This window comes from Aquitalea sp. LB_tupeE (assembly GCF_013391415.1).
GTDB lineage: Bacteria > Pseudomonadota > Gammaproteobacteria > Burkholderiales > Chromobacteriaceae > Aquitalea.
In genome coordinates this window covers 1-55,625 of record NZ_JACAXB010000016.1, presented here as the reverse complement: position 1 = coordinate 55,625, position 55,625 = coordinate 1, and the positions used below count along the sequence as shown (strand labels likewise).

Genomic DNA, 55,625 nt, shown 5'->3' with positions numbered 1-55,625 from the left:
GCCTGTGGATTGTTAAGTATCCGCTTGATTTTATTGGTCAATTCTGCTGATGGCCATTCATCTGCATCCAGACACAATACCCAGTCATGGCTTGCTGCCTGTACGGCAAATTGCTTCTGCGGACCGAATCCCAGCCAATCCTGGTGGATAACTTTTGCCTTATAGGCAGAAGCTATCGCCACGGTTTCGTCGGTACTGCCTGAATCCACCACCACGATTTCGTCTGCCCATTGCACGCTGGCCAGGGTTTTTTCCAGTTGTGCAGCTGCATTTTTGGTGATGAGTACAACGCTGAGCGGCTCTCGCATCTTTTCTTGTTATTCCCATATGTATATGGAAGAAACTGGTAGAAGAAGGTCATTTGTTGTGGATAACCTTGTTTTTACCAGTTTGTTCAATGGTTTAGCCTACTGCAAAAGGTGTTGAACAGCGCATTGTGCTGTCCATGACGATTTGTGGATAACTTGTCGTCCAGACTGAAAACCAGGTTTATCCACATGCTGTCAGCCCTATGCCCATGCCACCCTGTGAGCAGGCATTTTTGTGCTGCTTCCCTTGTTTATCTTAAACCGAATTTTATTATGAAGAGACTAATGAGAGGAGAGTGTTTCTGTTGATAACCCTGAAAAACCCATGTGATGTCAGTAGTTTGCCTTGTTGATGGCACTGGGATTAATCAGGCGGACGGGCAGGTGGCTGATTGTGGATAAATCAGCCTGTTTTTATTCACAGGGGTTTATCCACAATACTTTCCTGTGGATTCAGCCTGTTTAATCACAACGGTTTTGTGCAAGCTTCGGTTACAATGCGCGCCATGATGAACGTACTGATCGTGCGTACCTCGTCGATGGGCGACCTTATCCACACCTGGCCTGCCATTACCGAGCTGAAAACGCACTACCCCAACCTTCGCATCAGCTGGCTGGCCGAAGAAAACTTTGCCGACATCCCGCGTTTGCACCCGGCGGTGCAGCAGGTTATTCCCATGGCATGGCGTCGCTGGCGCAAGAGTCTGTTCTCGGCAGCTACCCGGGCTGAAATGAAGGCGGTTTATCAGCAGCTGCAAGCCACACAGTGGGATCTGGTGGTGGATTGCCAGGGCCTGTTGAAGAGTGCCATTCCGGCCAAGCTCAGCCGTGGCCCATTGGCCGGCTACGACCGGCACAGCATTCGTGAACCGCTGGCCTGCCTGCTGTATGACAAGACCCACCGTGTCGATTGGTCGTTGTCTGCGGTCGAGCGCTGCCGCTTGTTGCTGGCCAAGGTGTTTGGTTACCAGCCAGCAGGCAGCCCGTGTTTTGGCGTACCCGCAGCGGCCCGGCCAGACTGGTTGCCGCAAGGCGAATACGCCGTGCTGCTGCATGCCACCAGCCGTGCATCCAAGGAGTGGCCGGAACATCACTGGATTGCGCTGGGTGAACAGCTGGTAGCACAACATGGCCTGCAGCTGATCATCCCCTGGGGCAATGCCGCCGAACAGCAACGTGCCGAGCGGCTGGCCGCCGCCATGCCACAGGCTGTGGTGGCGCCACGCATGAATCTGATTGAAGCCTGTGGCTTGCTGGGCCATGCCCGCGCTGTCATCGGCGTGGATACCGGCCTGTCTCATCTGGCCAATGCCCTGAATGTGCCGCTGGTGGCCATCTACACCGATACCAACCCCGACAAGACCGGGGTGGTGGAAACCCCATGGGCCACCAATCTGGGCAATATCGGTCAATGCCCGACCGTGGATGCGGTGTACCAGGCCTTGCTCGCCCGCAAGGACATGGCATGAACTGGCGGCGTGGGCTGTATTCCTTGCTGTGGTGGGCTGCCACGCCGCTGATTCGCCGTTATCTGAAAAAACGCGCACGCAAGGCACCGGCCTATCTGCAACATTGGGACGAGCGTTTCGGCCAGGCACGCCAGCCGCAGGCCGCTGGTGCGATCTGGATTCATGCGGTATCGGTGGGTGAAACCCGCGCCGCCCTGCCCTTGATCCAGGCCATTCGCCAGCGCTGGCCGGACGCGCCGCTGCTGCTGACCCAGATGACCCCTACCGGGCGCGATACCGCCTGCCAGCTCTACCCCGATGCCGAAGTGCGTTACCTGCCTTACGACTATCCGGGCGCGGTGCGCGATTTTCTGGCTGTCTGGCAGCCACGCTTTGGCGTGCTGATGGAAACCGAGCTGTGGCCCAATCTGTTGCATGCCGCGAGCCAGCAAGGCGTGCCGGTATTTCTGGCCAATGCGCGGCTGTCGGAAAAATCGCTGCGCGGCTATCGCCGCATTCAGGGCCTGATTGGCCCAGCCTTGCGTGATTTGACGGCCATTGCTGCGCAAAGCCGGCAAGATGCCGAACGTTTGCAGCAATTGGGCGCTGTTTCACCGCAGGTCTGTGGCAATACCAAGTACGATTTCACCCCGCCCGCTGCCATGGCCGAACTGGCAGCGCAGTTTCGCCAGCGTATTGGCAGCCGTCCGGTATTCATTTGCGCCAGTACGCGCGATGGCGAGGAACAGCTGATCCTGCAAGCCTGGCAGCAGGCGGATGTCGGCAATACCTTGCTGGTGCTGGTGCCGCGTCACCCGGAACGATTTGACAGCGTGGCCGCACTGGCACAGGACATGGGCTTTGCCGTGCAACGGCGTAGCGACCAGCAAGTGCTGGCAGCCCACACCAGCGTGTGGCTGGGCGACAGCATGGGCGAGCTATTTGCCTACTATGGCTGTGCCGATGTGGCATTTGTCGGTGGCAGCCTGCTCCCCTTGGGTGGGCAGAACCTGATCGAACCGGCCAGCCTCGGCCTGCCGGTGTTGTTCGGCCCGTCCATGTTCAACTTTGCCCAGGCCAGTGAATTGGCGCTGGAGGCAGGCGCTGCCTGGCAAGTGGCAGATGCTGCGGCCCTGGTACAGCAGGCGCTGGGCCTGTTGCAGGATGAAGCCCGTCGTCAGCAGATGCACAGCGCCGCGCTGGCGTTTACGGCAGCGCACCGTGGTGCCAGTCAGCGTATTGTCCAGTTACTGCAGGCGCATCTGCCAGCCTGATACAGCGGCCCAGTCATGGGCCCTGTTGCCTGCCCGCCACGCCAGGTTAGCCATTTCCTGTCCTGCATCAATCATTGCTGAATATTGCTTTGCCATTTTTATACGCATGTATAAATTGGCAGCATGAATCGCGAAGCCAACCCTCATCCCACCCGTGCCTTGCTGCTGCATCATGGCTTGCAGCACTTGCGTCAGCATGGCCTGCGCCAGTTGACCGTACGGGGTATTTGTCAACAGGCCGGGGTGAATCCCGGTGGTTTTGTCTACCATTTTGGCAACCGACAGCAATTTGTCAGCACGCTGCTGGAGCTGTGGTACGCGCCCCTTTACCAGCAATTACAGGACAGCCTGCAACAGCAGGGCGCGCCCTTGAGCCGTCTGTCGGCCATGTTGTTGCAGCTGCTGGCTTTTGCCAAAGCCGAGGGCGGGGTGATCAGCCAGTTGTTGCTGGACGCGGGCTCGGGCGAGGTGGCGGCGGTGGAATTCATCCGCAATCTGGCGCCGCGACATCCACAGTTGTTAATGCAATGCCTGAGCGAGGCGCAACAGGCCGGTCAGCTGTGTCAGGCACCACCCTTGCACCAGCTGATGTTCTTGATGTCGGCATTGGGTTTTCCGGTGCTCTTGCAACAATTAAGCAGCGGCAAGCACATCCTGCCCACACTGCTGGAGCAGGGTTTGGCCAGCTATGCGCTGGAAGCGGAACATGTGCAGCAAAGATTGCACTGGGCCCTGAAAGGCCTCAGTGCCAGGGAGCTGGCGTAATGAACAAAAAGCGCGTTGTCGTGGGCATGCTGCTGTTGGGACTGCTGGCCGCTGGCATCTGGTACGGGCAAAAGGGTCAAGGCGCGGATGCGCTGAGGCTGTCCGGCAATGTGGATATCCGCGAGGTGAACCTGTCCTTCCGCGTGGGTGGCCGCTTGCAGCAAGTGCTGGTGGATGAAGGTGCAACAGTGAAGGCCGGGCAAATACTGGCCCGGCTGGACGATGCCCCGCAACGCAATGCTCTGGCCGATGCCGAAGCGGCGCTGTTGGCGCTCAAGGCCCGGCAATCGCTGATGCATCTGGGTTATCGGGCGGAAGATGTGGCGCAGGCCCGCGCCACGCTGGCTGCCCGCCAGGCGGTGCTGACCGATGCCAATGCCGCCTGGCAACGGCAACAGGAACTGGCCGGTAGCGGTGCCGCGGCAGTCAAGGCGCTGGATGCCGCCCGCTCTGCCCGTGAGCAGGCACAAGCGCAGTATCAGGCCGCGCAACAGCAATACCAGGCACTGAGCAAGGGCTACCGGCCGCAGGAAGTGGCCGAAGTTGACGCCAATGTGAAACGTGCCGAAGCCCAGCTGGCCAGCGCAAAGCTGCAACTGGCCGATACCGTGTTGAGCGCACCGTCGGACGGCATCATCCTCACCCGGGTGCTGGAACCGGGCAGCATGCTGGCAGCCGGTGCCAGCACCTTGACCCTGTCGCTCACCCGGCCGGTGTGGGTGCGGGCCTATGTGGCGGAACCGCGTTTGGGCGATTTCGGGCCGGGCTGCGCGGTGATGGTGTATCGCGACGGTCGTAGCCAGCCCTATGCCGGTCGCGTGGGTTTTGTCTCGCCCACGGCGGAGTTCACCCCCAAGAATGTGGAAACGGCTGATCTGCGCACCGCCCAGGTTTACCGCCTGCGCGTCATCATCTCCCAGCCGGATGCGGGCTTGCGCCAGGGGATGCCGGTAACGGTGGAACAGGCTGATTGTGGCCGTGAGTGAGGACATTGCCATCCGCCTGCGTGCACTGGGCCATGCCTTTGCCGGCCGCCCGGCCCTGCATGCGCTGGATGCGGACATCCGCCGTGGCATCATTACCGGGCTGGTGGGGCCGGATGGTGCCGGCAAGACCACCCTGCTGCGGCTGATGGCCGGCTTGCTCAAGCCCGATAGCGGCAGCGTGCAGGTGGAAGGGCTGGACCCGGTGACGGCGGGTGACGCACTGCGCCTGCAACTGGGCTATATGCCGCAAAAATTCGGCCTGTACGAAGACCTCACCGTGCTGGAAAACCTCACCCTGTATGCCGATCTGCGCGGCGTGACCGGCGCGGCGCGGGAGGAAAGCTTCCAGCGTCTGCTGGCCTTTACCGATCTGGCGCGTTTTACGGAGCGGCTGGCCGGCAAATTGTCCGGCGGCATGAAACAGAAACTGGGCCTGGCCTGCACCCTGCTCGGTTCACCGCGCATCCTGTTGCTGGACGAACCCTGTGTCGGGGTGGACCCCATCTCACGGCGCGAGTTGTGGCGCATGGTCAGCAGTCTGGCCGATGGCGGCATGGCGGTGCTGTGGAGCACCTCTTATCTGGACGAGGCCGAGCTGTGCGGCGAAGTACTGCTGATGCACGAAGGCCGCCTGCAATACAGCGGCAGTCCGCAGGCGCTGATGGACAGCATGCAGGGCCGCAGCCTGCTGTTGCAGGGCATTGCCGGCAATCGTCGTCAGGTGTTGCGCCGTGCGCTGCGTTGCACAGAGGTGATCGACGGTGCCTTGCAAGGCCATGCAGTGCGGCTGGTGTTGCGCACGGCAAGCGAGCTGCCGGATCTCACCAGCCTGGATGCCGGGCCGCACGCCAGCCTGCAGACAGTCAAACCACGGCTGGAAGATGCCTTCATCGATTTGCTGGGCGGTGGGCCGGGTGGCGATTCACCGCTCGCCGAACACATGCCGCCAGCGCGGCTGCCTGACGGGGTGGACGCCGACGCCGTCATCGTGGCGGAACAGCTCACTCGCCGTTTTGGTGATTTCGTCGCGACCGACCATGTGGATTTCCGCATCCGCCGTGGCGAAATCTTCGGCCTGCTTGGCCCCAATGGTGCGGGAAAATCCACCACCTTCAAGATGATGTGCGGCCTGTTGCCGGTGAGCAGTGGCCAGGCGCGCGTGATGGGGCTGGACCTGAAAAAATCCGCCAGTCAGGCGCGGCAGCAAATCGGCTATATGGCGCAGAAATTTGCCCTGTACAGCAACCTGAGCGTGGCGCAGAACCTGGAGTTTTTCTCTGGCATCTACGGCCTGTCCGGTACGCGTCAGCGGGCGGCGGTGGCCGACATGGTGCGGGTATTTGGCTTGCAGCCATATCTCGCCATGAATGCCGGTGAATTGCCACTGGGTTTCAAGCAGCGGCTGGCGCTGGCCTGCGCGCTGATGCACCAGCCGCCGCTGTTGTTTCTGGATGAACCGACGTCGGGGGTGGACCCGGTCAGCCGCCGCGAATTCTGGAGTCATATCAACAGCCTGGTGGACAAGGGCGTCACGGTGATGGTGACCACCCATTTCATGGACGAAGCCGAGTATTGCGACCGCATTGGCCTGGTGTATCGCGGCCGCATGATTGCCAGCGGCACCCCGGATGAACTCAAGGCCATGGCGGCAGATGCCGATCTGCCCGATCCCGGCATGGAAGACGCCTTTATCGCGCTGGTGCAGCGTGACGACCAGTTGCGGGAGGCCACATGAGCATCAGCCTGCGCCGCCTTGCTGCGCTGTGCCGCAAGGAAAGCTACCAGATCGTGCGCGACCCCAGCAGCATCCTGATTGCCTTTGTGCTGCCGGTGTTGCTGCTGTTCATTTACGGCTACGGCATCAATCTGGATGCCAACCGGGTGCGCCTGGGCATCGTGCAGCAGGATGGTGGCGTGGAAGCCAGCCGCTTTGTGCAAACGCTGCAAGCTTCGCCTTTTATTGCCGCCAGCCTGTCCACCTCCGAGTCCGCCATGCGTCAGCAATTGCAGATGGGCGAGGTGCGCGGGGTGGTGATCCTGCGCAGCGATTTCTCCGCCAGGGTCAGGCAGGGTCAGGGCGCTGCCGCCATCCAGTTGCTGACCGACGGGGCCGAGCCCAATACCGCCAATTTTGTCGCCAGCTATGTGCAAGGGGTATTCCAGCTGTGGCTGAACCAGCGTCAGGGCGGGCAGCCCGCTGCCGCCACGCTGACTGTGCAGCCGCGCTACTGGTTCAACCCCACTACAGTCAGCCGCAATTACCTGGTGCCCGGTTCCATCTCGGTGATCATGACCATCATCGGTGCGCTGCTTACTTCGCTGGTGGTGGCACGCGAGTGGGAGCGCGGCACCATGGAGGCCTTGCTGTCCACGCCGGTGACGCGGGCCGAGCTACTGCTGTCCAAGATCATCCCCTACTACCTGCTTGGCATGGCGGCCATGGCCATGTGCGTGCTGGTGGCCACGCTGGTGATGGGCGTGCCGCTGCGCGGCTCGCTGTGGGTGCTGTTTGTGGTCACCAGCCTGTTTCTGGGTAGCGCGCTGGGGCTGGGCCTGCTGCTGTCCACCACCACGCGCAACCAGTTCATCGCCGCCCAGTTTGCGCTGACCGCGGCATTTCTGCCTGCCATCATGCTGTCTGGCTTTGTGTTTGAAATCCGCAGCATGCCGCTGGCAGTACAAGCGGTGACCTATCTGATTCCGGCGCGCTATTTTGTCAGTGCCTTGCAGACGCTGTTTCAAGCCGGTGAAATCTGGCCGGTCTTGCTGATCAACCTGCTGTTTCTGCTGCTGTCCGCCGCCTTCTGGCTGGGGCTGACCGCCTGGCGGACACCGCGCCGACTGGATGGCAACTGAGATGTGGCAACGTCTGTTTACCCTCATCCGCAAGGAAATGCAGGCGCTGCTGCGCACCCCGCAAAGCCGCCGCCTGTTGATTGCCCCGGTACTGCTGCAACTGCTGCTGTTTCCGTTTGCCGCCACGCTGGAAGTGAAAAACAGCACGCTGGCGGTGTTCAACCAGGATGGCGGCGCTGCCTCCATCGAGCTGGTGCAGCGGCTGGCTGCTACCCAGGCCTTTCCGCAAGTGCTGATGCTGCACAGCCAGCAAGACATGCAGCAGGTGATAGACCGGCAACAGGCCTTGCTGGCCATCAGCCTGCCGCAGGACTTTTCACGCCGGCTGGCCAGCGGCCAGGGGGTGACGGTGCAGGCCATCATTGATGGCCGACGCAGCAACAGCGCGCAGATTGCTTACGGTTACGCGCTGCAAGTCGTGCAGCAGTACGCCGCCGAGCGCAGCCGGCAAGCCGCACCGGCCCGGCTGCTGGTGCAAAACCTGTACAACCCCAATCTGGAATACCGCTGGTTCGTGCTACCCAGCCTGGTGGCCATTATCACCACCATTGGCTGCCTGATGGTGACGGCGCTGTCGCTGGCGCGCGAGCGGGAGGAAGGCACCTTCGAACAACTGCTGGTGTCGCCGCTGACCCCGGCCTACATCATGGCTGGCAAGGCCTTGCCCGGCATGCTGGTGGCACTGGTGCAGGGCTGCATCATTGCGGCGGCTGCGGTATGGGTTTACCGGGTACCGTTCAGCGGCACGGTGGGGCTGCTGATTGTGTCCATGTTGTGCTATGGGCTGTCGCTGGTGGGTTTCGGCCTGCTGATTTCCGCTCTCAGCAGCAATCAGCAGCAGGCCTTTCTCGGCTCCTTTGCCTTCATGTCGCCCGCGGTCATCCTGTCCGGCTACATGGCCCCGGTGGAAAACATGCCGCTGCCGCTGCGCATGGTCAGCGCGGTGGACCCGCTCAGCCACTTCATCGTCATCGTCAAGGGCATCTTCCTGAAGGGTTATGGTCTGGTTGATGCCTGGCCACACCTGTGGCCGCTGCTGGCCATTGCCACCGGCACCTTGCTGCTGGCCTACCGGATGTTCTTGCAGAGGAGTCACTGATGTCATCCCGCATCTTTTTCCCCCTGCTGGTGCTGGCACTCACCGCCTGTGCTGTCGGCCCGGATTACCACGCGCCGCAAACCACCTTGCCGGCGCATTACCAGTACCAGGCAGGCAGCAGCCAGCCGCAGTTGCAGCGCTGGTGGACGGTGTTTGACGACGCCGCACTCAGCCAGCTGGTAGAGCAGGCCTTGCAGTCCAGCCCGGACCTGGCCCAGGCCGATGCCCGCGTGCGCCAGGCACGGGCCAGCCTGGGGGTGGTGGACAGTGCGCTGTGGCCGCAGCTGAATGCCGGTGCGCGCAGCGGGCGCGACCAGTTCAGCCGCAATAGCGAAAATTTTGCCAACATCCCGTTTGCCAATCCGCGCACCGGTTTCAACGACCAGCGCCTGCAACTGGATGCCAGTTGGGAAATCGACTTGTTCGGCCATACCGCGCGCAGCCGCGAAGCGGCAGCGGCAAGGCTGGACAGCGTGCAGGAACAACAGGCCGATGTAGCGCTGAGAGTGGCGGCGGAAGTGGCGCGCAATGTGATTGATTACCGTGGCTGGGTGGCACGCCAGCGCAATCTGCAAGCCCAGCTGGCGGCGGCACGGGAAAACCTGCGCTTGATCGCGCTGCAACGCCAGGCCGGGGAGATTTCCGACAGCGAGTTGAACCAGGCGGCCAGCAGTGTGGCCAGCCTGCAAGCGGCATTGCCGCCCTTGCGCACGGCGCAGGGCGCAGCCTTGGCGGCGCTGAGTGTGTTGCTGGATCAGCCGCAATCGCAGCTGGCGGCCACGCTGGCTGGAGAACGGCCAATACCGGCTACGCTGGCGCAGGCACCGGTGGGGCTGCCAGCCGACCTGTTGCGGCGGCGGCCGGATATCCGCCAGGCGGAGCGCGAACTGGCAGCCGCCACCGCCGATATCGGTGTGGCGGTGGCCGAGCAATATCCGCGGCTGGTGCTGGTGGGCAGTGGCGGCTGGGACTCCATCCACGCAGGCAGTCTCACTGCCGCCGCCAGCCGCTTCTGGAATGTCGGCCCGCAACTGAGCCTGCCCCTGTTTAGCGGCGGGCGGCTGAAAAATCAGGTGACAGCACGTGAAGCGGCGCGGGATGCGGCGCTGGCGGCGTATCGGCAAAAAGTGCTGATGGCACTGGCCGATACCGAAACCGCCTTGCTGCGCTATCAGCAAGAAGGACAACGCCAGCAGGCGGTTCAGGCTGGGATGGAACTGGCCGAGTTGCAGCTGGGGTTGGCACAGCAGCGTTTCCGGGTGGGGGAAGCCGCGCACACCGAAGTCCTGCTACAGCAGCAGCAAGTGGCGCAGCAGCGCGAAGCCTGGCTCGCGTCCCGGCAGGCACAGGCAGAAAACCTGGTGGCGCTGTTCAAGACCCTGGGTGGAGATGTCAGATAAGACTCCCGGCTGCTGGCCGGGAGCTGAGATCTAGTGCTGGCGTAATGGCTCAGGCTGTCACGCAGGCCGGGCGTTGGTAATAATTGTCATACTGTCCGTCCGCTTGCAGCACAAAGCCCTGGCGCTGGTAAAAGCCATTGGCGCGGCTGCCCTTGAGCACTTCCACCTGTACCGGCAAGCCCTGCTGGTCCGCTTCGGCCAGCAAGGCCTGCAATACCTGGCTGCCCAGTCCGCGGCCATGCCAGGCCGGTTGCAGATAGAACTGGTCGATCAGCAGGCCATCTTCGGCTGGTTTGAGCGAAACACAGCCGACACGCTGACCATTCACCACGATGTGACGGCAGTATTCCGGCTGGAAATGATCGGCAAAGCGCTGGCGGGCCCGCACCGGGTCGTAACGCCCCAGTGCTTCCAGACTCACTCGCAAGGCCCGCAGACGCAGTGCCAGCAAGGCATCGAAATCGGCCGCGGAGGCCGGTGCGAAAGCAAAATCAATCATCATCACTCCTGACGGCTGCTTGGACTGCGGTTTGAGGGGGCTGACAGCAGAGAAAGGCTTCAGTCGAACAAGGCCGCCATCTGCCGGGCGGCAGCGGCCGGGTCGGGGGCGTCAAACAAGCCGCCAATCACCGCAATGGCGCTGGCACCGGCAGCCACCACTTCTGCGGCATTTTCCGGGGTGATACCGCCAATGGCGACCGACGGCAGGCCCAGTTTTTTGGCTTCGGCAAACAAGGACAGCGGTGCGGCCACGGCATGCGGTTTGGTCCGCGAGGGAAACACCGCGCCAAAGGCCACATAGCTGGCACCGTCGCGTGCGGCCTGCTCGGCCAGGTGGATGTCGTTGTAGCAGGACACGCCGATGATGGCATCCGGCCCCAGTACGGCACGGGCATCCGCCACCGAGCCATCGGTCTTGCCCAGATGCACGCCATCGGCCTGTACCGCGCGTGCCAGGGTGACATCGTCGTTGATCAGGAACAGCACCCGGCGGCTCTTGCACAGGCTGGCCAGCAAGCTGGCCTGGCGCAGGCGGCGCACGGTGTTGTCACTCTTGTTGCGGTATTGCAGGATGGCCACGCCGTTATCCAGCACGCGGCTGACCTTGGCCAGCAATTGCTCGCTGTCTTCTGCCTCCGGCGATACCGCATACAAGCCCTTAATCACTGTCACCCTCTGCTCCTTCTTCTTCGCGGGCCCAGAACATCCGGTCCGGGATGTATTGGCCCATGCCGGGGCGGAAACCAGCCACCAGGCTTTGATAGGTATATTCCTGTGCTTCACGTACCGCCTCGGGCAGCATCAGCCCGGTGGCCAGCATGCCGGCAATGGCCGAAGCCAGTGTGCAGCCCGAGCCGTGATAGCTGCCCGGCAAGCGCTCCCAGCGGTCGGCACGCACCACGCCATTGGGACTGTACAGACTGTTTATGACTTCTTTGGTATTTTCGTGCGTGCCGGTAATCAAAACATGCGGGCAGCCCAGGGCCAGCAGCCGTTTGGCACACTCGTCCAGGCTCAGTTCCTCGTCCTCGTCCGGGTCGTTCATCGCCAGCCGGCGGGCTTCCATGCTGTTGGGGGTGATGATGGACACCTGCGGAATCAGCAAGTCGCGCATGGCGGCAATCAGGTCGTCATCGGCCAGTTCGTGGCCACCACCGCTGCGCAACACCGGGTCCAGCACCACCGGCACGTCCGGATAGTCGGCAATCAGCTGGGCTACCACGGCCACGTTTTCCACGCTGCCCAGCATGCCTATCTTGAACACCAGTACCGGAATGTCTTCCAGCAGGAAGCGGGCCTGGTCGTTCACCATGTCGGCATCCAGCACCATGAAGTCGTCCACGCCCACCGTGTCCTGCACGGTAATGGCGGTAATCACGGACAAGGGGTGGCAACCCAGGCTGGCCAGGGTGAGAATGTCGGCCTGGATGCCGGCACCGCCGGAAGGGTCGGAACCAGCCAGGGTGAGTACGGCAGGTGGTGGGGGCAATGTGGACAAGGCGGTAACCTCTTTGGTCAGATCGTGCGGCAGCAATTAGAATGCCTATTTTAACCGAGCTTGGAATAAACGTATGCGCACCTGGATGTGTCTGATTTGCGGTTTCATCTACGACGAGGAAGCCGGGCGGCCGGAAGATGGCATTGCGCCGGGAACTCCGTGGGAAGATGTCCCGCCCAACTGGACCTGTCCCGATTGCGATGCCCGCAAGGACGATTTCGAAATGGTGGAAATCTGAGCCAGCGGCACGCATGCACTCACGGCACGGATGCCGTGGCAAGGAATGTGGCATGAAACAAGTTTGCAGAAAAGTCTTTTCCCATGCGGCGCTATTGCTGGCACTGGCTGGCTGTGCCCAGGTCAACACCACCAATAGCGGTGTGGTGGGCATCAACCGCAGCCAGAGCATGTGGCTGAGTGCGCAGGAAGTGGAGCAGTCATCGGCCAAGTCCTATGCCGGTCAGGTGAGCCAGGCGCGTAGCGCCGGCAAGCTCAATACCGACAAGGTACTGACTGCCCGGGTAAAACGGGTGGCGCAACGGCTGATTGCCCAGACGCCGGTGTTCCGGCCGGATGCCGCCAGCTGGAAGTGGGAAGTGAATGTGGCGCAGACGCAGGAGCTGAATGCCTACGCCATGGCCGGTGGCAAGATCATGGTGTATTCCGGCCTGGTGACACGCTTGCAGCTGACGGATGACGAAATGGCCGCCGTCATCGGCCATGAAATCGCCCACGCGCTACGCGAGCACAGCCGGGAAACCCTGAGCCAGGCCTATGCCCAGCAGATGGGCTTGTCGGTAGTGGGTTCGCTGGCCGGGCTGAACCAGAGCCAGCTCAACCTGGCGGGCATGGTGACGGATGTCACCCTGAGCAAGCCGCATAGCCGCACCATGGAATCCGAAGCCGACATCATCGGCCTGGAGCTGATGGCACGCGCCGGTTACAACCCCAATGCGGCGGTGAATGTGTGGAACAAGATGATGAGCGCCGGTGGCGGCAGCGGGCCGGAATTCCTCTCCACCCATCCTTCGGGACCGACACGCATCAGCGATTTGCAGGCGCATATCCCGCAAGTGATGCCCTTGTATCTACAAGCAAAACGCGGTTGAGCATGCTGTTTCACGTGAAACAGCAACCGGCAATCGCCTGAATGGAGTCTGAATTGGCTTACCTGTATCTTAAGGCTTTTCACATCATTTTTGTTACCTCGTGGTTTGCCGGGCTGTTCTACCTGCCGCGCATTTTCGTCAACCTGGCCATGGCTGCGCCGGGGGCAGAATACGACCGTCTGCTGCTGATGGCGCGCAAGCTGTACCGCTTCATGACCCCGCTGGCGGTACTGGCGCTGGCACTGGGCATGGCCTTGTGGCAGGGCTTCGGCATTGGCGGTGGCTGGCTGCATGCCAAGCTCACCCTGGTGGCGCTGCTGATTGCCTATCACCTGTACTGCGGCAAGCTGTACCGCGACTTTGTTGCCGGGGCCAATCGCCACAGCCATGTGTGGTACCGCTATTTCAATGAAATTCCGGTGCTGGCGCTGTGTGCCGTGGTCATCCTGGTGGTGGTCAAACCCTTCTGAATTTATTTGGCTCACCATGAGCCGGGCCATGCGCCCGCAACAGGAAAACAAGTATGGGACTGGAAATCGAACGCCGTTTTGTCATTGCCAATGATGGCTGGCGCGGCTTGGCCGAGGGCGTGCAATACCGTCAGGGTTATCTGTCGGTAGAAAAGGAACGCACCGTACGGGTACGCATTGTGGGCGATCAGGCCTGGCTCACTCTCAAGGGCAATATCAGCGAGATCAGCCGCCACGAATTCGAATACACCATTCCGCTGGCCGATGCCCAAACCATCATGGACGCCATGTGCCCGATGGTGGTGGACAAGCTGCGCCACCGCATCGAATTTGGCGGCTTTGTGTGGGAAGTGGACGAGTTCTTCGGTGAAAACGCCGGGCTGGTATTGGCGGAAATCGAACTGCCGGCCGAAGACACCCCGTTTGCCAAGCCGGACTGGGTGGGCGTGGAAGTCACCGAAGATGGGCGTTATACCAATGCCTATCTGTCCAAGCAGCCCTACACCAGCTGGCCGCAACGCTGAAATGCCAACACTGGCCAGCCCGGCTGTGGAAAAATAACGCTTTCGCCAGCATGGATACCGCAGGGCGCACGCCTTGTGCCACTGGCAAACCCGATTCAGGCTGCAAACCAGACCGGTTTGCGCCCTACCCGTCATAAGGAAACCGCATGTCCCGCAATCTCGAACTGTTTGAACGTGGCAAGAAAACCATCCCCGGTGGTGTCAATTCTCCGGTACGCGCCTTCGGCTCGGTGGGCGGCACGCCGCGCTTTGTGAAAAAGGCGCTGGGCGCACACTTCTGGGATGCCGACGACAAGCAGTACATCGACTACATCGGCTCCTGGGGCCCGGCCATTGTTGGCCACGCCCACCCCACCGTGATCAAGGCGGTGCAGGATGTCGCGGTAGACGGCCTGTCCTTTGGCGCGCCCACCGAAGCGGAAATCGAGATTGCCGAGGAAATCTGCAAGCTGCTGCCCTCGGTAGAACAAGTACGTCTGGTGTCCTCCGGCACTGAAGCCACCATGAGCGCCATCCGTCTGGCGCGTGGCTTTACCGGCCGTGACGCCATCGTCAAGTTTGAAGGCTGTTACCACGGCCACTCCGACAGCCTGCTGGTGAAAGCCGGTTCCGGTCTGCTGACCTTTGGTAACCCTTCTTCCGGTGGCGTACCGGCCGACTTCACCAAGCACACCCTGGTGCTGGAGTACAACAATGTCGAGCAGCTGGAACGCACGTTCAAGGAAATCGGCGAGCAGATCGCCTGCGTTATCCTGGAGCCGATTGCCGGCAACATGAACCTGATCAAGCCGTCGGCAGCATTTGTGCAAACCCTGCGCGCGCTGACCGAAAAACACGGCACGGTGCTGATCTACGACGAAGTGATGACCGGTTTCCGCGTGGATCTGGGCTGCGCCCAGGCGCTGCATGGCGTCAAGCCGGACCTCACCACGCTGGGCAAAGTGATTGGCGGCGGCATGCCGCTGGCCGCGTTCGGTGGCCGTGCCGACATCATGGGCTGCATCTCGCCGCTGGGTAATGTGTATCAGGCAGGTACCCTGTCCGGTAACCCGGTGGCCGTGGCTGCCGGTCTTACCACGCTGAAGCTGATTCAGGAACCGGGCTTCCACGCCACCCTCAGCCGCCGCACCGCCCGTCTGGCCGAAGGCCTAGCCGCAGCCGCCAAAGAGGCTGGTGTCAGCATGGTGACTGATAGCGTGGGTGGCATGTTCGGCATCTACTTCTGCGATGCCGTACCCACCAGCTATGCCCAGGTGACTGCGTCTGACCGCGCACGCTTCAACCGCTTCTTCCACGCCATGCTGGACGAAGGCGTGTACCTGGCCCCGTCGGCCTACGAAGCCGGTTTTGTCTCCATCGCCCATACCGACGAAATCATCGAGCAGACCATCGCCGCCGCCCGCCGCGCACTGGCACGCATCTGAGTGCACGGTACAAGTGCACGGGCTGCATCTGCCTGGCCGCCCGCAAGAAAACCGCCCACTTTTGTCGGGCGGTTTTTGTTTGCTGTTGCCACCTGGTAGATCTGCCCTCAACAGCAGGCTTGAGGCACAATAGCCCGCTGAATTTTCCTGTCCCTGCCAATGCAAACCACCACCTCGCAGCGCCTGGCCTGGCGCATTCTGGCCAATGAAGCCGGTATCCGCCTCACCCCCTGCATCCAGCAGCTGGAAGGCGCTGGCTGGAGCCGTGGCCGCGTGTTGCCGCTGGGGCGCTTGCTGGATCAGGCCGGGCAGTGGGACTGGCTGAGCACGCAGGACCGCTTGGTGATCCGCCAGCTTGAGCGTACCCACCAGCTGTCTGACGGCAGCAGCCTGGCCGAGCTGGAGGGCGAAGCCGCCCTGCCCTTGCTGCTGGGCCACCCGGCGCTGTTCTGGGAAGAACAGCCCGATCAGCCGGTCACGCTGGAAGCAGGCCAGATCAGCCTGTTGCTGCAGCGCCAGCAACAGCAGATGGTGCTGCAACTGAGCCCGCCCGGCATTGCCGCCTGCCAGCATTGCCTGTGGCAGCGCAGCGGGCCGAACAGCCTGCTGGTGTACTGGCCGGGGGCGGAAATCCGCCAGCTGGCTGCCTTGCTCGGTCACCGCTTGAGCGTGCCCGTGGCCGCGCGCAAGAAGCTGCTGGAAGCCATTGGCGATATGGTCCCGTGGCTGCCGGTGGAACTGGTGGAGGCCGATGATGGTGCCGACCTGCCCGCCATGCCGGCCGACCCGCGCTTGTTTGCCGTCCTCACCCCGCTGCCGGAAGGCTTGCGCCTGCAACTGCGCTGCCGGGTGGCGGAGCAGGCTGCCTGGTATCCGCCGGGGCGCGGGCCATGGCAGCAGGTGGCCTTGTATCAGGGCCAGGCGCTACGTTTCCAACGTCAGTTGAGCGAGGAAAAACAGGCGCTGGCGGCCTTGCTGGACGATTGTCCGGCGCTGGCGGCCGCCCGGCCCGACCCGGATGGCGTACTTCAATGGCTGCTGGCCAATCAGCAACAGGCCTTGCAAGTGGTACAGCAGTTGCAGGCCATAGCCCCGCAGCGGCTGGAATGTGTCTGGCCGCAAGGCCAGCGCATGCGCATTCAGGCCCAGGCCGGCTTGCCCCAGCTGCGGCTGAAAACCAAACGTAAGAACGGCTGGCTGGAAGTGACGGGCGAGGTGCAGGTGGATGAAGACCGGGTGCTGCAACTGCGCCAGTTGCTGGAAGCGCTGGCCCATCAGCCCGGACAGTACCTGCGCCTGTCCGAGCAGGACTGGCTGGTGCTGTCCGACAGCCTGCATGCCAAGTTGCAGCAATTGGTCCGGCTGGCCGATCACGCCATTGCCGACGGATTGCGCCTCAGCCTGCTGGCCGCCCCGCTGCTGGCAGTGCTGAGTGAGGACATCGGCCAGTTCGACGGTGATGCCGGCTGGCAGCAGCTGCAACAAGGCTGGGATAGCCTGCGCACCTTTGAACCAAGCGTCCCCGCCACGCTGCAAGCCAGCTTGCGGCCTTATCAGCTGCAAGGCTTTGCCTGGCTGTCGCGGCTGGCGCATATCGGTGCCGGGGCCTGCCTGGCCGACGACATGGGGCTGGGCAAAACGGTGCAGACGCTGGCGCTGCTGCTTGCCCGCGCACATCTGGGCCCGCAACTGGTGGTTGCCCCCACCTCGGTAGCACTCAACTGGCTGGCTGAGGCCGCCCGCTTCGCCCCCAGCCTCCACTTGCGCCCTTATCAACAGCAGCGCGACTTATCCACAGTCGGGCCGCAGGATCTGGTGATTGCCAGTTATGGCCTGCTGCAATTGCAGGCGGACGACTTTGCCGAGGTGCACTGGGCCAGCGTGGTGCTGGACGAGGCGCAGGCCATCAAGAATGCCGCTACCAAGCGTGCGCAGGCGGCACAAGGCTTGCGGGCGGATTTCCGCCTGGCCGCCAGCGGTACGCCGGTGGAAAACCATCTGGGTGAGTTGTGGAGCCTGTTCCGCTTCATCACGCCCGGTTTGCTGGGCAATGAGGAGCGCTTCCAGCAGCGCTTTGCCCAGCCGATTGCGGAGGGCGATGAACAGGCCCGCACCACGCTTAAGGCCATGATTCAGCCTTATCTGTTACGCCGCACCAAAGCCGAAGTGCTGACCGAGCTGCCGCCGCGCACCGATATCACCCGCCGCATTGCCCTGTCCGAGCAGGAAGTGCATGTGTACGAAGCCATGCGTCAGCAGGCGCTTCAAACGCTGGCCGAGGTGGACAGCCAGGACAAGAAGACCATGCAGGTGCTGGCCGAGCTGACCCGCTTGCGCCGCTTCTGCTGTCACCCGGCGCTGTTGCAGCCGGACACCGCCCTGCCCGCCAGCAAGTTTGCCTTCTTCTGCCAGCTGATGAGCGAGCTGCTGGACAACGGCCACAAGGCGCTGGTGTTCAGCCAGTTTGTCGATCATCTGGCACTGGCGCGGCAATGGCTGGATGAACAAGGTATTGCCTACCAGTATCTGGACGGTGCGACGCCGGGCAAGCAGCGCAAGGCGCGCATGGATGCCTTCCAGGCTGGTGAGGGCGAGGTGTTTCTGATCAGCCTGAAAGCCGGCGGCACCGGGCTGAACCTGACCGCAGCCGACTATGTGATTCATCTGGACCCGTGGTGGAACCCGGCGGTGGAAGACCAGGCCAGCGACCGTGCCTACCGCATGGGCCAGCAGCGGCCGGTGACGGTGTACCGGCTGGTGGCGGAAAACACCATCGAAGAAAAAATCGTCGCGCTGCATGCGGAAAAGCGTGCATTGGCCGACAGCCTGCTGGAAGGCGGCGACCTGGCAGCCAGATTGGATGGCGAGGCACTACTGGCATTGTTACAAGGCAGCTGATGCTTGTTTGGCTCAACATCCTATGTGAATATCCAGATTCGTATCTATTTGGAATAATAAAATGTTGAGTAGATTATTGCTTGCCAGCGTGTTGGCGGCATTGGCCGGATCAGCCCTGGCTGATTCGCTGGCCAATACCGCGTCCGAGAAAATTTCGGTCGGTGCCGTGTCGGTAGTGGTCGCTCCGGCAGCCAGTATCGCCGCTAGTGCCACCGGACGCGGGGAGTCTGCCCTGGGGCCGGTGCTGGCGGTGACAGGTAGTGGCTATGTGATTGTTGGCCTGGTTGAAGGCTCGGGCGATGTCATCAAGCTGCTGCTCGAATCGGTGCAGGGTGGGGCCAAACTATCGGTGGAATTGTCGCGCAGCACGGTCAAGGCTTCCGGTGCGGCCATTGGCAGCGCGGTGCAAGTAACCGCTACCGCCAGCGGTACCCTGCTGGTGGTGTCTGGCAAGGTGCTGGCCTTTATCCCCAACAAACTGGGTGAAACCCTGCTGGAGCATAGCCGTGTCCCGTCGTGAAACTTGCTGGAAATGGCTGCAGGCCGCAGCGTTCTGTCTGCCTTTGCTGGCCCATGCCGGCCAGGCCTGTGAAGAAAAACCGCTGACCCCGGAAACCTTCCGGCTGGCCATGCAAACTGCCGAACAATTGCAGACCAAGCTGAATGAAACGGGCAGCAATGTGGTGGTGGTGGGGCGCATGGGGCAGGATTTGTCCAAATACGGCCTGCGCTATACGCATTTTGGCATCATGTTCCGCCCGGAAAGCGGCGGGCGCTGGCGTGTGGCGCATTTGCTGAACGACTGTGGAACCGATCGCTCCGACTTGTGGTACGAGGGTCTGGGCAATTTCTTCCTGGATGATATGTACCGCTTCGATGCCGTGCTGCTGATACCGCCGCCGGCAGTAGTTGACCGTTTGTTGCCGAAGCTGCAGGCCGGCCGCCCCTTGCGCGCCCTGCACACGCCTCGTTACAACATGGTGGCCTACCCCTTCTCCACGCGCTACGAAAATTCCAATACCTGGGTACTGGAAACGCTGGCAGCGGCTTCCACCACCGAAACACGTATCAGTAGTCGTGAGCAGGCGCAGATGTGGCTGAAGCTGAACGGATATCAGCCAAGTGAAATGAATATCGGCCCCATGACCCGGCTGGGTGGCCGCATGTTCAAGGCCAATGTGGCATTTGACGATCATCCTAACGAATTGCGTTATAACGACCGCATCCAGACGGTTTCGGTGGACTCCGTCATCCACTTTTTCGATGAGCGTAATGAAGGCTGGAAAATCATCGAACTGCCTGGCCCGCAAGCGCGCCGCTTCTGAGCCAGCCACACTGTGTTAGTGGCTGAATTGCTGGAACAGTCGCTTGCGCAGTTCGGCAATGCCGCTGCCCACTGCAGACGACAAGCGGCTGTAGTGTGATGGCCCGACCGCCAGTGCTTCGCTGGCGGCCGCAAACTCTCCCCGATTGATGAGTTCCGCCACCCGTGCCGCTTCCCGATGGAATTCGCGGTGGTTCTCCACCAGTTGCTGGTAGGCTGCATACTGACAGCAGTTAACCCGCCCTTCTTCCTGTAGCCAGCGCCCCAGTTCGCAGCCGCAGTCATCTGCAATCTGCGCGCAGTCCAGCTGTCTGCCTTCCAGCATGGCCATGCGCAATTGCAGTTTCATTTCAAAATGCAGCAGTAGGGCATCTTCTAGATTCATGCCATTTCTCCGCCATCTCGACCCCGAGTTGTCAATATAGACAGGGAGAATCCGTCAAAGCCAGCCCGGTTTCAAGTTCCATCTCTTTATCCGAAGTATTTTTACCGGCAGCGACTGCACGGTTCTTGTCGCAATGCAGCATGTGGCGGAAGTACAGCAGATGTTTGCAGGGGCCTTGTCAGTGTGCCAACGGGCTGCACAACTCCAGCAGCATGCCGTCCGGACAGCGCAGGAAAGACACCGTCTGGCCCCAGGGTTTGATCTGTGGTGCCGCCAGTTCGCAGGTACCGGCTGCCAGTGCGGCCTGATGTGCAGCCGCGACATCATCCGTTGCCAGGGCGATTTCTACCCCCAGTGGCAGCGCACCCTCATCGGCAAAGCGAAAGCCTGCGGGATGATTACTCAGCGCCAGCGCCTGGCTGGCAAAGGACAGAGTGGTGTCGCCGGTATCCAGCTCACCATAGTCGCCTTCCGGGCTGAGAAAGCGCCGCGAGAAGCCGAATGCCGTTTCAAAAAATGTCAGTGAACCGGCGACATCCGCCACATAAACAATGGTGTAGGCAAATTTCATTCTGCTTCCTTTCCGGAATTGGCGCGAAGCTGTTCCCGCGCCAGTGTGATGATGCTGGTGATGGCCTGCCGTGCTTGCGGGCTGTTATGCCAGCAACTGGAGCCAAGTGCTTGCGCTACTTGCCAGGTGATGTCGGAGGCGTCCTGGTTCGCCAGCTGACTCAGACTGCTGAAGCCGATCTGTTCCAGGCGAGCGATGACTGTCGGGCCAACACCCTTGAGTGCAAGCAGTTGCTGGCGTTCCTCCGCGGTAAACGGCATGGGTGTGCTCCTGCTGGAATATTTATGATGTGTGGATGGATAGCTTGCAGGCACCAAGGTTCCACAGCCGGACGATGAAACTGGCTAGAAGACAGCGATGGGATGCCGCGCACCCTGTATGGGTCTGGGCACAAAAAAGCCACCGGCTGGCGGTGGCTGTGGGCTGACAAGACAAGGTGTGCGGTATTGCCGGTATTAGTCCAGCTGACCGGCCAGCGCGGCCAGTACCCGCGCACTGGTAGCCTGCGGATGGGCGGTGATGCGCAGCATGTGGCGCACCGCCGGGTGTTGCGGGCGGTGGATGGCCACCCCGCTTTGCAGCAGATGGCGCTGGATGGCCTCGGCCTGCAAGGTATCCGGGTAGGCCACGCAAACAAAATTGGTGTGCGACGGCAGTGGTGTCAGGCCTTGGTCGTACAGCGCATGGCTGAGGTGATGGCGCAGGGTGATGGTTTGTGCCACCAGCTTGCGGGCATAGTCCGGGTCATCCAGCACGATCTGGGCGGCCGCCTGGGCAATGCTGGACAGCGCGTATTGCGGGCGGATCTGGTCGGCCTTGGCAATGATGTCGGCACTGGCAATGGCAAAGCCTACCCGCAGGCCGGCCAGCGCATAGGCCTTGGACAGGGTGCGCAGGCGCAGCGTATGCGGCAGGATGCCCGCGGGCGGTGCATCGGCGGCATCGGTACAGAAGTCGACATAAGCCTCATCCAGCAGCAGCAGGGTGTGGGGCGGCAGGGCAGCCCGCAGGGTACGGATGTCTTCCGCCTGCCAGTAGTGGCCGGTGGGGTTGTCCGGATTGGCCAGATACAGTACCGAGGCATGCTCGGCACGGGCGACTTCCGCCAGTCGTGCCAGGTCGGGCTGCAAGTGCTGGCCGCGCTGGCAATACGGTACCTCCAGCACCCGTGCCCCCACCCCTTCGGCAAAGTAGCGGAAGGTGGGATAAGTACCCGCAGTGGTGACCACGGCATCACCCGGATTACAGGTCAGCCGCAGCGCCAAAAGGATCAGGCTGTCAGCACCGGTATCGAACAGTACCTCATCCGGGCTCACGCCATTGAGTTTTGCCGCGCGTTCGCGCAAGGCATGTGCGTACGGGTCCGGATACAGTCTGGCCATTTCCGCCAGCGCCTTGCCCAGCTCTCCGGCCAGCGGCGATACCGGGTCCGGCAGGCTTTCATTGGAGCCGATACGGGTCTTGATACGGTGGCCCAAGGCCGTTTCCAGTTTCACGATGCCGGGAAACGGGTTGACGATGGTGTGGTGTTCCAGATGGCGGGCAAAACGGGTCATGGCAGATTTTCGTCCTTCGGGCAGCCCATTCTAGAGGTCTTCCTGTGCTGAACAAATCAGCTTGTCTGCTAAGGATAGCAAGCAATCGGCTAAGCCGGTTTCAACGGCCATGCAGTCTAGCGGCGGCTTTGCCGGTACAGGCAGGCCGCCAGGTAAAAAACTGCAAAGCCGGGTATTACGGTGCCGTGCGCGCTTGTGCAGCCGGGGCGGATGCCTGGGCATGGCCGGTCTGTTGTTTCGGAAGAAACAGGTTGCCCTTGTAGCCGCAGGCAGTCACGACAAGACTCAGCGCAACACAGGTAAACAGGGTTCGCAGCATGAAATGTAGTCCGATGTGGCAAAATCGGCAGTCTAGCACACCGCAATTCAAGGAAGAGACGACATGAACGAAAGCGAATTTCTGGATGTGACCGACCACATTTTCAGCCGTATCGAAGATGCCATTGACGACGCCGGGCTGGATGCCGACTTTGTCACCAATGGCAATGTGCTGGAAATCGAGTTCGACGACGGCGGCAAGATCGTAGTGAACCGTCATGCGGCCAATCAGGAATTGTGGATTGCCGCCAAAAGCGGCGGTTATCACTTTGCCTTCAAGGACGGCCAGTGGCTGGCTACCCGTGACGGTGCCGAATTTTTCAGCACACTGAAAACCGCCATTGCCGAGGCTTGTGGCGAGCCGGATCTGGAACTGGACATCTGATGCAGGCTGTCTGGCTGGCCCTGGGCGGACTGGTGGTTTCCGCGTTTACATCCGCCACCATCCTGCCCGGCAATTCCGAAGTGGTACTGGCTGCCTTTCTGTACAAATGGCCGGACTGGCTATGGCCTGCACTATTGCTGGCCACCCTGGCCAATACCGCAGGCAGCGCCACCAGCCTGTGGCTGGGCTATCGCGCCCCGCGCAAGGAACTGTCACCAAGACTGGAGCGCTGGTTTGCCCGCTTTGGCCCCGCCGTGCTGGTGCTGTCCTGGGCTCCGGTCATCGGAGACGCCCTGCCGCTGGCGGCCGGCTGGTTGCGTTTGCCCTGGCTTGCCAGCCTGTTGTGGCTGACCGTGGGCAAGGCTGCGCGTTATCTGGTGCTGGCCTGGGGCGTGGTGGCCTTGGTCTGAGTAGAAGCAAGAGGTTGGCGCTGGCCGCTCCTGAGGGTTTACAATTCCGCCATTACTTATCAAGAGCTTCCATGAGCCAACATATTCCCCGCAAACGCTTTGGCCAGAACTTCCTGCAAGACGCCAGCGTGATTGAAAACATCGTGCATTCGGTCAATCCGCAGCCGGACGATGTGGTCATCGAAATCGGCCCCGGCCTGGGGGCCATCACCAAGCCGCTGCTGGACCGCCTGCCCCATCTGCATGTGGCAGAAATCGACCGCGACATCATTGCCCGGCTGAAGAAGGAATTCCCGCCGGAACGCCTGACCATCCACGAAGGCGATGCGCTCAAGTTTGACTTCGGCTCCATTACCGATGGCGCGTTCAAGATTGTCGGCAACCTGCCCTACAACATCTCCACCCCGCTGCTGTTTCACCTGGCCAGCTTTGGCCAGCGTGTCACCGACATGCATTTCATGTTGCAAAAAGAGGTGGTGGACCGCATGCTGGCCGAACCTTCAACGGCAGATTTTGGCCGCCTGACGGTGATGCTGCAGTACCGCTTTGAAATGGAACTGGTGCTGAATGTCCCACCGGATGCCTTCTGGCCGCCGCCGAAGGTGGACTCCGCCGTGGTACGCATGATTCCGGCACCGGGCCGTTGTGGTGTGGCCAAGGACGAGCAGCAGCTGGAAGAACTGGTCACCAAGGCCTTCTCCCAACGTCGCAAGACCTTGCGCAACAATCTCAAGGGCGTGCTGGAACTGGCCGATTTCGAAGCGCTGGGCATAGACCCGGGCCTACGGCCGGAAAACCTGAGCGTGGAAGATTTTGTCCGGATGGCGAACCGGCTGTCTGGCTGAACTGTCGCAACAAGTTGACACAAGGGCTGCTGCAAGCAGCCCTTGTTGCAGTGCCACTTGCATTCTGTCGGCCACTGGCAGCAGAATCGCAAACTTTTCACCCCCGACCAATACGGGGGGATAAATACAGGGAGAGCCGCCCATTGCAAGAGGCGGTGACTGTAAGCAGGAGGCCCGTGACGGGCTGACGGGATGGCAAACGGGGGTTTGCCGCAAGTACCCGCCAGTCACAAGCGTATTCCTGCCGCTGGATAATCCAGCCTATAACAGCAGTGCCTGCGGCCTTCAGGCTGAGGGCAGTGAATCGATCAAGGACCCCAGGAGAAACTGATTATGAAGCTTTGCACCCGTCTCATTTGCGCAGCAACCCTGGCCGCTCTGGCCAGCACCCCGGCCATGGCTGCCGAACTGACCGGCACCCTGAAGAAAATCAAGGAAACCGGTGTCATCGTGCTGGGCAACCGTGACGCATCCATTCCTTTCTCCTACTACGACAATAACCAGAAGCCCATTGGCTACTCGGTAGACCTGGCCAACAAGGTTGTCGAAGAAGTGAAGAAAGAGCTGAAAATGCCGAACCTGCAGGTCAAATACAATCTGGTGACCTCGCAAACCCGTATTCCGCTGGTACAAAACGGTACTGTCGATCTGGAATGTGGTTCCACCACCAATAACGTGGAACGCCAGAAGCAAGTAGCCTTCTCGGTAGGCATTTTTGAAATCGGCACCCGTCTGCTCACCGCCAAGACTTCGGGCGTGAAAGACTTTGCCGACCTCAAGGGCAAGAACGTGGTCACCACCGCCGGTACCACCTCCGAGCGTCTGCTCAAGGCCATGAATGCCGACAAGCAACTGGGCATGAACATCATCTCCGCCAAGGACCATGGTGAATCCTTCCTGATGCTGGAATCCGGCCGTGCCGTTGCCTTCATGATGGACGACGCCCTGCTGTACGGTGAAATGGCCAAGGCCAAGAACCCCGCCAACTGGGTGGTGACCGGCAAGCCGCAGTCCTTCGAAATCTACGGCTGCATGCTGCGCAAAGACGACGCTGCCTTCAAGAAGGTAGTGGACGATGCCATCAAGGCCACCTACAAGTCCGGCGAAGTGAACAAGATCTACGCCAAGTGGTTCACCAGCCCGGTTCCGCCCAAGGGCCTGAACCTGAATTTCCCGATGTCCGAAGTGGTGAAGGAACTGATCGCCAAGCCGACCGACAAGGCCGCCGAATAAGCGATTCCTTCCTGTAGTGCAGATGATGAGCCGGCAGATGCCGGCTCAATTGCTGCCTGCCTGTTTTCCCATCGTGCCAACAGCTATAACGGCAACACGGGAGGCGGCGGTGCATCTGCCTTTGCTGTCTGCCCAATGGCAGGCAGGGACTTCATCCAACTGCCCGTGTTTCCCGTGAACGGGAGGCACGCTGCTGTTGGCAGCGGGCGCTTGCGTCTGCTTGCATCAGGAGAAAAACATGAATTACCACTGGGACTGGGGCATTTTCTTCAAGTCCACCGGTGTCGGCAGCGAAATCTACCTGAACTGGTTTGTCTCCGGTCTGGGCTGGACCATCGCTGTGGCGCTGGCCGGCTGGATCATCGCCCTCGCACTTGGTTCGGTACTGGGCGTAATGCGCACCTTGCCGGGCAAGCTGTTGCCCGCCATTGCCACCGCCTATGTCGAACTGTTCCGCAACGTACCGCTGCTGGTGCAGCTGTTCATCTGGTACTTCCTGGTGCCGGACTTGCTGCCCACGCCGCTGGAAATGTGGTTCAAGCAGGGCATCAGCCCGGCAAGTTCCGCCTACCTGTCGGTGGTGGTGTGCCTGGGGCTGTTTACCGCAGCCCGGGTGTGCGAACAGGTGCGCACCGGCATTCAGGCCCTGTCGCGCGGCCAGAACAATGCTGCGCTGGCCATGGGTTTCACCACGGCACAGGCTTACCGCTTCGTGCTGCTGCCGCAGGCTTTCCGCGTGATCATCCCGCCGCTCACCAGCGAGTTCCTGAACATTTTCAAGAACTCCTCGGTGGCGTCCCTGATCGGGCTGATGGAGCTCTTGGCGCAAACCAAGCAGACCGCCGAGTTTTCCGCCAACATCTTCGAAGCCTTCACCCTGGCAACGCTGATCTACTTTGTCCTCAATATGAGCCTGATGGGCTTCATGGCCTGGGTGGAAAAGCGGGTACGCATTCCCGGCATGATGGGAGGTAGCAAATAATGGCCCTCGATTTCAGTCAGATCATCCCCGCCCTGCCCGGCCTGGCCGACGGCATGGCGTTGACGCTCAAACTGCTGGTGATGGCCGTGGGCGGCGGGGTGGTATTGGGTACCCTGCTGGCACTGGCGCGTCTGTCGGACAACCTGCTGCTGTCACGGCTGGCCAAGTGGTACGTCAATTACTTCCGTTCCATCCCCCTGCTGCTGGTCATTTCCTGGTTCTACCTGGTCGTGCCCATGGTGCTCAGCTGGATCACCGGCGATTTGACCCCAGTCGGTGCATTCACCTCCTGCCTGGTGGCCTTCGTGATGTTCGAGGCGGCATATTTCTCCGAAATCGTCCGCGCCGGCATCCAGTCCATTTCGCGCGGGCAGATCAATGCCGCCTACGCACTGGGCATGACGTACAGCCAGGCCATGCGGCTGGTGATCCTGCCGCAGGCCTTTCGCAAAATGATGCCGCTGCTGTTGCAGCAAAGTATCATTCTGTTTCAGGACACCTCGCTGGTGTATGCGGTAGGCTTGATGGACTTTCTCAACACCGCCCGTTCCAAGGGCGATATCGTGGGTTTGCCGCATGAATTCCTGCTGTTTGCCGGAGCGGTATACTTCGTGATCAGTTTTGGCGCGTCGCAATGCGTGAAGCGTCTGCAAAAAAGGTTGGCGGTATGAGCGCGATGATTAGCATCAACAATGTAAGCAAGTGGTATGGCGATTTCCAGGTGCTGACCGATTGCACCACTGGCGTGAAAAAAGGCGAGGTGGTGGTGGTGTGCGGCCCGTCCGGTTCCGGTAAGTCGACCCTTATCAAGTGCGTCAATGCGCTGGAGCCCTTCCAGAAGGGTGAAATCATTGTCGACGGTATCTCGGTAGGCGACCCGAAAACCGATCTGCCCAAGCTGCGCAGCCGCGTCGGCATGGTGTTCCAGCACTTCGAGCTGTTCCCGCATTTGTCCATTACCGAGAACCTGGCCATTGCCCAGGTCAAGGTACTGGGTCGCAGCCAGGAAGAAGCACGCGACAAGGGCCTGAAGCTGCTGGATCGCGTTGGCCTGAAAGCCCATGCGCACAAATTCCCCGGCCAGTTGTCCGGTGGTCAGCAGCAGCGCGTGGCCATTGCCCGTGCGCTGGCGATGGACCCGATTGCCATGCTGTTTGACGAACCGACCAGCGCGCTGGACCCGGAAATGATCAACGAAGTGCTGGATGTGATGACCGAGCTGGCCCAGGAAGGCATGACCATGATGTGCGTCACCCACGAAATGGGCTTTGCCCGCCGTGTGGCGCATCGTGTCATCTTCATGGACAAGGGTGCCATCGTGGAGGACTGCGACAAGGACGCCTTCTTCGGCGATATCAATGCCCGCTCCGAACGTGCTCGCCAGTTCCTGTCCAAGATCCTGCAACACTGAGAGCATCAGGCTGCAGCCCGAAACCCGGCCCCGGCCGGGTTTTTTCATGCCCGGACTTTCTTGATGCTCAGCAGCTGCACGCGGGATGGTCGGTGCAGGCCAGCTGGCACTGGCCGCGACGCGCAATTAGAATAAAACTGTTACAAGTGATTTAAATAATGTTATATTATTCAGCAGGAAAATTACCTGATAACCTGCTCACAGCACGCCTACACTGAAATCAGCCACTATTTGATTGCCACCGGCCCACTCATGTATTCAACCCGCTACTTAGGGCGACAGCCCATCGTCGATGCCAACCAGCAACTGGTGGCATACGAATTGTTGTTCCGCTCCAGCCACGTCAATGTGGCCAGGGTGAATGATGATGTGATGGCTACCACTGCGGTCATCCGCCACGCATTTGTCGACCTGGGCGTGGGCGAAGTGCTGGGCGACCGGCTGGGTTTCATCAATGTCAGTGAAACCCTGCTGATGGATGACCTGCTGGATGTGCTGCCCTGTGACAAAGTGGTGCTGGAAATCCTGGAAACGGTAAAGGTGTCGCCACCCTTGCTGGAACGGCTGGCGCAATTGCGCCAAAAAGGCTTCCGGCTGGCGATGGATGATGTCATCGAACTGGATGCAGACCGCCGTGCGCTTTTGCCGCTGGTGGACATCGTCAAGATAGACCTGGTGGCGCTCAACCTGTTGCAGTTGCGCCAACTGGTGGCCGATCTGGCCGGCTTCCCCGGCATTCTGCTGGCAGAGAAGGTGGATACGGTCGAGCAGTTCGAACTGTGCCGCGAACTGGGCATCCAGTGGTTTCAGGGTTATTTCTTTGCCCGACCTACCGTGTTGTCCACCCGCCAGGCCAATGCCAGCCAGCATGCCATGCTCAGCCTGCTGGGCCTGTTGATGAGCGATGCAGACAACGAAGAACTGGCCCAGGCGCTGAAACTGGCTCCCGATGTGGTGTTGATGCTGATGAAGCTCAGCAGCACGGCATCGGCTGCCACCCGCCGGCCGGTGTCATCCGTGCAAGAGGCCATCATGGTGCTGGGCCGGGCCAAGATCAAACGCTGGTCCATGCTGCTGCTGTTTGCCAGCAATGCCACCACGGTACAGCCACAGCGCAATCCGCTGCTGGAACTGGCAGCCACGCGTGGGCGCATCATGGAATTGCTGGCCGAGGCTTGCTATCCCGAACGGCGAGACGTGCAGGAAAGCGCCTTCATGATCGGGATGTTGTCCTTGGTGGATGTTCTGGTGCAGCAGCCCAAGGCCGAAGCCATTGCCAGCCTGCCTATCGAAGAAAGCCTGAAAGAAGCCGTGCTGGAAGGCCGGCACGTGCTGGGCGAACTGTTGCAGGTGGCCGAATCGCTGGAAAACGAAGCGGTACCACACCCGAAAGGATACGACCCGGAAATGCTGCTGCGGGTGGAAACCCAGGCGCTGGACTGGGTCAACAGCATGTGGAAGTAAGCAGGCCAGCCAAGTACCAGCTTCAGCTCCCCGTCCCCTCCTCATCCTGCAAGCGGCTGAGAAAGCCTTGCACCCGTTCGTTGTCCCTGGGCAACCACGCCAGGATTTCATTCAGCATCTGGTCGAATTCGGCCGTCTCCTGATTTTTCTTGCGCAGCTGCTCGCGCACCCGCAGCAAGATGGCACAGGCATTCATGCCGGTACGCTCGTTGTACAGGCGCATGGCCATTTCGTGCAGCATGCGCCCGGCTTCGGCGGCCCGTCCCTCGGTGGTCAGTTCCACCGCGCGGTTACTTTGCTCCTGCAACTGGGCGTATGCCTGTTCGATCAGCTCACTGCAATGCGGATGCTTGCGGGCAATTTCCAGCAAGGTGGACAGCTCGTGCCGACTATAGGCAAAGCGCATGGTGATGGTGCGGGTCCATTCTTCCAGCAAGGCCGGGTCGGTCAGGGTTTCCGGCAGCCGCACCACCGCACCCAGAAAGCGCTGGGCCGCTTCAAAGTGGACAAAGGGCTTGAGCAGGTCGTCCGCTGCCTGTTTGAGCAAGGCCAGCGCCTCTTCTGCACGCTGCTGCACCAGGGCGGTCAGGGCGCGACAGGTGCGCAGGGTGAACTGTGCCTCAGGCCTGTCTGCCAGGCTGGCACTGATTTCGGCTTGTAAGCGGTCAATGAATTGCGTATTGCCGGTTTCCGAGTAGGCTTGCAGCAGGTCAACCAGCACTTCCGGGCCGAAAAAATTGTTGTTGCGGCCGATTTCCACCGCCCTTTGCAAATACTGCGCGCCCTTTTCCGGGTCGCCCGAACGCAGTGCGGCGGTGCCGCAGCTTTTCAGCCGGTGGAAATTGCGCGGGGAAATATTCACGGCTTTCTCCAGCACATCCACCGCCTGGGCATACTGACCTTCGTCGATCAGGTTTTGTGCTAGCAAATCGTAGGCATCGGTGTAGAGCGGGGCATCCTGGATGATTTCCCGCAGCAAGGCGCTGGATTCGCCCTGCATGCCCTGGTCTGCCTGAATGCGGGCCACGCCCATCTTGGCCCAGGGGATGACCTTGCTTTCCAGCAGCTCCTGATAAATATGCAGTGCCTCTCCCTGTCGGCCTTCTGTCACCAGCAGTTCGGCACACAGGCGGTTGGCATCAATGCGGTTGGCTGTCCCCGGTGCAGAGGCCGCCAGTTGCTGCAAGGTGTTGATGGCGGCACTACGGTTGCCCTTTTCCAGCTGCTCATGCGCCGGTGCCAGAAACTGTTTGCGCTTGTGCGCATTGTTCATGCGCGTCAGCAGCAGATTGGAATTGAAGGGCTTGAGGATGTAGTCGTCCGGTGCCATTTCTGCGGCGGCCACCACCCGCTCATACTTGCGCTCGCCGGTGATCATGATCCAGATGGTGGACAAGGGCAGCGTCCCAGTCTTGCGCAGGGCCTCCAGCAATTCCTGACCATCCATGCCATCGCCCAGATTGTAGTCACACAGCACCACATCAAAGCGCCGCCCTTTCAGGCGCGCCCGGCCTTCGGCCGCACTGCTGACCGCATCCGAGCGGGTGATGCCGGCCATGGACAACATGGTGCGCAAGCCTTGGCGGACAGTCAGGGAGTCCTCAATGATGAGGACTGTGGTGTTTTCATCAAAATACATGCAGGCATTTCCGCAAGGCCGGTCCGGTGGCGCACTGCGTGCACAGCCGGCTCAGTCCCGGTTCAGACGATATCCAGATGGTCGATGCCATCCAGCGGATCGCGTCCCTTGGAGCTTTCGCTATACAGTTTGATCTTCAGACGCAGGTCGTTGATGGAGTCTGCATTGCGCAGCGCATCTTCGTAGCTGACATAACCGGCTTCAAACAGGTCGAACAGCGACTGGTCGAAGGTTTGCATGCCCGACTCGCGCGAGCGGCTCATCACCTCTTTCAGCCCGGCCACCTCACCCTTGAAGATCATGTCGGAAACCAGCGGTGTATTGAGCAGGATTTCCACTGCCGCCACCCTGCCACGGCCGGATTTGAGCGGCAGCAGGCGCTGCGAAATGATGGCACGCATGTTCAGCGACATATCCATCAGCACTTGCTGGTGACGCTCTTCCGGGAAGAAGTTCAGAATCCGGTCCAGTGCCTGGTTGGCATTGTTGGCGTGCAGGGTGGCTAGGCACAGGTGGCCGGTTTCGGCAAACTGCAAGGCGTAGCCCATGGTTTCCCGGTCGCGGATTTCCCCCATCAGGATCACGTCCGGTGCCTGACGCAAGGTGTTTTTCAGGGCGATTTCCCAGTCTTCGGTATCCACCCCCACCTCACGCTGTGTCACGATGCACTTTTTGTGCTGATGCACATATTCGATCGGGTCTTCAATGGTGATGATGTGGTCCTGGTTGTGGCTGTTGCGCCAGTCCACCAGTGCCGCCAGCGAGGTGGATTTGCCCGAGCCGGTACCGCCGACAAAAATCACCAGACCACGCTTGATCAGCGAAATATCCTGCAATACCTCAGGCATGTTCAGCTTGTCGAAGGTGGGAATTTCAGTGTTGATCTTGCGCAGCACCATGCCGGCACAGCCCTGCTGGATGAAGGCGCTTACCCGGAAGCGGCCTATGCCCGGCGGGTTAATGGCGAAGTTGGCCTCTTTTTTTGACTCGAATTCTTCAGTCTGCCGGTCATTCATCACCGAACGTACCAGCTCCTTGGTGTGCTGGGCCGACAAAGGCTGCGGTGCCACCGGGGTGATCTTGCCGTCAATTTTCATGGCGGGCGGAAATTCCGCCGAAATGAAGATGTCCGAAGCGTTCTTGCCCACCGCATGCTTGAGCAGATCGTGAATGAATTTTGATGCCTGGTCTTTTTCCATGATGGCCATCCGGTGAGGCTAGCGTGCCTGTTTCAGTTTAGAACGCATCCTTGGACGCTGCTTTCTGGCGTGCCTCGCTGGGGGCAACAATATTGCGTCGAACCAGCTCCTGCAAACACTGGTCCAGGGTTTGCATGCCGTATTGCTGGCCGGTCTGGATCATCGAATTGATCTGCGCAATCTTGTTTTCGCGGATCAGGTTACGGATGGCCGGCGTACCGATCATGATTTCATGCGCAGCAACCCGACCGTTGCCATCCTTGGTCTTGAGCAGGGTTTGCGAAATCACCGCCCGCACCGATTCAGACAACATCGAGCGCACCATTTCCTTTTCACCGGCCGGGAACACATCCACGATACGGTCGATGGTCTTGGCCGCCGAGCTGGTATGCAGGGTGCCGAATACCAGGTGACCGGTTTCGGCCGCAGTCAGCGCCAGCCGGATGGTTTCCAGATCGCGCAATTCACCCACCAGAATCACATCCGGGTCTTCACGCAAGGCCGAACGCAGGGCATTGGAAAAACTGTGGGTCTGCAGGCCTAGCTCGCGCTGGTTGATCAGCGACCTCTTGCTTTCATGCACGAATTCGATCGGGTCTTCCACCGTCAGGATGTGCGAATAATTGTTCTCGTTGACGAAGTCCACCATGGCCGCCAGCGTGGTGGATTTGCCCGAGCCGGTCGGCCCCGTCACCAGCACCAGGCCACGCGGGTAGCTGGAAATATCCTGGAAAATCTTGGGTGCACCTAGTTGTTCCAGTGTCAGCACCTTGGATGGAATCACACGGAATACCGCCCCCATGCCACGGTTCTGCACAAAGGCATTCACCCGGAAACGGGCAATGCCCGGCAGTTCAAAGGAAAAGTCGCATTCGAACTCGTCCTCGAAAATCTTGCGTTGATAGTCATTCATGATGTCGTACACCATATCGTGTACATCATGATGATCCATCGGGGGCAGATTGATACGGCGGACATCGCCGTTGACCCGGATCATCGGAGGCAAACCGGCAGACAGATGCAAGTCGGATGCCTTGTTCTTGACGGTAAAGGCCAAGAGCTCGGAAATTTCCATTTATAATTTCTCCACGATTACCCGGCAGCGGGCATGACGCTAAGGTATTTTTTCCGATTGTAAGCGCAAGCCGTTGCAAAAGCATATGCAGACTGAAACACAGCCCGCATGGCTACCCGATTCGTTGTAGCTGAGGGTTCATCCATGCCACAAGGAGTAATATGAGCGATTCCATCGCACAAGCCATCGCATCGGTCACCGCGCGTATCCGTGCCGCCGAAGCCGCCGCCGGGCGGACCGCCGGCAGTGTACGTTTGCTGGCCGTCAGCAAGACGTTTCCGGCCAGTGCTGTTGTAGACGCCTACGCGGCAGGCCAGCGTGCCTTTGGCGAAAATTATGTGCAGGAACTGCAAACCAAGGCCGCCGAACTGACAGACCTGGATATCGAATGGCACTTCATCGGGCCGCTGCAATCCAATAAGACCCGCATCGTGGCCCAAACCGCGCATTGGGTCCACTCCATTGAGAGGCTGAAAATTGCCCAGCGCCTGTCCGAACAACGCCCAAGCAGCCTGCCGCCGTTGCAGGTCTGCATTCAGGTGAATGTGTCTGGCGAACAGAGCAAGAGCGGCTGTCAGCCGCATGAGGCCAGGGCGCTGGCACGTGCCGTGGCCGCCCTGCCCGGCTTGCAACTGCGTGGCTTGATGTGTATTCCGGAGGCGACCGACAATGCACAGACGCTGTCGGCACAGTTTGCCTTGCTGGCGCGTGTGCAGGATGAATTACAGCAAGACGGTCTGAAATTGGATACAGTATCCATGGGGATGTCCGCTGATATGGCACAAGCCATTGCGGCAGGCAGCACCATGGTTCGTGTCGGCACCGCCATTTTTGGTGCCCGCCACTATCCGCAATGATATTGCACGCGGGCAGCCAGCCTGCCCGGGCAGAATAATAGAGAGATTAAGAGGAAAAACAGGCTATGCAAATTACCTTCATCGGCGGCGGCAATATGGCCACGGCCATCATCGGCGGACTCCACCAGCAAGGCGGCCATCGCATCCACGTGGTGGACCCCAACACCGCAAAGCTGGCAGAACTGGGTCAGAACTTCGGTGTAACAAGTGCAAGCGCGCTGCCCGAGCAACTCTCGGCCGATGACATCGTGCTGCTGGCGGTCAAGCCGCAGCAGCTTAAAGAAGTTTGCCAGGCACTCGCTTCGCGCCTGAATGGCGCCATGGTATTGTCGATTGCTGCCGGCATCCGCTGTGATGCCTTGGCGCGCTGGCTGGGAAGCGAGCGCATCGTGCGCGTCATGCCCAATACCCCGGCCATGGTGGGCAAGGGAGTGTCCGGCCTGTATGCCGGTAGCGGCGTCAGTGCCGCAGACCGGGCCGATGCCGAAACCATCATGCAGGCTGCCGGTATTACGGTATGGCTGGACAAGGAAGAAGGCATCGACGACATTACCTGCGTATCCGGCAGCGGTCCGGCCTATGTGTTCTACTTCATCGAAAGCATGATCGAAGCCGCCGAACAAGCCGGCTTTGCCGCCGACGAAGCCCGCCGGCTGGTACTGGCCACTTTTGACGGTGCGGTAGAGCTGGCCCGACAAAGCCCGCTGCCGGTGGCCACCTTGCGAACCAACGTGATGTCCAAGGGCGGTACCACCGAACGTGCCATCGCCCGTTTCGAGGCCGAAGGCGTCAAGGCGGCCATCATCGCCGGAGCCATGGATTGCCGTGACCGCTCCATCGAAATGGGCCAACAACTCAGTCAGGACTAAAGCTTCATGTTTCTGGAAATCGTGCAATCTCTGATCAAGACCATTACCGACCTGTTTGTGCTGGTCCTGCTGCTGCGCTTTTACCTGCAAGTGGCCCGGGCACCGTTCAAGCACCCGCTATGCCAGTTTGTCATGGCGGCCACCAACTTTGCTGTACTGCCACTACGCAAGTTGGTGCCATCGCTGCGTGGTTACGACAGTGCCACCATGTTGCTGGCCTGGCTGGTGAGCATGGTTTCCAATGTAATCCTCTTGGCGCTCAACCCTCTTTACACGCTGGCAGCACCGGAAACCTGGGTGGCGCTGACTCTGCTGGCGCTACTGAATGTGTTCAAGCAGTCGCTGATCTTGCTGATGGGTGCGGTCATCGTACAGGCGGTGATGAGCTGGGTGAACCCCTATAACTTGCTCAGCCCGATTCTGGATGCGCTGACCCGGCCGTTTCTCAAACCCTTCCGCCGTGCCACGGTGGGAGGGGTCGACCTGTCGCCAATGATTCTCTTCCTGATCATCCAGTTCGTTCTGATGCCGCTGGTGCAGTACCTGGAAATCAGCTTCTTGACGCAACTCAAGGTGCTGATGCAGTAAATATGTTTATTTGTCATGCTCAGTCACATCTGAAAAGATGTGGAGACATTTCCTAAATGATCTGGAGAATCGTGATGAAGAAAATGCTGCTTGCTGCCCTGTTGCTGGGTACTGCTGCCGCTCCTGCCATGGCCAATCTGGCGCTGGCACAAAAGAACAACTGCCTGTCCTGTCACGCAGTGGACCACAAGGTTGTGGGCCCGGCTTACAAGGACGTGGCCAAGAAATACGCTGGCGACAAGGGTGCTGAAGCCAAACTGATCGCCAAGGTGAAAGCAGGTGGTGCTGGTGTATGGGGCCCGGTCCCGATGCCGCCAAACGCCCAGGTTAGCGACGCTGACGTCAAGACCCTGGTGAAATGGGTACTGTCGCAGAAGTAAGTTCTGTGATGATGTAACAAGGCGGCCACGGCCGCCTTTTTCATGTGACAAGCTTGTTACCTGCCGTGATTGGCGCTATACCGAGTGTCAGCAGCAGGTCAAGCCGAAGAAGGGGAATTGTTGCTGCCAGTTGCACAAATCCGATACCGTGGGTAATCTTCTTCGCCTGTCTGCCAACTCTCATGCTGGAAGCACCAAAATTATGGCCAAGCTGACCGAACAAGATATTCTCAACTGGGAAGGCGATGATTACATGAACGCCGACCATCTTGAGTTCTTCAAAGACCGGTTGTTGCAGATGCAGCAGGAGTTGTTGATCAACGCCAATGCCACTGCCAACCACCTGCAAGAGCAGGAAGCGACCCCGGATCCCGCCGACCGGGCCACGCTGGAAGAGGAATATGCGCTGGAACTGCGCACCCGCGACCGCGAACGCAAGCTGCTGCAGAAAATCCAGGCCTCGATCCGTCAGATTGACGATGGTTCCTATGGCTTCTGCGAAGACACTGGCGAACCCATCGGCCTGCGCCGCCTGATGGCGCGTCCGACAGCCACCCTGTCGGTCGAGGCCCAGGAGCGCCGCGAACGCATGAAGCGCCAATACGCAGACTGATCCCCCGCGGTATTCTGCTGCCACAAAGCGTCATCGCCTTGCGATGGCGCTTTTGTTTTTTGCGCAGCCCTGTGACGCGCACAAGGGCTTGTCGGCCTTGGCTGGTACGGGTATCTTGCTGCTATGCAAGGTAAAAACGATATCAGCTAGGGACAAACATGCAACGCCAGACCGACGACGTCAGAATCAGCGAAATCAAGGAATTACTACCTCCGATTGCCCATCTGTACGAACTGCCCATCACCGAAACAGCCTCCGAAGTCATCTACACCACCCGCAAGGACATTGCCGCCCTGCTGCGCGGCGAGGATGATCGCCTGCTGGTGGTGATCGGCCCCTGTTCGATTCACGATACCGATGCCGCCATCGAGTATGCGCGCAAGCTTTCCACGCTGCGCAACAGCCTGGCTGGCGAGCTGGTGGTGGTGATGCGTGTGTACTTTGAAAAACCACGTACCACGGTGGGCTGGAAGGGTCTGATCAACGACCCGCATCTGAACGAGTCCTACGATATCAATACCGGTCTGCGCCTGGCACGTCGCCTGCTGTTGACGCTCAACGACATGGGCATTCCGGCGGCAACCGAATTCCTCGACATGATCACCCCGCAATACTTTGCCGACCTGATCAGCTGGGGTGCCATCGGCGCACGTACCACCGAAAGCCAGGTGCACCGCGAACTGGCTTCCGGCCTGTCCTGCCCGGTGGGTTTCAAGAACGGTACTGACGGCAACCTGAAGATTGCCGTCGATGCCATTCGCTCCGCCAGCGTGTCGCATCACTTCCTGTCGGTGACCAAGACCGGTCACTCCGCCATTGTTTCCACCGGTGGCAACCCGGATTGCCACGTCATCCTGCGTGGCGGAAAGGAGCCCAACTACTCGGCCGAACACGTGCGTGCCGCTGCTGCCGAACTGGCGGCTGTCGGTCTGCCGCAAAAGCTGATGGTGGATTTCAGCCATGCCAACAGCCGCAAGGATTACCGTCGCCAGATGGAAGTGGCCGACGATGTGGCAGGCCAGCTGGCTGCCGGTGACCAGCACATCTTCGGCGTGATGGTGGAAAGCCATCTGGCAGAAGGCCGTCAGGACCTGAAGCCGGGCTGTGAGTTGAAATACGGTCAGAGCATCACCGATGCCTGCATCGGTTGGGATGACACCGAGAAGCTGCTGACCACCCTGGCCGATGCGGTCAAGGCCCGTCGTGCCAAGCTGGGTGCTGCCGGCGGCAAATAAGCTGTCTTGCATCCGACATGAAAAACGCTGCCACTGGCAGCGTTTTTCATGCTGCTAATAAAATGATTTGGTGCGATTGCACTGGACCCGGCAAAGCCGGGCCTTTCGACTAAGATATTGCTTTCGCAGCCTTCCCATCTATTCCCAATCCCCCGCCCTTGCCCTGCCAATTTGAAGAAAGGAGCCTCGCTTTCCTTCCGGAAAGCGAGAGGGGGTTTGTCTCTGTGCGGCACTCGCCGGAATCAACTCCCCTGCCAGGCCGGCATGGCTTGCTCTTCTGCTGGCGTGGTATGCCGCCTTACCGCCCAGGCCACCCCGCCCAGCAGCAACAGCATGGAGGCCAGCTCCAGCGGCCGCGGCCAGCGCTGCAACCAGGCAAAGCCATACAGCAAGGCAAACAGCGTTTCAAAGACGATCAGCTGACCAGACAAAGTGGGTGGCAAACGGCGTGCGGCGGCATACCACAGCGCATTGGCCAGCCACGAGCCGCCCAGCGCACAGCCGGTGGCGGCCACCCAGAACAGCTGCCACTGGGCATGGCTGACTGCCTGGCTAACCATGGGCAGGCCCAGCCAGTTACCCGCCAGCCACAAGCCACCGCCCATGACGCCGGTCACCATGCCCAGCAGACAAGACCATTCATGGCTGTCAAAACAGGGGCGTCGGCGCAGATAGCGCGCATTGCTGGCAGCAAACCAGCTCCAGCTGGCCAGGGCTCCCAGCGCAGCCACTACCCCCAGGATACGGTCTGCCACGCTGGCAGTGGCCGGATGGCTGCCGCCAAAGGTATCGATATTGATGCAGACAATGCCGGCCAGCACCATCAGCAATGGCCAGGCCAGTTGGCGCAGCGACAGCGCACCCTCGTCTTTCAGGCCCAGCAGGGTGATGGTGACCGGCAACACACCGACAATCAGCGAGGCGGGGGCAATGCCTACCAGCTGGATAGCGGCGGCCAGCAAAATGAAATACAGCAGATTGCCCACCAGCGACAGCACCACCAGCATCAACACGTCTGCGGTTTGTAGCTTGGCCCGGATTCGCCCGGCCAGCGGCAGCGCCAGCAGCAGCGAGATGACGCCATACAGCGTGAAGCGCACCGCACTGAGCAGCCATGGACTGAAGGCGGGCATCACCTGCGGCACCATCAGCACCATGCCCCATATTGCACCGGCCAGTCCGGCATAGCTGATTCCGCGTTTCATTTTGCATCTTCCCCGAGCAACTGATGATGGCCCAAGGCTACGTGCTGACAGGACGGGCCGACAAAGGATATCTCGGCATTTACGCATTCCCGTATGGAATGTCTTTTCCTGCATAGTGCTTGTCCGGGTTAATATCCTGTATCAGGTCAGGATGCTGAACGGGAATGTCAGCCGGGTAGTAATCAAGATGAGGACACAAGCAGATGAGCCGCTATCTGAAGAATCTGCCACCGCTGGAAAGCCTGATTCATTTTGAGGCGGTGGTGCGTAATGGCAGTTTCACCAAGGCTGCTACCGAGCTGTGCGTGACGCAAAGCGCGGTGAGCAAGCAGATTCGCGCGCTGGAGGATTGGCTCAAGCTGCCGCTGTTCGAGCGGCTGGTGCGGGGCATTCAGCCCACCCCGGCCGGGCTGGCATTGCAGCGCGAAGTAGGCCCCATGTTGCAGTCGCTGCTGCGCAGTGTGGTGCGGCTGCAGGCCGAGCACAATCGCCATACCCTGACGGTAAATTGCACCCATGCGGTGGCGCAGTTCTGGCTGTTTCCCCGCTTGGTGGCTTTCAGCCAGCAGTACCCGGACATTACCGTGAATATTCATGCCAGCAACAGCATGGATGAGGCCAGCGTGGCCGAATACGATTTCGCCATTTTCTATGGCGATGGTCAGTGGAGCTCGCTGTGTGCCGAGCCATTGTTTCCCGAGGTGGTGTACCCGGTGTACAGCGCGCAGCTGGACTTCCCCACCATCAGCCAGCCAGCGGATCTGGCGCAGCTGCCTCTGATCCAGCTCGACTCATCGGCCTGGAATTGCATCAACTGGCATGACTGGTTTGGCCACTTCGGCCTGGCGTATACCCCGCCGGAGCGGGTGCCGATGTTCAATCAGGTGACGCTGGCCTTCAATGCCGTGTTGCAAAAAATGGGCATCGGACTGGGCTGGGAATTCATGGCACAGGATTTGTTGCAGCAGGGCGTGCTCAAGCGGCTCGGGCCGTTTGCCTTTGTCAGTGGCAAGGTGGATTACCTGGTTCATCCGCGTCATGCCTCACTGAGTGACAATGCGCAGTTGTTCAAGCGCTGGCTGCTGGACAGTGTCAGTCAGCCGGCCACTGCTGTGCCAGTGCTGCCACCGCCTGCAGGGTATTGAGATTGGCAAAGGGCAGCGCGAACGGCACGGTGTCGTGTTGCAGCCCGGCCAGCCAGCCGCGGATGGAGCGATTGCCGCCAGCCAGATAAGCTGTCAGTGCATCTGTCAGTCCCGGCTGCAAGGCCAGCAGGCTGGGGTGCCATTGCACGCTGTCACTGGCGCTGACAACTTGCCGGCCCGGTAGCGCCGCCAGCAGGCGGGTGGCAAAGTCCGCGGGCAGTTGTACCGCATCACAAGGCAGCATCAGCAGTACACTGTCAGGCTCGGCCTGCATGCCCGCCAACAGCCCTGCCAATGGGCCAGGATAACCGGGCAAGGTATCTGGCAACACCGGATAACCGTAAGCGGCGTAGGCATCCAGATGACGGTTGGCGGAGATCAGGACGCGCGCGGGTGGCTGGCTTTGCGCGGCGAGGCTGTGCAAGGTGCGGGCAATCAGCGGCTGACCGGCCAGCTCCACCAGGCCTTTGTCCACTCCGCCCATGCGGCTGGCTTGTCCACCCGCCAGAATCAGTGCCGTATAAGGCGTCATTGCCAGCGCCCGGCGGCGTGCTGGTCGCTGGCCTTGGCTTCCACCCAGTGCACACTGCCATCCTGCTGGATTTCCTTTTTCCAGAATGGCGCTTCGGTCTTGAGAAAATCCATCAGGAATTCCGCCGCGGCAAAGGCATCCTTGCGGTGGCTGCTGGCGGTGACTACCAGCACGATGGCCTCACCCAGCGCCAGTCTGCCCACGCGGTGGATGATGGTGGCTGCTTGTAGCTGCCAGCGCTGCCGGGCCTGTTCGATGATGGCGTACAGGGATTTCTCCGTCATGCCGGGGTAGTGTTCCAGCTCCAGCGCGGCAATGTTCTGACGGTCGCCATAGTCACGCACCAAGCCGCTGAAACTCACCACGGCACCGCAGGCCGGGTTGCCGGACAGGCGGGCAATTTCTGCGCCGCAATCAAACCCTTCATGCTGGATGCGTACCGTGAATGGCTGCATCTCAGCCCCCGGTCACGGGCGGGAAGATGGCGATTTCGTCCCCGTCGCTCAGGGTGGCATCCAGCCGCACCAGTTCCTGGTTGCGCGCCACGCGGAAGGCCTTGCCTGCTGCCAGCTCGCTGCTCCAGTGTCCGCCGCGCTGGCGCAATTCGGTCAGCAGCTCATCCACGCTGGCAGCCTCGGTTTCCAGTTGCTCAGTTGCCATGCCGAAGCTGTCTTTCAGGCGGGCAAAATACAGCATGTCCAGTTTCATGATTTGTCCTTGGCGTGTGGCGTACTGTGCTTGCCATGACCCAGCAGCATGATCCACAGGTGAAAACCCAGGCCCAGCAAGGGGACGATGGCCAGCAGAATGACAAAAAACCATTCTAGGGGGGATAACAGTTCGCTCATTGTTGCAGTGTAAGCAATGGCGTGGCTTGCGCCAATGCTGCTGATGGGGGAGGACCGCATGCGTCAGTGGGTGAATGGGCATGAAAAAGCCCGCTCATGAAGCGGGCTTGCAGAAAGACTGGATGGCGCTTATTTAACGATTTGCGCCAGCTGGCCCTTCAGGTAGAGATTGGCCATGGTGTCCAGGCTCACGGCCTTGATCTTGCTGGCCTGGCCGCAAGCACCAAAGGCTTCGTAGCGGGCAATGCAGATGTCGCGCATGGCATCGGTGGAGGCCTTCAGGTATTTGCGCGGGTCGAATTCCTTCGGGTTCTGCGCCATGAAGCGGCGGATGGCACCGGTGGACGCCAGACGCAGGTCGGTGTCGATGTTCACCTTGCGCACGCCGTGCTTGATGCCTTCCACGATTTCTTCCACCGGTACGCCATAGGTTTCGCCCAGCTCACCGCCGAATTCGTTGATGATCTGCAGCCATTCCTGCGGTACCGAAGAGGAACCGTGCATCACCAGATGGGTGTTGGGGATGCGGGCGTGGATTTCCTTGATGCGGTCGATGCGCAGCACGTCGCCGGTGGGCTTCTTGCTGAACTTGTACGCGCCGTGGCTGGTGCCGATGGCAATGGCCAGGGCGTCCACACCGGTGTCCTTGACGAAGCGGGCGGCTTCTTCCGGGTCGGTCAACAGTTGGCTGTGGTCCAGCACGCCTTCGGCACCCACGCCGTCTTCTTCGCCGGCCATGCCGGTTTCCAGGCTGCCCAGGCAGCCGATTTCACCTTCCACCGACACACCACATGCATGGGAGAAGTTCACCACGGTGCGGGTCACTTCCACGTTGTAGTCGTAGTTGGCCGGGGTCTTGCCGTCGCTTTTGAGCGAGCCGTCCATCATCACGGAAGAGAAGCCCAGCTGGATGGAGCGCTGACATACGTCCGGGCTGGTGCCGTGGTCCTGATGCATCACCACCGGGATATGCGGGAATTCTTCCACGGCGGCCAGAATCATGTGACGCAGGAAGGGCGCACCGGCGTATTTGCGGGCACCGGCGGAAGCCTGCACGATGACCGGTGCGTCGCACTTGTCAGCGGCTTCCATGATGGCGCGCATCTGTTCCAGGTTGTTGACGTTGAAAGCCGGCAGGCCGTAGCTGAATTCGGCTGCATGGTCCAGCAGCTGACGCATGGAAACGAGTGCCATGAAAATCTCCTCAGGTCATGCCGCGGTTGGGCGGCATGGGTTTCAAATCGGGGACTGCCTGCCGTGATACAGCGGCAATCCAATCAGGAATACGGGTAATGCAAACCGCCTAGTGGCGGGAAACACCGGACAACAACAGGCCGGCACCGACAAAGGCCCCGCCGGATACCTGGTTCACCAGCTTCAGGCGCCGGGCGCTGTTGAGCCAGCCTGCCAGGCGGGCTCCGCCACTGGCATAGGCAAACTGCCAGGACGCTTCAATCACGTAAAACGTGGCAGCCAGCACGGCCAGCTGCGGCCCCTGCGGCAGTCGCGCGTCCATGAACTGCGGGAACAGCGCGGTAAAAAAGATGAAAGCCTTGGGGTTGCTCATCGACACCAGAAAGCCGGTGCGGAACATCATCCACGGCGTATGCCGGGCGCTGCTGTCTTCTGTCACTTCCGTGACCGGTTGCGGTATGGCGCGCCAGGTCTTGATACCCAGGTAAATCAGATAGGCTGCGCCAGCGTATTTTACGATAGAAAACAGTTGTTCCGACGCTGCCAGCAAGGCACCCAGGCCGGCGGCCGAGCCCAGCATGATGATGCCCAGGCCGGTCATCAGGCCCAGGCAGGTCACGGCGGTACGGCGCACGCCATGGTGAATGCCGTGGGTCATGGCCAGCAGCATGTTGGGGCCGGGTGTGGCGGAAACAAAAAACACGGTGGTGACAAACAGCAACCAGGTATTCAACGGCATAGCAGTGCTCCGGCAAGGGTGGGGAGAATGGCGCACCGGGCGCGCCATTCACTTGCATGTGGTGATGACTGCGATCAGGCGGCGCGTTCGCTCAGAATGGCCACTGCCGGCAGGGTCTTGCCTTCCAGGAATTCCAGGAAAGCACCGCCACCGGTAGAGATATAGCTGATGTCATCGGTAATGCCGTACTTGGCAATCGCCGCCAGGGTGTCACCACCACCGGCAATCGAGAAGGCCGGCGACTGGGCGATGGCCTGGGCCAGGGTCTTGGTGCCGTTGCCGAACTGGTCGAATTCAAAAACACCAACCGGGCCGTTCCATACCACGGTACCGGCCTTGGCAATGATGCCAGCCAGTTCGGCGGCGGAATCGGGGCCGATGTCCAGAATCATGTCGTCAGCGCCCACTTCGGCCACCGGCTTGGTGGTGGCTGCTGCGGTCTCGGCAAATTCGGTGGCGCACACCACGTCGCTGGGCAGCGGTACATCGCCGCCACGGGCGCGGATCTTGGCAATCACCTTCTTGGCTTCCTCTGCCAGATCAGCCTCGGCCAGCGATTTGCCGATATTCTTGCCTTCGGCCAGCAAGAAGGTGTTGGCAATGCCGCCGCCCACGATCAGCTGGTCCACCTTGTCGGCCAGCGCTTCCAGAATGGTCAGCTTGGTGGACACCTTGGAGCCGGCCACGATGGCTACCAGCGGACGTGCCGGTGCCAGCAGGGCCTTGCCCAGTGCGTCCAGCTCGGCGGCCAGCAGGATGCCGGCGCAGGCGGTGGGAGCAAACTGGGCCACCGCGTGGGTGGAGGCCTCGGCGCGGTGGGCGGTGCCGAAGGCATCGTTGACGAATACGTCGCACAGGCTGGCGTAGGCCTGGCCAAGCTCGGCATTGTTCTTCTTCTCGCCCTTGTTCAGGCGGACGTTTTCCAGCATCACCACTTCACCGGCAGCCACGGTCAGGCCGGCTTGCCAGTCGGCAACCAGGCGTACCGGCTTGCCCAGCAGGGCGGACAGGCGCTCGACCACCGGGGCCAGGCTGTCTTCCGGCTTGGGTTCGCCTTCGGTCGGACGGCCCAGGTGGGTCATCAGGATGACGCCGGCACCGGCGTTCAGGCTGTGTTCGATGGAAGGCAGGCTGGCGCGGATGCGGGTGTCGTCGCCGATCACGCCATTTTTCACCGGCACGTTCATGTCAACACGGATCAGTACACGTTTGCCGGCCAGGTCCAGCTCGGTCAGTTTGTTGAATTTCATCGGTGGCTCGCTTTTATCTGTTGAATGCGATTGGCGACCGCCTTCGTGGGAGAAGGCCGTACAGCCGTATTCGGGCTTGGCGATAGTGTAAGCGCAATGACATATGACTGGCAGCCTTGTCACTACGCGGGCTATCGCTGTAGCTACTGTACCGGGCTGTCTGCATGCGCAACAGACAGCAGATCAAGTAGTGTATTTATTACAGCAGTTGGCTCTTGCACCCTGCGCTGCAGGCTGTTAAGCGCCGCTGACAAAAAACCTGCTGCTGCCTTGCATCGCCTTGTCCCACCCTTGTACTGTGGCTTCGGCGTGCCTTGCCCCAGGGACGCTACGCTATTTTGTCAGCCGCGCTAAGTCGCAGCATTGGCGGGTGTATTTGCCCAGTGGCGGTGCAGCGGGAGCATGGCTCAACCGGCTCACTCGTCCGTGCTGTTTCCGCACGAAAGCAGGCGGACCTGCGTCCTGCCTGCTTTCCTGTACGGCAAGGCCCCGCAAGGCCGGGTCTTACTTGGCTTCGAACATGGCACGAGCGGTTTTCAGCATCTGGTTGCTGAAGCCCCACTCGTTGTCGTACCAGGCCAGTACCTTCACCATATTGCCGCCGGTCACCTTGGTCAGGGTGGCGTCAAAGGTGGAGGCTTCGGTGCTGTGGTTGAAGTCGGAGGAAACCAGCGGCAGGGTGTTGAAGCCCAGCACGCCCTTCATCGGGCCTTCGGCTGCAGCCTGCAGGATTTCGTTGACTTCGTCCTTGGTGGTGTCACGGCCGGACTTGAAGGTCAGGTCAACCAGCGAAACATTGATGGTGGGAACGCGTACGGCGAAGCCATCGAGCTTGCCCTTGAGTTCCGGCAGCACCAGACCCACGGCCTTGGCGGCACCGGTCTTGGTGGGGATCATGTTTTCGGTGGCGGAACGGGCACGGCGCAGGTCCTTGTGACGTACGTCGGTCAGCACCTGGTCGTTGGTAAAGGCGTGGATGGTGGTCATCAGGCCCTTGGTCACGCCAATGGTGTCGTTCAGTGCCTTGGCCACCGGTGCCAGGCAGTTGGTGGTGCAGGACGCGTTGGATACCACGGTCATGGCGCTGGTCAGCACGTTGTGGTTCACGCCGTACACGATGGTGGCGTCAACGTCGTCGCCGCCCGGTGCGGAAATCAGTACCTTCTTGGCACCGGCATCCAGGTGAACCTGGCACTTTTCCTTGCTGGTGAAGGCACCGGTACATTCCAGTACCAGGTCTACATCCAGGGCTTTCCACGGCAGTTCGGCCGGATTGCGGGTGGAGAAGAACGGAATCTTCTCGCCGTTGATCAGCAGGTTTTCTTCATCGTGGGCGATGTCTGCCGGAAAACGACCGTGCACGGTGTCGAACTTGGTCAGGTGGGCGTTGGTGGCCAGATCGCCAGTAGCGTTGACGGCAACAACCTTGAAATCGTTGTGCAGGTTGTATTCGTAAATGGCGCGCAGAACCTGACGGCCAATACGGCCGTAGCCGTTGATCGCGATGCGAATGGTCATACTATTACTCTCCCGGAAAGTCTGGTGCCTCCCCGCGTGAGCGGGTCAGAATGGAGACACCATAAAAATAAGGCCACCCCTGCTTTGTTTTTGGATGGGGTGGCCTGTCTTGATTTACTGGATGATGTTCTTGGTCTTGGCGACGACATTGTCGACGGTGAAGCCGAATTCCTTGAACAGTACGCCTGCCGGTGCGGATTCGCCGAAATGGTCGATACCGACCACATCACCTTCCAGACCGACATACTTGCGCCAGAAGTCCGGCACGCCGGCTTCAATGGCCAGGCGCGGCAGGCCGGCCGGCAGCACGCTTTGCTGCCAGGCCTTGTCCTGTTGGTCGAACACATTGGTGCAAGGCATGGACACCACGCGTACCGCAATGCCTTCGGCAGCCAGGGCTTCCTGTGCCTTCAGCGCCAGTTCGATTTCCGAACCGGTGGCAATCAGCACGGCACGGGCATTATCAGCATCGCGCAGCACGTAGCCGCCACGGGCGATGTCTTTTACCTGCTGCGCATCGCGAGCCACGAAAGGCAGGTTCTGGCGGCTGAGGATCAGGCTGCTCGGGGTGGACTTCTGCTCGATGGCATGCGCCCAGGCCACCGCAGCTTCGGTGGTGTCACACGGACGCCAGGTGTGGTGGTTCGGGATCAGGCGCAGCGTGGCCACTTGTTCCACCGGCTGGTGGGTGGGGCCGTCTTCGCCCAGGCCGATGGAATCGTGGGTAAACACGAACATCGGGTTGATCTTCATCAGCGAAGCCATGCGCAGCGCATTGCGAGCGTATTCGCTGAACATCAGGAAGGTGCCGCCGTAGGGGCGCAGGCCACCGTGCAGCGTCATGCCGTTCATGATGGCGGCCATGCCGAATTCGCGTACGCCATAGCTGATGTAGTTGCCGTTACCCGCCGCGTCGATCCACTTGGAACCAGACCAGTTGGTCAGGTTGGAGCCGGTCAGGTCGGCCGAACCGCCAACGAATTCCGGCAGGCTGGGCGAGAAGGCTTCCAGTGCAATCTGGCTGGCCTTGCGGGTGGCCACGGTCTGGGCGGCGTCGACGATCTTGGCGATGGCGGCGTCGCGGGCTTCGGCCCAGGCAGCCGGCAGGTCGCCCTGCATGCGGCGTTCGAATTCGGCAGCCAGTTCCGGGTAAGCAGCGCGGTAAGCGTCAAACTGCTTGTTCCATTCGATCTCGGCCAGGGCACCCTTGTCGCGGGCGCTCCAGGCGGCGTAGATGTCAGCCGGAATTTCAAACGGGGCATGCGGCCAGTTCAGGGCTTCGCGCGCGGCGGCAATTTCCGCTGCACCCAGCGGTGCGCCATGCACATCATGGGTGCCTTGCTTGTTGGGCGAACCAAAGCCGATGGTGGTCTTGCAGCAGATCAGCGTCGGGCGGTCGCCCTTCTTGGCGGTTTCGATGGCAGTGGCGATTTCCACCGGATCGTGACCGTTGACATTCTTGATGACCTGCCAGCCGTAGGCTTCGAAGCGGGCCGGGGTGTTGTCGGTGAACCAGCCTTCGACATGACCGTCGATGGAGATGCCGTTATCGTCCCAGAAGGCGATCAGCTTGGAGAGGCCCCAGGTGCCGGCCAGCGAGCAGGCTTCGTGGCTGATGCCTTCCATCAGGCAACCATCACCCAGGAATACCCAGGTGTTGTGGTCCACGACGGTATGGCCGTCACGGTTGAACTGGGCGGCCAGCATTTTTTCGGCCAGCGCCATGCCCACCGCATTGGTAATGCCCTGGCCTAGCGGGCCAGTGGTGGTTTCCACACCGGGTGCATAACCGTATTCCGGGTGACCCGGGGTTTTGGAATGCAGCTGACGGAAGTTTTTGAGGTCGTCGATGGACAGATCATAGCCGGTGAGGTGCAGCAGGCTGTAGATGAGCATGGAGCCGTGCCCGTTGGAGAGCACGAAGCGGTCACGATTGGACCAGGAAGGGTTGGCAGGATTGTGCTTCAGGTGATCGCGCCACAGCACTTCAGCGATATCAGCCATGCCCATCGGGGCGCCGGGGTGACCAGATTTTGCCTTTTCCACTGCGTCCATGGAGAGGAAACGAATGGCGTTGGCTAGCTCGGTTCGGGTGACCATTTCAGGAAAACCTCAAAAACAATAAAGGGGGCGGGACAGATGCGGTACGACAGTCAGCCCGCAACCCGTGCATGGCACCGGCATGGATTAACCGCCGCTAAATCATGGGATTATCCCTGATTTTGCCGCATTGCGGCAACCGTCACGGCGCAGCTTGTGCGCTGTTTTCGTGCAATTTCAATGCATTGTTGACAGCATTGCTGCGTGTAACACCACGTGTCCCGCTTGGGGCTGGCAGGCGATGGGCTTGACCAGCCTGCTGCTCTGGTGGACAGTCGGCGCAGGTTTTCGGGTTTTTGCCATCAATCAGCCGCACAGGAGCAAGCATGCAGACTGAATTTCCCGCACGCATCAATGCACGCCAGGTGGGCTATGCACGGGGCTGGCGCTGGATTGTGGAAGCGTTTTATCTGGTACGACAGCAGCCACTCACCTGGATGTTGCTGGCCGGTGGCTATCTGCTCATCCATTTTGCCGTGGCGGCCATCCCGCTACTGGGGGCGCCGCTCACCTTCTTTCTGGCCCCGCTCTTTGCCGGCGGTTTCGTGCTGGCCGCACAGCAGGCCGAACAGGGCCGCGAACTGAAACTGCGGGCACTGTTTGGCGGCTTTGACCGCGCACCGCGCGCCTTGCTCAATGTCGGCATGCTGTATCTGGCCTTGTTGTTGCTGGCCATGATGCTGCTCAGTGCCGCCATGCCCTTATTGGGCCTGCAACTGATTGCAGCGCAGAATGCGCAGGCGCTGCCCAGACTGGAAGGCCCGGTCGGGCTGTTCATGTTGCTCAGCGCTGGGCTGATGTTCCTGCTCAGCCTGTGCTACTGGTTTGCGCCGGCCTTGGTGGTACTGAATGGCCATGGCCCGTGGCAGGCGCTGCGCGACAGTTTCCGCGCTGGCATGGCCAACTGGCAGGCTGTGCTGCTGTGCGCCTTCATGCTGGCCGTGTTGTTGTTTCTGGCTTGCTTGCCGTTGGGGCTGGGCTTGCTGCTGTGGTTTCCGGTGCTGTATGTCACGGCGTACACCGGCTGGAAAGACCTGTTCGCAGCGCAGGCGGCTTGAACAGGCCTGCCCCGGCTCAGTGACTGAGCGCGCCGCGCCGCATGTCCACATGCAGGATGCCGCCATCGTCATAAGGCTGTGACACGGCGACAAAGCCGAAGCGCTCGTACAGCCCCTGGGCGGAGGTCTGGGCCGACAGCATGATGGGGGTGGCAGGCCACAGCTGCAGGCAGTGCGCCACCGCCTCCGCCAGCAATTGCTGGCCCAGGCCCTTGCCGCGAGCCGCCGGTTCCAGCACAACCCGGCCGATGGCGCTGGCATCCGGATACTTCTCGCCCGGTGCAATCAGGCGCGCATAGGCCAGCAATTTGCCGCGACCATCGCGGCCCAGCAGGTGGTGACAGTGCAGGTCCACGCCATCCACATCGCCATAAATGGATTGTTGTTCCAGTACGAATACCCGGTCGCGCAACTGCAGCATTTCATACAGTGCAAGCGGGGAAAAGCCGTCAAATGGGTGGCATTGCCACTGCAACAGGCTGGCCATAGTAGAATTGCCCTCGAAAATGAATGGCGCAGCGCGCCTGTCCTGCTGGCAAGGTGCCGGAAACCGTGGATGGCGTCGCTGCAAATGAACACGTGTAAACCTATCACACAAGCAAGCTCTGCCCATGAACAGTAATGATCTCTTTGACGATGCGCTGCCCGACACCGGCATGCAGCCGCCCGTGACACCGCCCGCCCCGCCGGCAGATGCACAATCGGGTGACTGGATTCCGCTGGACCAGTATGCCGAGCGTGCCTATCTGGAATACGCCATGAGCGTGGTCAAGGGCCGCGCGCTGCCGGAAGTGGCCGACGGCCAGAAGCCGGTGCAGCGCCGCATTCTGTATGCCATGCGCGACATGGGCCTGGTGCATGGGGCCAAGCCAGTCAAGTCGGCCCGTGTGGTGGGGGAAATCCTGGGTAAATACCACCCGCACGGTGACAGTTCGGCTTACGAGGCGCTGGTGCGCATGGCGCAGGACTTCACCCTGCGCTACCCGCTGATCGACGGTCAGGGCAACTTCGGCAGCCGCGATGGCGACGGTGCCGCTGCCATGCGTTATACCGAAGCACGCCTGACGCCGATTGCCGAGCTGCTGCTCGGTGAAATCGACATGGGCACGGTGGATTTCCAGCCCAACTACGACGGGGCATTTGAAGAGCCTGCGCTGCTACCGGCACGCCTGCCCATGGTGCTGCTCAATGGAGCTTCCGGCATTGCCGTCGGCATGGCCACGGAAATCCCGCCACATAACCTGACAGAAGTGGCGCGCGGCTGCCTGGCCTTGCTGGCCAATCCCGAGCTCACCACCCGCCAGCTGATGGACTACATTCCCGGCCCGGACTTCCCCGGCGGTGGTCAGATCATCACCCCGTTCGACGACATTCTGGCGGCGTATGAAGGTGGCCGTGGCAGCGTGCGGGTGCGGGCCAAGTGGGAAGTGGAAAAGCTGGCGCGTGGCCAGTGGCGCGTCATCGTGTCCGAACTGCCGCCCGGTTCTTCCGCGCAGAAGGTGCTGGCCGAGATTGAAGAAGCCACCAATCCCAAGCTCAAGACCGGCAAGAAGGCGCTGACGCAGGAACAACAAAACCTCAAGAGCCTGATGCTGTCGCTGCTGGACCGCGTGCGCGACGAATCGGACAGCCAGAACCCGGTGCGGCTGGTGTTCGAACCCAAGTCCAGCCGGCAAGACCCGGATGAGTTCATCAACATCCTGCTGGCGCAAACCAGTCTGGAAGGCAATACCTCGATGAATCTGGTGATGATCGGCCTGGATGGTCGCCCGGCGCAGAAGGGCCTCAAGGCCATTCTGAGCGAGTGGATTGCCTTCCGCCGCAGCACCGTCACCCGCCGCCTCAAGCACCGCCTGGGCCAGGTGGAAAAGCGCATCCATATCCTGGAAGGCCGCATGATTGCCTTCATCCATATCGATGAAGTCATCCGCGTCATCCGCGAATCGGACGAGCCCAAGCCCGACCTGATGAAAGCCTTCGGGCTGTCCGAAGCGCAGGCCGAAGACATTCTGGAAATCCGCCTGCGCCAATTGGCACGGCTGGAAGGCTTCAAGCTGGAGAAAGAACTGTCCGAACTGCGCGAAGAGCGCGAAGGCCTGCGCCATGTGCTGGATACGCCGGACGCCCTCACCCGCCTGATCCGCGACGAAATCATGGCCGACACTGCCAAGTACGGCGACAAGCGGCGCAGTGAAATCAAGGCAGCCGAACGTGCCGTGCTGACCCAGACCATCGCCGACGAGCCGGTCACCATCATCCTGTCGCAAAAAGGCTGGATCCGCGCCCGCGTCGGCCACAATGTCGACCTGTCCGCCCTGGCCTTCAAGGATGGCGATGGCCTGCACACCGTGGTGGAAACCCGCACCGTGTGGTCGGTCATCGTGCTGGACAACAAGGGCCGCGCCTACACCATCGACCCGGCAGATGTGCCCACCGGGCGTGGCGACGGCGTGCCGGTGGCCTCGCTGGTGGATTTGCAGGACGGTGCCAAACCGGCACAAATGATTTCCGGCAAGGACGATGCCCGCTTCGTGGTGGCCGGTTCCGGTGGTTATGGCTTTGTGGCCAGGCTGTCCGACATGGCCGGCCGGGTCAAGGCGGGCAAGGCTTTCATCACACTGGACGATGGTGAAAGCGTCATCACCCCGGTGGCGGTGGCCGCCAATGCTGACCTGACCGCCCTGCGCCTGGTGGCTGCGGCAGACAATGGCCGTCTGCTGGCCTTCCCAGCGGGCGAGCTGAAGGAAATGGCCAAGGGCCGTGGCCTGATGCTGATGGGGCTGGACACCGGTGAGTCGCTCACCGCCATTGGTCTGGTCAAGGGCGACAAGGCCGTGCTGGCCACGGTTTCCGTGCGTGGCAAGGTGGCCGACGAAAAACTGGCCCTGGCCGAGTTCGATGCCAAGCGTGGCAAGAAGGGCAAGCTGATGCCGAAGAAGTGGACGGTATCTGCCATTGGCGATATGCCCACGGCTGACACACCATGATGTCGCAACGCTCGCTGCCGCTGAGTCCGCGCAAGGCCCTGGCCTTCGTCAACGGCTTTCGCGCCATCATGCTGCTGGTGTTGCTGTTCATGTCGATGCTGCAAGGCAGCGAAGGACAGCGGCTGGTCGACGGCGGCGGGCATTTCAATGTCTGGGCCGTGGTGTACGGCTGCCTGATAGCCAGCTGGTTTGCCCTGCGCGATGGCAAGCTTGCCCATACCCTGCAGCTATCGCTGGCGATTGTGGCCGACATCCTGATGATTGTCTGGCTGATGGGCATGAATGGCGGGGTGAAAAGCGGCTATGGCATGCTGCTGCTGCCCTATCTCGCCGTCGCCGGGCTGCTGTCCTCTGGCCGCTTTGCGCTGTTTTACGCCTCCATCGCCACCGCCAGCCTGTTCGGTTATGTCGGTTACGAACATGTCCGCAGCCACATGCTGTTTGGCAGCACCGCCGATTTGTTCCAGACCGGTTTGCTGTCACTGGCCGGTTTTGTCACCTCGGTGGTGACCTACCAGCTGGCGCGGGTGGCGCGCGAGTCTGAAGAGCTGGCTTCACGTCGCGGCGGTGAAATTGCCAACCTCAACCGACTGAACGAACTGGTGCTGCAAAGCCAGCGTGATGCGGTCATCGTGCTGGATGAAACCGGCACCGTGCGCCAATTCAATGCCCAGGCCGTGCGTTACTTCCCCAATATGCAACGCGGCATTTTATTACCGGAACTGTCACCCATCGTCGAGCGCTGGCGCATCAACAACCACTCCCCGATGCCGGTATTTGTCGAGCGCAATGTGCGTGGCCGACAACTGGGCGGGCGTATGGTACCCATTCTGGCTGGTGATTTGCGCGGCGTGGTGATGTTCCTGCGTGATATGGCCGATATGGCCGAAGAAGCCAAACGCATCAAGCTGGCGGCGCTGGGTCGGCTTACCGCCAACATCGCGCATGAAATCCGCAACCCGCTGGCCGCCATCTCCCATGCGGGCGATCTGCTGGCCGAAGGCGCGGAAGACCCGGCTACCCAGCGGCTGACCCGCATCGTGCGTGACAACGCCAAACGTATCAACGGCCTGGTGGAAGAAGTGCTGATGCTGGGACGACGCGACCGGGTCAAAACCGAAACCATCAGGCTGTCGCAGTTTCTGGCTGATTTTCTGGATCAGTTCGGCATGGCCCAGCCTGATGCCGCCGGACGCATCCTCACCATCTTCCACAGCACCGACAGCATCTATTTTGATCGCGGCCATCTGGGGCAGATCCTGTCCAACCTGGTGGGCAATGCCTGGCGGCACTCCTCGCGGGTGCATGGTGCGGTATGCATTGAAATCAACCATATCGAAACCCAGGTACTCATCCGCGTGATGGACGACGGCCCGGGCATGAGCGAAGACGCGCAGTTACACCTGTTCGAACCCTTTTTCACTACCGAAAGCACCGGCACCGGGCTGGGACTCTATATTGCCCGGGAACTGGCCGAGGCCAACGACGCACGCCTCGACTACATCCCGCCCGGCGGTGTTTTCTGTCTGAGCTGTCATCTAGCCTATGAATAATCTCCCCCTGCGCGTGCTGGTCGTGGACGACGAACCGGACATCCGCGAATTGCTGGAACTCACCCTGATCAAGATGGGCCTGGATGTCATCACCGCCGGCAATGTCAGCGACGCCAAAGCGCGCCTGCAACGCGAACCCTTCAATCTGGTGCTCACCGACATGCGCATGCCCGATGGTGAAGGCATTGAAGTGGTCGAGTTCATTGCCGAACAAGGTCTGGACATCCCCAGCGCCATCATCACGGCCTACGGCAGCACCGAAAACGCAGTCAAGGCCATGAAAGCCGGGGCGTTTGATTACCTGTCCAAACCCATCAGCCTGGCCCAGTTACGCACCCTGGTGAAATCGGTACTGAAAGTGGATGGCAATGGCAAATCCAGCAGTATCGAACGGCTGGTCGGCGACTCGCCAGCCATGCTGGACGTCCGCCGCATGGTGGACAAGCTGGCGCGCAGCCAGGCCGCTGTCTATATCAGTGGTGAATCCGGCACCGGTAAAGAGCAAGCTGCTCGTCTGATTCATGAACAAAGCGGACGCGCCGAACGCCCCTTCGTTCCGGTCAATTGCGGTGCCATTCCGGAAAACCTGATGGAAAGCGAATTCTTCGGCTATCGCAAAGGTGCCTTCACCGGAGCCGACAGCGAGCGCGACGGATTCTTCCAGCAAGCGGCCGGCGGTACCCTGTTTCTGGACGAAGTCGCCGACCTGCCGCTGGCCATGCAAGTCAAACTGCTGCGCGCCATTCAGGAAAAGAAGGTGCGCAAACTGGGTAGCCCGCAAGAAGACCCGGTCGATGTGCGCATCATCTGCGCCACCCACAAGGACCTGGCAGCGCTGGTCGACGCGGGCCAGTTCCGGCAAGACCTTTACTACCGGCTCAATGTCCTGCCGTTGCGCATGCCACCCCTGCGCGAACTGCGCGACGACATTCCCCGCTTCATCGGCGCCCTGCTCGACCGCTTCGCCACAGCAGACAGCCGACCACGTCTCACGCCGGATGCGGTCAAGGCCATGCTGGCTTACAACTACCCGGGCAACTTCCGCGAACTGGAAAACATCCTCGAGCGCGCAGTAGCACTGGCGGGGGACGACAAGGTCGATGTCGCCGACCTGCAACTCACCCTCAGCCAACCACTGCAGGAACAGGATGAAGTCATCCCTGGCTATGCCGGCAGTGAACCGCTGCAAGACTTTCTGGACCGGGTGGAACGGGAAGCCATCCTCAAAGCACTGGATGCCACCCGTTTCAACCGCACCCAGGCGGCCAAGCTGCTCGGCCTCACCTTCCGCTCCATGCGCTACCGGATGGACCGGCTCGGCATCAAATAAGAGCCCAGCCGTCCGCCATCTATATATAGTTAGCGCCAATATCAGCATCCCGTTTGCAAAAAGCCCGGCGTCAGCCGGGCTTTTTGCTGTTGGTGGCAGTGCAGTGGCCGACTTTTTGCGTCAGTCCGGCTGGTTTTCAGTGCCCGGTATAGTCGCCACTCCGCCTGCCTCAGTGCACTTGCAGCAAAACAGTCATGAAACCCGCATTTCATAAAGTATTACCGTTCAGTGACTTAGCAGCTGGTTGGCCGGGTTATTAGCAAAATC

General features: G+C 60.6%; 58 protein-coding genes (1 of these 58 running past the window's edge). 35 read left to right on the top strand and 23 right to left on the bottom strand.

Features of this window, described 5'->3' with window-relative positions; translation table 11 throughout:
- Positions 1-308: the 5' portion of a glycosyltransferase family 2 protein gene (locus HWX34_RS07470; RefSeq protein ID WP_178971655.1), read on the bottom strand. It extends 451 nt beyond the left edge of the window; only the first 308 of its 759 coding nucleotides appear in the window; its start codon is at positions 306-308; its stop codon lies off the left edge, out of view.
- Between the two features lie 509 nt (positions 309-817).
- Between HWX34_RS07470 and waaC the strand changes: the two genes are divergently transcribed.
- The 8 genes from waaC (at position 818) to HWX34_RS07430 (ending at position 10,136) form a co-directional block, all read left to right on the top strand.
- Positions 818-1,777, top strand: coding sequence for a lipopolysaccharide heptosyltransferase I (gene waaC / locus HWX34_RS07465; RefSeq protein WP_178971786.1), 960 nt, complete (start codon positions 818-820; stop codon positions 1,775-1,777).
- Positions 1,774-3,030 carry a lipid IV(A) 3-deoxy-D-manno-octulosonic acid transferase gene (gene waaA, locus HWX34_RS07460; RefSeq protein WP_178971654.1) on the top strand — a complete coding sequence of 419 codons (1,257 nt, stop codon included), beginning with the start codon at positions 1,774-1,776 and terminating at the stop codon, positions 3,028-3,030. The genes waaC and waaA overlap by 4 nt, the downstream gene beginning before the upstream one ends.
- A 123-nt stretch (positions 3,031-3,153) precedes the next feature.
- Positions 3,154-3,795: a TetR/AcrR family transcriptional regulator gene (locus HWX34_RS07455; RefSeq protein WP_178971653.1), complete on the top strand. Its 642-nt coding sequence runs from the start codon at positions 3,154-3,156 to the stop codon at positions 3,793-3,795.
- Positions 3,795-4,781, top strand: a complete 987-nt coding sequence (gene hlyD, locus HWX34_RS07450; protein ID WP_178971652.1) for a secretion protein HlyD — start codon at positions 3,795-3,797, stop codon at positions 4,779-4,781. Before HWX34_RS07455 ends, hlyD begins: the two co-directional genes overlap by 1 nt.
- Positions 4,774-6,516 carry an ATP-binding cassette domain-containing protein gene (locus HWX34_RS07445; protein ID WP_178971651.1) on the top strand — a complete coding sequence of 581 codons (1,743 nt, stop codon included), beginning with the start codon at positions 4,774-4,776 and terminating at the stop codon, positions 6,514-6,516. The genes hlyD and HWX34_RS07445 overlap by 8 nt, the downstream gene beginning before the upstream one ends.
- Positions 6,513-7,637: an ABC transporter permease gene (locus HWX34_RS07440; RefSeq protein WP_178971650.1), complete on the top strand. Its 1,125-nt coding sequence runs from the start codon at positions 6,513-6,515 to the stop codon at positions 7,635-7,637. The genes HWX34_RS07445 and HWX34_RS07440 overlap by 4 nt, the downstream gene beginning before the upstream one ends.
- Before the next feature lies 1 nt (position 7,638).
- Positions 7,639-8,736: an ABC transporter permease gene (locus tag HWX34_RS07435; protein WP_178971649.1), complete on the top strand. Its 1,098-nt coding sequence runs from the start codon at positions 7,639-7,641 to the stop codon at positions 8,734-8,736.
- Positions 8,736-10,136: an efflux transporter outer membrane subunit gene (locus HWX34_RS07430; RefSeq protein ID WP_178971648.1), complete on the top strand. Its 1,401-nt coding sequence runs from the start codon at positions 8,736-8,738 to the stop codon at positions 10,134-10,136. Before HWX34_RS07435 ends, HWX34_RS07430 begins: the two co-directional genes overlap by 1 nt.
- Before the next feature lie 49 nt (positions 10,137-10,185).
- Here the strand turns inward: HWX34_RS07430 and HWX34_RS07425 are convergent, their stop codons facing one another.
- The 3 genes from HWX34_RS07425 to HWX34_RS07415 are packed head-to-tail and all read right to left on the bottom strand — an operon-like array spanning position 10,186 to position 12,135.
- On the bottom strand, positions 10,186-10,635 hold the full coding sequence (locus HWX34_RS07425) for a GNAT family N-acetyltransferase (RefSeq protein WP_218645100.1): 450 nt from the start codon (positions 10,633-10,635) through the stop codon (positions 10,186-10,188).
- 59 nt (positions 10,636-10,694) lie between these two features.
- Positions 10,695-11,309 (bottom strand): thiamine phosphate synthase, encoded by a 615-nt coding sequence (thiE, locus tag HWX34_RS07420; protein ID WP_178971646.1) that lies wholly within the window; start codon positions 11,307-11,309, stop codon positions 10,695-10,697.
- Entirely contained in the window at positions 11,296-12,135 is an 840-nt protein-coding gene (locus HWX34_RS07415) for a hydroxymethylpyrimidine/phosphomethylpyrimidine kinase (RefSeq protein WP_045845999.1), read from the bottom strand. The genes thiE and HWX34_RS07415 overlap by 14 nt, the downstream gene beginning before the upstream one ends.
- A 73-nt stretch (positions 12,136-12,208) precedes the next feature.
- Here HWX34_RS07415 and HWX34_RS07410 point away from each other — a divergent pair, with 73 nt between their 5' ends.
- From HWX34_RS07410 to HWX34_RS07375, 8 genes are all read left to right on the top strand, one after another.
- Positions 12,209-12,373, top strand: coding sequence for a rubredoxin (locus HWX34_RS07410; RefSeq protein ID WP_045845915.1), 165 nt, complete (start codon positions 12,209-12,211; stop codon positions 12,371-12,373).
- Between the two features lie 52 nt (positions 12,374-12,425).
- On the top strand, positions 12,426-13,244 hold the full coding sequence (locus HWX34_RS07405; protein WP_178971645.1) for a M48 family metallopeptidase: 819 nt from the start codon (positions 12,426-12,428) through the stop codon (positions 13,242-13,244).
- Between the two features lie 53 nt (positions 13,245-13,297).
- Positions 13,298-13,714, top strand: coding sequence for a CopD family protein (locus HWX34_RS07400; protein ID WP_255496612.1), 417 nt, complete (start codon positions 13,298-13,300; stop codon positions 13,712-13,714).
- 53 nt (positions 13,715-13,767) lie between these two features.
- On the top strand, positions 13,768-14,238 hold the full coding sequence (locus HWX34_RS07395) for a CYTH domain-containing protein (protein WP_178971643.1): 471 nt from the start codon (positions 13,768-13,770) through the stop codon (positions 14,236-14,238).
- A gap of 146 nt (positions 14,239-14,384) precedes the next feature.
- Positions 14,385-15,662 carry a glutamate-1-semialdehyde 2,1-aminomutase gene (gene hemL, locus HWX34_RS07390; RefSeq protein ID WP_178971642.1) on the top strand — a complete coding sequence of 426 codons (1,278 nt, stop codon included), beginning with the start codon at positions 14,385-14,387 and terminating at the stop codon, positions 15,660-15,662.
- 159 nt (positions 15,663-15,821) lie between these two features.
- A complete protein-coding gene (locus HWX34_RS07385; protein WP_178971641.1) occupies positions 15,822-18,560 on the top strand; it encodes a DEAD/DEAH box helicase in 2,739 nt (912 codons plus the stop codon).
- Between the two features lie 61 nt (positions 18,561-18,621).
- A complete protein-coding gene (locus HWX34_RS07380; protein ID WP_178971640.1) occupies positions 18,622-19,080 on the top strand; it encodes a hypothetical protein in 459 nt (152 codons plus the stop codon).
- A complete protein-coding gene (locus HWX34_RS07375; RefSeq protein ID WP_370459685.1) occupies positions 19,067-19,885 on the top strand; it encodes a DUF2145 domain-containing protein in 819 nt (272 codons plus the stop codon). The genes HWX34_RS07380 and HWX34_RS07375 overlap by 14 nt, the downstream gene beginning before the upstream one ends.
- Positions 19,886-19,900: 15 nt before the next feature.
- Here the strand turns inward: HWX34_RS07375 and HWX34_RS07370 are convergent, their stop codons facing one another.
- From HWX34_RS07370 to HWX34_RS07350, 5 genes are all read right to left on the bottom strand, one after another.
- Positions 19,901-20,269 (bottom strand): CZB domain-containing protein, encoded by a 369-nt coding sequence (locus HWX34_RS07370; RefSeq protein ID WP_178971639.1) that lies wholly within the window; start codon positions 20,267-20,269, stop codon positions 19,901-19,903.
- Positions 20,270-20,447: 178 nt separating this feature from the next.
- Positions 20,448-20,840, bottom strand: coding sequence for a VOC family protein (locus HWX34_RS07365; RefSeq protein ID WP_178971638.1), 393 nt, complete (start codon positions 20,838-20,840; stop codon positions 20,448-20,450).
- Entirely contained in the window at positions 20,837-21,100 is a 264-nt protein-coding gene (locus HWX34_RS07360; RefSeq protein WP_178971637.1) for a hypothetical protein, read from the bottom strand. Before HWX34_RS07360 ends, HWX34_RS07365 begins: the two co-directional genes overlap by 4 nt.
- 195 nt (positions 21,101-21,295) lie before the next feature.
- Positions 21,296-22,396 carry a histidinol-phosphate transaminase gene (locus HWX34_RS07355; protein WP_178971636.1) on the bottom strand — a complete coding sequence of 367 codons (1,101 nt, stop codon included), beginning with the start codon at positions 22,394-22,396 and terminating at the stop codon, positions 21,296-21,298.
- Positions 22,397-22,571: 175 nt separating this feature from the next.
- Positions 22,572-22,715: a lipoprotein gene (locus HWX34_RS07350; RefSeq protein WP_178971635.1), complete on the bottom strand. Its 144-nt coding sequence runs from the start codon at positions 22,713-22,715 to the stop codon at positions 22,572-22,574.
- A gap of 63 nt (positions 22,716-22,778) precedes the next feature.
- Here HWX34_RS07350 and cyaY point away from each other — a divergent pair, with 63 nt between their 5' ends.
- The 8 genes from cyaY (at position 22,779) to HWX34_RS07310 (ending at position 29,444) form a co-directional block, all read left to right on the top strand.
- Positions 22,779-23,099, top strand: coding sequence for an iron donor protein CyaY (gene cyaY, locus HWX34_RS07345; protein ID WP_178971634.1), 321 nt, complete (start codon positions 22,779-22,781; stop codon positions 23,097-23,099).
- Entirely contained in the window at positions 23,099-23,509 is a 411-nt protein-coding gene (locus tag HWX34_RS07340; protein WP_178971633.1) for a YqaA family protein, read from the top strand. Before cyaY ends, HWX34_RS07340 begins: the two co-directional genes overlap by 1 nt.
- Before the next feature lie 71 nt (positions 23,510-23,580).
- On the top strand, positions 23,581-24,354 hold the full coding sequence (gene rsmA / locus HWX34_RS07335; protein WP_178971632.1) for a 16S rRNA (adenine(1518)-N(6)/adenine(1519)-N(6))-dimethyltransferase RsmA: 774 nt from the start codon (positions 23,581-23,583) through the stop codon (positions 24,352-24,354).
- Positions 24,355-24,687: 333 nt separating this feature from the next.
- A complete protein-coding gene (locus HWX34_RS07330) occupies positions 24,688-25,587 on the top strand; it encodes a glutamate/aspartate ABC transporter substrate-binding protein (RefSeq protein ID WP_178971631.1) in 900 nt (299 codons plus the stop codon).
- Positions 25,588-25,825: 238 nt separating this feature from the next.
- Positions 25,826-26,569, top strand: a complete 744-nt coding sequence (locus HWX34_RS07325; protein ID WP_178971630.1) for an amino acid ABC transporter permease — start codon at positions 25,826-25,828, stop codon at positions 26,567-26,569.
- The gene (locus HWX34_RS07320; protein ID WP_045845901.1) at positions 26,569-27,240 is read left to right on the top strand and encodes an ABC transporter permease subunit; all 672 of its coding nucleotides are present in this window, start codon (positions 26,569-26,571) and stop codon (positions 27,238-27,240) included. The genes HWX34_RS07325 and HWX34_RS07320 overlap by 1 nt, the downstream gene beginning before the upstream one ends.
- Before the next feature lie 5 nt (positions 27,241-27,245).
- On the top strand, positions 27,246-27,980 hold the full coding sequence (locus tag HWX34_RS07315; RefSeq protein ID WP_110313389.1) for an amino acid ABC transporter ATP-binding protein: 735 nt from the start codon (positions 27,246-27,248) through the stop codon (positions 27,978-27,980).
- A 252-nt stretch (positions 27,981-28,232) separates the two neighbouring features.
- Positions 28,233-29,444: an EAL and HDOD domain-containing protein gene (locus HWX34_RS07310; RefSeq protein WP_178971629.1), complete on the top strand. Its 1,212-nt coding sequence runs from the start codon at positions 28,233-28,235 to the stop codon at positions 29,442-29,444.
- 22 nt (positions 29,445-29,466) lie between these two features.
- Here the strand turns inward: HWX34_RS07310 and HWX34_RS07305 are convergent, their stop codons facing one another.
- The 3 genes from HWX34_RS07305 to HWX34_RS07295 all read right to left on the bottom strand — a co-directional run bounded on the left by HWX34_RS07305 (position 29,467) and on the right by HWX34_RS07295 (position 33,357).
- A complete protein-coding gene (locus HWX34_RS07305; RefSeq protein WP_178971628.1) occupies positions 29,467-31,083 on the bottom strand; it encodes a response regulator in 1,617 nt (538 codons plus the stop codon).
- A 62-nt stretch (positions 31,084-31,145) separates the two neighbouring features.
- Positions 31,146-32,282: a PilT/PilU family type 4a pilus ATPase gene (locus HWX34_RS07300; RefSeq protein ID WP_131356737.1), complete on the bottom strand. Its 1,137-nt coding sequence runs from the start codon at positions 32,280-32,282 to the stop codon at positions 31,146-31,148.
- A 37-nt stretch (positions 32,283-32,319) separates the two neighbouring features.
- Complete coding sequence (locus HWX34_RS07295) at positions 32,320-33,357, bottom strand: type IV pilus twitching motility protein PilT (protein ID WP_178971627.1); 1,038 nt, start codon at positions 33,355-33,357, stop codon at positions 32,320-32,322.
- A 161-nt stretch (positions 33,358-33,518) separates the two neighbouring features.
- Between HWX34_RS07295 and HWX34_RS07290 the strand changes: the two genes are divergently transcribed.
- The 6 genes from HWX34_RS07290 (at position 33,519) to aroG (ending at position 37,899) form a co-directional block, all read left to right on the top strand.
- Positions 33,519-34,214, top strand: a complete 696-nt coding sequence (locus HWX34_RS07290; RefSeq protein WP_178971626.1) for a YggS family pyridoxal phosphate-dependent enzyme — start codon at positions 33,519-33,521, stop codon at positions 34,212-34,214.
- A gap of 65 nt (positions 34,215-34,279) precedes the next feature.
- Positions 34,280-35,083 (top strand): pyrroline-5-carboxylate reductase, encoded by an 804-nt coding sequence (proC, locus tag HWX34_RS07285; RefSeq protein ID WP_178971625.1) that lies wholly within the window; start codon positions 34,280-34,282, stop codon positions 35,081-35,083.
- 6 nt (positions 35,084-35,089) lie between these two features.
- A complete protein-coding gene (locus HWX34_RS07280) occupies positions 35,090-35,671 on the top strand; it encodes a YggT family protein (protein WP_178971624.1) in 582 nt (193 codons plus the stop codon).
- A gap of 74 nt (positions 35,672-35,745) precedes the next feature.
- Entirely contained in the window at positions 35,746-36,051 is a 306-nt protein-coding gene (locus HWX34_RS07275; protein ID WP_045845894.1) for a c-type cytochrome, read from the top strand.
- Between the two features lie 202 nt (positions 36,052-36,253).
- Positions 36,254-36,664 carry an RNA polymerase-binding protein DksA gene (gene dksA, locus HWX34_RS07270; protein WP_045845893.1) on the top strand — a complete coding sequence of 137 codons (411 nt, stop codon included), beginning with the start codon at positions 36,254-36,256 and terminating at the stop codon, positions 36,662-36,664.
- Between the two features lie 158 nt (positions 36,665-36,822).
- A complete protein-coding gene (gene aroG, locus HWX34_RS07265) occupies positions 36,823-37,899 on the top strand; it encodes a 3-deoxy-7-phosphoheptulonate synthase AroG (RefSeq protein WP_045845892.1) in 1,077 nt (358 codons plus the stop codon).
- Between the two features lie 242 nt (positions 37,900-38,141).
- Here aroG and HWX34_RS07260 read toward each other — a convergent pair whose 3' ends face one another.
- Complete coding sequence (locus HWX34_RS07260) at positions 38,142-39,104, bottom strand: DMT family transporter (RefSeq protein WP_178971623.1); 963 nt, start codon at positions 39,102-39,104, stop codon at positions 38,142-38,144.
- 203 nt (positions 39,105-39,307) lie between these two features.
- On the opposite strand from HWX34_RS07260, the gene HWX34_RS07255 reads away from it, so the two are divergent.
- Complete coding sequence (locus tag HWX34_RS07255; RefSeq protein WP_178971622.1) at positions 39,308-40,249, top strand: LysR substrate-binding domain-containing protein; 942 nt, start codon at positions 39,308-39,310, stop codon at positions 40,247-40,249.
- Here HWX34_RS07255 and mobA read toward each other — a convergent pair.
- From mobA to tkt, 9 genes are all read right to left on the bottom strand, one after another.
- Entirely contained in the window at positions 40,197-40,781 is a 585-nt protein-coding gene (gene mobA / locus HWX34_RS07250; RefSeq protein WP_178971621.1) for a molybdenum cofactor guanylyltransferase MobA, read from the bottom strand. The genes HWX34_RS07255 and mobA overlap by 53 nt on opposite strands.
- Positions 40,778-41,236, bottom strand: coding sequence for a molybdopterin synthase catalytic subunit MoaE (gene moaE, locus HWX34_RS07245; protein WP_178971620.1), 459 nt, complete (start codon positions 41,234-41,236; stop codon positions 40,778-40,780). The genes mobA and moaE overlap by 4 nt, the downstream gene beginning before the upstream one ends.
- A 1-nt stretch (position 41,237) precedes the next feature.
- On the bottom strand, positions 41,238-41,489 hold the full coding sequence (gene moaD / locus HWX34_RS07240) for a molybdopterin converting factor subunit 1 (RefSeq protein ID WP_178971619.1): 252 nt from the start codon (positions 41,487-41,489) through the stop codon (positions 41,238-41,240).
- Positions 41,486-41,629, bottom strand: a complete 144-nt coding sequence (locus HWX34_RS07235) for a hypothetical protein (RefSeq protein ID WP_178971618.1) — start codon at positions 41,627-41,629, stop codon at positions 41,486-41,488. The genes moaD and HWX34_RS07235 overlap by 4 nt, the downstream gene beginning before the upstream one ends.
- A gap of 129 nt (positions 41,630-41,758) precedes the next feature.
- Positions 41,759-42,823: a class II fructose-bisphosphate aldolase gene (gene fba / locus HWX34_RS07230; protein WP_089082501.1), complete on the bottom strand. Its 1,065-nt coding sequence runs from the start codon at positions 42,821-42,823 to the stop codon at positions 41,759-41,761.
- Between the two features lie 109 nt (positions 42,824-42,932).
- Positions 42,933-43,562, bottom strand: a complete 630-nt coding sequence (locus tag HWX34_RS07225; RefSeq protein WP_178971617.1) for a LysE family translocator — start codon at positions 43,560-43,562, stop codon at positions 42,933-42,935.
- Positions 43,563-43,636: 74 nt separating this feature from the next.
- Positions 43,637-44,812, bottom strand: coding sequence for a phosphoglycerate kinase (locus tag HWX34_RS07220; RefSeq protein ID WP_178971616.1), 1,176 nt, complete (start codon positions 44,810-44,812; stop codon positions 43,637-43,639).
- 504 nt (positions 44,813-45,316) lie between these two features.
- Positions 45,317-46,330 carry a type I glyceraldehyde-3-phosphate dehydrogenase gene (gap, locus tag HWX34_RS07215; RefSeq protein ID WP_178971615.1) on the bottom strand — a complete coding sequence of 338 codons (1,014 nt, stop codon included), beginning with the start codon at positions 46,328-46,330 and terminating at the stop codon, positions 45,317-45,319.
- A gap of 114 nt (positions 46,331-46,444) precedes the next feature.
- Positions 46,445-48,430 (bottom strand): transketolase, encoded by a 1,986-nt coding sequence (gene tkt, locus HWX34_RS07210; RefSeq protein WP_178971614.1) that lies wholly within the window; start codon positions 48,428-48,430, stop codon positions 46,445-46,447.
- Between the two features lie 326 nt (positions 48,431-48,756).
- Between tkt and HWX34_RS07205 the strand changes: the two genes are divergently transcribed.
- The gene (locus HWX34_RS07205; RefSeq protein ID WP_178971613.1) at positions 48,757-49,488 is read left to right on the top strand and encodes a BPSS1780 family membrane protein; all 732 of its coding nucleotides are present in this window, start codon (positions 48,757-48,759) and stop codon (positions 49,486-49,488) included.
- Between the two features lie 16 nt (positions 49,489-49,504).
- Here HWX34_RS07205 and HWX34_RS07200 read toward each other — a convergent pair whose 3' ends face one another.
- Positions 49,505-49,975, bottom strand: coding sequence for a GNAT family N-acetyltransferase (locus tag HWX34_RS07200; RefSeq protein ID WP_178971612.1), 471 nt, complete (start codon positions 49,973-49,975; stop codon positions 49,505-49,507).
- Between the two features lie 169 nt (positions 49,976-50,144).
- Between HWX34_RS07200 and parC the strand changes: the two genes are divergently transcribed.
- The 3 genes from parC to HWX34_RS07185 are packed head-to-tail and all read left to right on the top strand — an operon-like array spanning position 50,145 to position 55,358.
- Positions 50,145-52,475 carry a DNA topoisomerase IV subunit A gene (gene parC / locus HWX34_RS07195; protein ID WP_218645104.1) on the top strand — a complete coding sequence of 777 codons (2,331 nt, stop codon included), beginning with the start codon at positions 50,145-50,147 and terminating at the stop codon, positions 52,473-52,475.
- On the top strand, positions 52,472-54,028 hold the full coding sequence (locus HWX34_RS07190) for a nitrogen regulation protein NR(II) (protein ID WP_255496611.1): 1,557 nt from the start codon (positions 52,472-52,474) through the stop codon (positions 54,026-54,028). The genes parC and HWX34_RS07190 overlap by 4 nt, the downstream gene beginning before the upstream one ends.
- Positions 54,021-55,358 (top strand): sigma-54 dependent transcriptional regulator, encoded by a 1,338-nt coding sequence (locus tag HWX34_RS07185; RefSeq protein ID WP_178971610.1) that lies wholly within the window; start codon positions 54,021-54,023, stop codon positions 55,356-55,358. The genes HWX34_RS07190 and HWX34_RS07185 overlap by 8 nt, the downstream gene beginning before the upstream one ends.
- Positions 55,359-55,625 lie beyond the last annotated feature (267 nt).

Bases quoted from the DNA above. Each gene is read 5' to 3' on its own strand.
- waaC (WP_178971786.1), top strand. From the start codon at position 818: ATGAACGTACTGATCGTGCGTACCTCGTCGATGGGCGACCTTATCCAC.
- waaA (WP_178971654.1), top strand. From the start codon at position 1,774: ATGAACTGGCGGCGTGGGCTGTATTCCTTGCTGTGGTGGGCTGCCACG.
- HWX34_RS07455 (WP_178971653.1), top strand. From the start codon at position 3,154: ATGAATCGCGAAGCCAACCCTCATCCCACCCGTGCCTTGCTGCTGCAT.
- hlyD (WP_178971652.1), top strand. From the start codon at position 3,795: ATGAACAAAAAGCGCGTTGTCGTGGGCATGCTGCTGTTGGGACTGCTG.
- HWX34_RS07440 (WP_178971650.1), top strand. From the start codon at position 6,513: ATGAGCATCAGCCTGCGCCGCCTTGCTGCGCTGTGCCGCAAGGAAAGC.
- HWX34_RS07435 (WP_178971649.1), top strand. From the start codon at position 7,639: ATGTGGCAACGTCTGTTTACCCTCATCCGCAAGGAAATGCAGGCGCTG.
- HWX34_RS07430 (WP_178971648.1), top strand. From the start codon at position 8,736: ATGTCATCCCGCATCTTTTTCCCCCTGCTGGTGCTGGCACTCACCGCC.
- HWX34_RS07425 (WP_218645100.1), bottom strand. From the start codon at position 10,635: ATGATTGATTTTGCTTTCGCACCGGCCTCCGCGGCCGATTTCGATGCC.
- HWX34_RS07410 (WP_045845915.1), top strand. From the start codon at position 12,209: ATGCGCACCTGGATGTGTCTGATTTGCGGTTTCATCTACGACGAGGAA.
- HWX34_RS07405 (WP_178971645.1), top strand. From the start codon at position 12,426: ATGAAACAAGTTTGCAGAAAAGTCTTTTCCCATGCGGCGCTATTGCTG.
- HWX34_RS07395 (WP_178971643.1), top strand. From the start codon at position 13,768: ATGGGACTGGAAATCGAACGCCGTTTTGTCATTGCCAATGATGGCTGG.
- hemL (WP_178971642.1), top strand. From the start codon at position 14,385: ATGTCCCGCAATCTCGAACTGTTTGAACGTGGCAAGAAAACCATCCCC.
- HWX34_RS07385 (WP_178971641.1), top strand. From the start codon at position 15,822: ATGCAAACCACCACCTCGCAGCGCCTGGCCTGGCGCATTCTGGCCAAT.
- HWX34_RS07380 (WP_178971640.1), top strand. From the start codon at position 18,622: ATGTTGAGTAGATTATTGCTTGCCAGCGTGTTGGCGGCATTGGCCGGA.
- HWX34_RS07370 (WP_178971639.1), bottom strand. From the start codon at position 20,269: ATGAATCTAGAAGATGCCCTACTGCTGCATTTTGAAATGAAACTGCAA.
- HWX34_RS07365 (WP_178971638.1), bottom strand. From the start codon at position 20,840: ATGAAATTTGCCTACACCATTGTTTATGTGGCGGATGTCGCCGGTTCA.
- HWX34_RS07360 (WP_178971637.1), bottom strand. From the start codon at position 21,100: ATGCCGTTTACCGCGGAGGAACGCCAGCAACTGCTTGCACTCAAGGGT.
- HWX34_RS07355 (WP_178971636.1), bottom strand. From the start codon at position 22,396: ATGACCCGTTTTGCCCGCCATCTGGAACACCACACCATCGTCAACCCG.
- HWX34_RS07350 (WP_178971635.1), bottom strand. From the start codon at position 22,715: ATGCTGCGAACCCTGTTTACCTGTGTTGCGCTGAGTCTTGTCGTGACT.
- cyaY (WP_178971634.1), top strand. From the start codon at position 22,779: ATGAACGAAAGCGAATTTCTGGATGTGACCGACCACATTTTCAGCCGT.
- HWX34_RS07340 (WP_178971633.1), top strand. From the start codon at position 23,099: ATGCAGGCTGTCTGGCTGGCCCTGGGCGGACTGGTGGTTTCCGCGTTT.
- rsmA (WP_178971632.1), top strand. From the start codon at position 23,581: ATGAGCCAACATATTCCCCGCAAACGCTTTGGCCAGAACTTCCTGCAA.
- HWX34_RS07330 (WP_178971631.1), top strand. From the start codon at position 24,688: ATGAAGCTTTGCACCCGTCTCATTTGCGCAGCAACCCTGGCCGCTCTG.
- HWX34_RS07325 (WP_178971630.1), top strand. From the start codon at position 25,826: ATGAATTACCACTGGGACTGGGGCATTTTCTTCAAGTCCACCGGTGTC.
- HWX34_RS07320 (WP_045845901.1), top strand. From the start codon at position 26,569: ATGGCCCTCGATTTCAGTCAGATCATCCCCGCCCTGCCCGGCCTGGCC.
- HWX34_RS07315 (WP_110313389.1), top strand. From the start codon at position 27,246: ATGATTAGCATCAACAATGTAAGCAAGTGGTATGGCGATTTCCAGGTG.
- HWX34_RS07310 (WP_178971629.1), top strand. From the start codon at position 28,233: ATGTATTCAACCCGCTACTTAGGGCGACAGCCCATCGTCGATGCCAAC.
- HWX34_RS07305 (WP_178971628.1), bottom strand. From the start codon at position 31,083: ATGTATTTTGATGAAAACACCACAGTCCTCATCATTGAGGACTCCCTG.
- HWX34_RS07300 (WP_131356737.1), bottom strand. From the start codon at position 32,282: ATGGAAAAAGACCAGGCATCAAAATTCATTCACGATCTGCTCAAGCAT.
- HWX34_RS07295 (WP_178971627.1), bottom strand. From the start codon at position 33,357: ATGGAAATTTCCGAGCTCTTGGCCTTTACCGTCAAGAACAAGGCATCC.
- HWX34_RS07290 (WP_178971626.1), top strand. From the start codon at position 33,519: ATGAGCGATTCCATCGCACAAGCCATCGCATCGGTCACCGCGCGTATC.
- proC (WP_178971625.1), top strand. From the start codon at position 34,280: ATGCAAATTACCTTCATCGGCGGCGGCAATATGGCCACGGCCATCATC.
- HWX34_RS07280 (WP_178971624.1), top strand. From the start codon at position 35,090: ATGTTTCTGGAAATCGTGCAATCTCTGATCAAGACCATTACCGACCTG.
- HWX34_RS07275 (WP_045845894.1), top strand. From the start codon at position 35,746: ATGAAGAAAATGCTGCTTGCTGCCCTGTTGCTGGGTACTGCTGCCGCT.
- dksA (WP_045845893.1), top strand. From the start codon at position 36,254: ATGGCCAAGCTGACCGAACAAGATATTCTCAACTGGGAAGGCGATGAT.
- aroG (WP_045845892.1), top strand. From the start codon at position 36,823: ATGCAACGCCAGACCGACGACGTCAGAATCAGCGAAATCAAGGAATTA.
- HWX34_RS07260 (WP_178971623.1), bottom strand. From the start codon at position 39,104: ATGAAACGCGGAATCAGCTATGCCGGACTGGCCGGTGCAATATGGGGC.
- HWX34_RS07255 (WP_178971622.1), top strand. From the start codon at position 39,308: ATGAGCCGCTATCTGAAGAATCTGCCACCGCTGGAAAGCCTGATTCAT.
- mobA (WP_178971621.1), bottom strand. From the start codon at position 40,781: ATGACGCCTTATACGGCACTGATTCTGGCGGGTGGACAAGCCAGCCGC.
- moaE (WP_178971620.1), bottom strand. From the start codon at position 41,236: ATGCAGCCATTCACGGTACGCATCCAGCATGAAGGGTTTGATTGCGGC.
- moaD (WP_178971619.1), bottom strand. From the start codon at position 41,489: ATGAAACTGGACATGCTGTATTTTGCCCGCCTGAAAGACAGCTTCGGC.
- HWX34_RS07235 (WP_178971618.1), bottom strand. From the start codon at position 41,629: ATGAGCGAACTGTTATCCCCCCTAGAATGGTTTTTTGTCATTCTGCTG.
- fba (WP_089082501.1), bottom strand. From the start codon at position 42,823: ATGGCACTCGTTTCCATGCGTCAGCTGCTGGACCATGCAGCCGAATTC.
- HWX34_RS07225 (WP_178971617.1), bottom strand. From the start codon at position 43,562: ATGCCGTTGAATACCTGGTTGCTGTTTGTCACCACCGTGTTTTTTGTT.
- HWX34_RS07220 (WP_178971616.1), bottom strand. From the start codon at position 44,812: ATGAAATTCAACAAACTGACCGAGCTGGACCTGGCCGGCAAACGTGTA.
- gap (WP_178971615.1), bottom strand. From the start codon at position 46,330: ATGACCATTCGCATCGCGATCAACGGCTACGGCCGTATTGGCCGTCAG.
- tkt (WP_178971614.1), bottom strand. From the start codon at position 48,430: ATGGTCACCCGAACCGAGCTAGCCAACGCCATTCGTTTCCTCTCCATG.
- HWX34_RS07205 (WP_178971613.1), top strand. From the start codon at position 48,757: ATGCAGACTGAATTTCCCGCACGCATCAATGCACGCCAGGTGGGCTAT.
- HWX34_RS07200 (WP_178971612.1), bottom strand. From the start codon at position 49,975: ATGGCCAGCCTGTTGCAGTGGCAATGCCACCCATTTGACGGCTTTTCC.
- parC (WP_218645104.1), top strand. From the start codon at position 50,145: ATGCAGCCGCCCGTGACACCGCCCGCCCCGCCGGCAGATGCACAATCG.
- HWX34_RS07190 (WP_255496611.1), top strand. From the start codon at position 52,472: ATGATGTCGCAACGCTCGCTGCCGCTGAGTCCGCGCAAGGCCCTGGCC.
- HWX34_RS07185 (WP_178971610.1), top strand. From the start codon at position 54,021: ATGAATAATCTCCCCCTGCGCGTGCTGGTCGTGGACGACGAACCGGAC.